We start from the raw sequence: 55,642 nt of genomic DNA, 5'->3' as shown, positions 1-55,642 counted from the left end.
CCAGTCCGGTGGACAGGTCGCGGCGCTCGAGTTCGTCGAGCAGGGTACCCAGGATCATGGCGCCGGTGGCGCCGAGCGGGTGCCCCATTGCGATGGCCCCGCCGTTGACGTTCATCTTGTCGTGCGGAACGTTCATCACTTGCATGAAACGCAGCACGACCGAGGCGAAGGCTTCGTTCAACTCGTAGAGGTCGATGTCGGCAGCCTTCATGCCGGCCAGTCGGAGCGCCTTTTCGGCGGCGAAAGAGGGACCGGTCAGCATGATGGTCGGTTCGCTGCCGATCGATGCAAACGAGCGGATACGGGCACGGGGTTTCAGGCCGAGTTGCCTGCCGGTTTCCGCATTGCCGATCAGCACGGCGGCGGCGCCGTCGACGATGCCTGACGAGTTGCCGGCATGGTGTACATGCTCGATACGCTCGACTTCCGGATAGCGCTGAATCGCCACCGCATCGAAGCCGTATTTCTCGCCCTGCATCTGGAACGCTGGATCGAGTTTGGCCAGCGATTCCAGCGTGGTGTCGGGGCGCATGTGTTCGTCGCGCTCGAGCACGGCGCAGCCGTTCACGTCCTTCACCGGCACGATCGACCTGGCGAAGCGGCCCTCGGCCCAGGCGGCTGCAGCGCGGCGCTGGCTCTCGACCGCATAGCGGTCCACATCGTTGCGGCTGTGACCATGCAAGCTGGCAATCAGGTCGGCGGAAATGCCCTGAGGGACGAAATAGGTCGGAATCGCCACCGCCGGGTCGGTCGCCCATGCACCGCCGCTGGTGCCCATCGGTACGCGGCTCATGCTTTCCACGCCGCCGCCGATGACCAATGGCGACTGGCCCGACATCACCTTGGCGGCGGCCATGTTGCACGCCTCCAGGCCCGAGGCGCAAAAGCGGTTGATCTGCACGCCTGCCACGCTTTCGTGGTACTCCGCAGCGATGGCTGCGACGCGGGCGATGTCGGCGCCTTGCTCGCCCGCAGGCTCGACGCAGCCGAGGATGACGTCGTCCACGAAGGCGGTGTCCAGGACGTTGCGGTCACGAAGCGCCTGCAGTACCGTGATAGCCAGGCTGATCGGGGTGGTGCCGTGCAGAGCGCCCGAACTGCGACCCCTGCCGCGTGGCGTGCGCACGGCGTCGTAAATGAATGCATCGGTCATAGTGGTTTCCTTGGTTGTAATCGGTTAGGTCAAGTGAGTGCCACGGGTGGGGGGACATGGCGACTACAACGTGCGGCTGATGATTTCCTTCATGATCTCGTTGGTGCCGCCGTAGATGCGCGCGACGCGGGCGTCGGCGTAGGCGTAGGCGCGGGCAATCGGGTATTCCCACATGTAGCCAAAGCCGCCGAACATCTGCAGGCATTGGTCGTTCACCTTGCAGGTCGGTGGTCCAGTATTTGGCCATGGCGGCGGTGGCGGCATCGAGCTTGTCCTCCATCAGCAGGCCGAGCAGGCGGTCGACAAAAACCTGGGCAATCTGCACCTCGGTTTTCATCTCGGCGAGCTTGAAGCGATTGTGCTGGAAGTCGATCACGCGCTGGCCGAAGGCCTTGCGGTCCTTGGTATAGACCAGCGTCCATTCGAGCGCCGCCTCGGCGCCTGCCACCGCACCGATCGCGATCTGCATGCGTTCCCACGCCAGCTCCTGCATCAGCAAGAAAAAGCCCTTGCCCTCGCCACCCAGAACGTTGCTGGCCGGCACCCGCACGCTGTCCAAAAACAGCTCCGAGGTATCCTGCGCCTTCATGCCGATTTTTCGAGGTTGCGCCCGCGCGCAAACCCGGGACGATCTGTCTCGACCAGCACCAGGGATATTCCTTTTGCGCCTTGGGCCGGGTCGGTCTTGGCGACCACGATCACCAAATCGGCGTTCTGGCCGTTGGTAATGAACGTTTTTTGGCCGTTGATTACCAGTTCGTCGCCGTCGCGGACCGCGCTGGTACGCACGTTTTGCAGATCGCTACCCGCGTCCGGCTCGGTCATGGCTATCGCGCCAATGACCTCTCCCGTGGCCATTTTCGGCAGCCAGGTTTTCTTCTGCTCCTCGGTGCCGTAGGCCAGGATGCAGGGTGCCACGATGTCGGAGTGCAGGCCGAAGCCGATTCCGCTGGTGCCAGCGCGCGCGACTTCCTCGATCAGCACCGCGCTGTGCAGGCGCGCGCGGCCGCCGCCGCCGTATTGCTCAGGTATGGCGGGGCACAGCAGCCCTGCGGCGCCGGCCTTGAGCCAGACCGCGCGCGGCACGATGCCGTCGGCTTCCCATGCGGCGTGATGAGGGATGACTTCCTGCTTCAGGAACCGGCGGGCTTGATCGCGAAAGAGTTCGTGTTCTTCACCGAAGATGGTGCGTGCAAGCATGAGGTTATCCGTTCTCGAAGGTTGATTGACGCTGCCTGGCCGACTGCCGGGAATGCGCGTCGTCGTCGCGGGAGCAAGCTAATGCGGCGCAGAGCGCGCAATGCTTTGCTGCATGCGATCAACTCACGCGATCAAGAGTTTAAATCGATCAAACGCTTGTTAGTTTATGGTACAGTCTACACCATGACAAAGGCTGCAGACAACCTGATTTCCCAACTCTCGCGTCGGGATGCGATTCTGGCGGCGGCGGCGAGTTTGTTCAGGCGCCAGGGTTTTGAACGCACATCCGTGCGCGAAATTGCCCAGGTGCTGGGCATGACTTCGGGTTCGCTCTTCTACCACTTCGCATCCAAGGAGGACCTGCTCGTGGCAATCATGGAGGAGGGCCTTCGCGACATCACCCGGTCAGTGCGCGAGGCGCTGGCTGCCGAGGATCGCCTTGCCGAGCGGTTGCTGTCGATGATTCGTCGCCACTTGGGGGCCTTGCTGGGTCCGAGGCTCGACGCCATGACGGTGTTGCTTTATGAATGGCGCAGTCTTGCGCCGACTGCCCAAGCTCGGGTGATGGCCTCGCGCGACGATTATGAGGCTTTGTGGATCCCGCCTATCAACGAGGCCGCGCTCGAAGGCTTGGTCGACGCCGATATCGTGCTGGTGCGGCAGACGGTTCTGGGAGCACTTAACTGGACGGCGCAGTGGTACCGGCCTACCGGTCGCCTCGGCATCGACGCGCTGGCCCAGCGCATGTACACGGTGCTGTTTCCTCGCGTGGCCGCACTGGAGGCGGGGCATGTGGCGCTTGAAGAGGCAAAGTTGGGTGGCGTTCAAAAGTGGAACACCGGAACTGAAAGTCGTTGAATCGGCATGTTCCGGGAACATTTTCTGGAGTTAAAAATGAGGAGTCAAATATGAACTCGACCATGATGCAAGTGCCGCTGTCGCTCAATCACTTCCTCGAGCGGGCTAAGCTTTATTACCCTAAAGTGGAAATAGTTTCGAGGATGCCAGACAAGTCCTTGCACCGCCATACTTATGCCGACTTCCACCGTCGGGCCAAGAGCTTGGCTGAAGTGTTGGTCAAGGCCGGCATCAAGCCCGGTGATCGGGTTGCCACGCTGATGTGGAATCACTACGCCCACCTGGAGTGTTACTTCGGCATCCCGGCGACCGGGGCGGTGATGCACAACCTGAATCTGCGCCTGTTCCCGCACGACATTGCGTTCATCGTCAACCATGCCAAGGACCGCTTTCTGCTGGTCGATGATGTTCTGCTGCCTCTGCTTGCGCAGTTTGCCAAGGATGTCAGCTTCGAGCGCATCATTGTGGTGTCGCTAACAGGCAAGCCGGTACCGCAGGGTTACGAAGACTATGAAAGCTTCATCGGTGAAGCGACAGGCGACTTCAAGTATGTCGAAGTCGACGAGAACGCACCCTGCGGCATGTGCTACACCTCGGGCACCACGGGCGACCCCAAGGGCGTCGTCTACTCACACCGCTCGACCGTGTTGCATACGCTGGTGGCAGCTCTGCCGAGCGGGATCAATGTTGCGGATACCGACACCGTGTTGCCGGTGGTGCCGATGTTCCACGCCAACGCCTGGGGTCTGCCGTTCATCTCCACCTTTGTCGGTGCCAAGCAGGTGTTTCCCGGCCCGCATCTCGATTCGGACTCGCTGCTCGATTTGTATCAGCGCGAGCGCGTCACCGTCACCGGCGGCGTGCCGACGATCTGGCTGTCGCTGCTGCAAACGCTGCGTGCCAGTCCGACCAAGTACGACCTGGTGCCCGGCATGCGCATGCTGGTCGGTGGTTCGGCGGCGCCAGAGTCATTGTTCCGCGGCTTCGATGAATTCAATCTTGAGGTCGCCACCGCCTGGGGCATGACCGAGACTTCGCCGCTGGGGACAGTGTCGGTGCTCAAGTCCGGGATGCGTACTCTGTCAAAGGAAGAGCAATACGGCTTTCGCGTCAAGCAAGGCGTGGCCGCGCCGTTGGTTGACATCCGGCTCATCGGCGACAACGGCGAAGTGCCGTGGGATGGCCAGTCGGTCGGCGAGATTCAGGTGCGAGGTCCGTGGGTCACCGGCGCCTACCACGAGATGCCGACAAGCGACAGCAGCTTCACCGCCGATGGCTGGCTGCGCACCGGTGACGTCGGCTGCATCGACTCCGATGGCTTCTTGCGATTGACCGATCGCACCAAGGACTTGATCAAGTCGGGCGGCGAATGGATCAGCTCGGTGGATCTGGAAAACGCCGTGATGGGACATCCGGCGGTGTTGGAGGCGGCGGTGATCGCGGTGCCGCACCCGCGCTGGGCCGAGCGGCCGCTGGCGGTGGTGGTGCTGCGCCCCGGCATGAGTGCCACCGGCGACGAGATTCGCGATCATCTGGCCAATACCTTCGCCAAGTGGCAACTGCCCGAGGGTTTCGCCTTTGTGAGCGAGATTCCGCGTACCTCGACCGGCAAGTTCCTCAAAACCAGTCTGCGCGAGACGTACAAAGAATGGAAGTGGGAGTGAGTGGGGTACGTCATGGCTTGCGTTTGCATGTCATTTGAAACTTTGGAGATGAAGTGAAGATAGTGGTCGCCGTCAAGCGGGTGCTGGACTACAACGTGAAGGCCCGCGGCATCTGTTCAGAGCGGTGCCCGAACTGGTGAACGCGCCGTAGGCTGGGGCGGCTGCCGAGGTGAATCACGGGCCGGGCGTGTTTCCGGCAGCGCGGCCGTCGCCATCGGCCAAATTTGAAAAATGCAGGAGACATCGACATGAGCCTATCGACTTCCGTCACCACCAGCGTGCCACCTCCCGGCGCGATCGCCCGCGTGGCGATCGGCGACTTCCTACGCCGGTCGGCGGCGCGAGACCGAGCCAAGACAGCATTCGTGTTCGGCGACCAACGCATGAGCTACGGTGAGCTTGATGAGCACGTGAGCCGCTGCTCCAACGCCTTGCTCTCAGCCGGTCTGGTGCGCGGCGACCGTGTGGCCACACTGTGCAACAACTCGCTCGAGTTCCTGGTCGCGATGTTCGGCATCCACCGCGCCGGGCTGGTCTGGGTGCCGATCAACACCGGGCTCGCCCTCGACGACGTTCGCTACATCATCGAGCACTCCGAGGCGCGCTTCGTGCTGGTCGACGCCGCGCTGATCGCGCGTGCCGAGACAGCCGCTGCATTGCACCAACAGCCCGGTCGGGGCTGGGTGCTCGAAGAAGGCGAGGGTGGCGGGGTTTTCGCCGGTTTTGCCGCCGCGCTGGCTGTCCAGCCCGCCACAGAACCGGAGGTCGAGATTCACGACCGCGACGTGGCGCAAATCATGTACACCAGCGGCACTACCGGCCGTCCCAAGGGGGTGATGCAAAGTCATTTGTCGGTTGTCATGGCCGCGATGAACAACGCGATCGAATTCGGACTGTGGCGCGACGATGTCGCGAACGCCACCTTGCCTCTGTTCCATTGCGCGCAGCACACCCTCATGTGCGGCGTACTGGCTGCCGGCGGCACGGTGGCCGTGATGCGCGGCTTCGATGCGGCACTGGTGCTCGACACCATCGAGCGCGAACGGCTGACCTTTCTGGTCGGTCTGCCGCTGATGCACCTGGCCCTGCTCGACCATCCATCGCGCCCGGGACGTGACCTGTCCAGCCTGCGGCTGTGCCTGTACGCGATGGCGCCGATGCCCGAAACCCTGCTGCGCCGCCTGATCGCCGAATTCTGCCCGAATTACGCGCTGGCCACCGGCCAGACCGAGATGTATCCGCTCACCGCAGCCTTTCGTCCCGAGGAGCAACTGCGGCGTTTCGGCTCGTACTGGGGCGTCAGCGCACTGATCAACGACACCGCGGTGATGGATGACGCCGGGCGGCTGCTTGGCACCGGCGAGGTGGGTGAGATCGTGCACCGCGGCCCGAACGTGATGGAGGGGTACTACAAGAACCCCGAGGCTACCGCCGAGTCGCGCGCCTTCGGCTGGCATCATACGGGCGACCTGGGCATGTGGGTTGACGGCCAGCTGATGTTCAAGGACCGAAAGAAGGACATGATCAAGACTGGAGGCGAAAATGTGGCGTCGATCAAGGTCGAGGCGATCTTGCTGCGCCACTCGGCAGTGGCGAATGCGGCGGTGGTCGGTCTGCCGCACCGCCGCTGGATTGAGGCTGTGACTGCGTTTGTCGTGCTTAAACCTGGCACCCAGGCCGACGAGGTGAGTTTGATTCAGCATTGCAAGGAGCATCTCGGCGGCTTTGAGGTGCCCAAGGCAATCCTCATCATTGACGCGCTGCCGATGACGTCCACCGGCAAGATCCAGAAGCATCCGCTGCGCGCCAGTTACCAGAATCTGTACGAGGCTGATCTAGCCACAGATGAGTAGAGGTAGAGCGTCGTCCGATCAACAACTGTTCTTCTAACATGATGGTGCTTTATAAAGTGAGTGCAGCCACGCAGCGGCGCGGCTGCAGCCGCACCGCCATTCGTCCCCGCGCCGCCCGACCGCAAGGAGAGTCTCCATGTCCGCCGAAGCCCCCGTCCTGTTCACCACCGATGCCGATGGCATTGGTACCCTCACGCTGAATCGTCCAGCCCAGCTCAACGCGTTCGACCTGGGAATGGTCGATGCCTGGCGCGTCGCACTAGAGGCAGCCGAAGACGATGAACGCGTCAAGGTGATCGTCGTCACCGGCGCTGGGCGTGCGTTCTGCGCAGGTGGCAATTTCGACGAAATGGCCAAGTTCAGCGAACTCGACAGCATGGGGCGCAAGGACTTCCTGTACCGGCACGTGCACCGCATCGCGCTGACGCTGGAGCGGATGGAAAAACCGGTCATTGCCGCCATCAACGGCGCGGCGCGCGGCGCAGGCTGCGACATGGCGCTGATGTGCGATATCCGCCTGATGGCCAGTTCGGCCACGTTGGCCGAGAGCTATATCAACATCGGACTGATGGCTGGCGACGCCGGCGCCTGGTTTCTGCCTCGGCTGATCGGCACGGCGCGCGCGCTCGAACTGTTCTGGACCGGTCGTGTGGTAGAGGCGGAAGAGGCCGAGCGCATCGGGATGGTCAACCGCGTGGTCCCGGATGCGGAACTGCTGAACGCCACTTATGAACTGGCGCGCACGATTGCGTCCAAGCCGCAACAGGCGGTGCGCTTCTTTCGTCGCGCCGTCTATCAAAGCCAGTCCATGGCGCTGGCGACACACCTGGATATGGTGTCTTCGCACATGGCCGTGCTCGAAGACACGCCCGAACATCGGGCCGGGATTGCAGCCTTCCGAAACCGGCCGCTCGCCAAAAAGTAAAATGGAAGCCCTGTGCAAGGTGTTTCGAACGGCGCCACCGTCCTCGGCGTGACCTATAAAACTGCTTGGTAATGCCGAACAAGGTTCACGGCAAGTTCCCCTCTCATTCATCGGCTACAGGAGTTCGTCGTCGTGTTCACCGATAAACGGCGCCGGGCCAGGGCGCTCCGGCACCGTTCGGCTAAACCGAGGTGCCGGCGAAGGTTGAAGAACACCGTCCCTTTCGAAGAAAGTGTCGCGTGCTTTGTTGTGAGGGTGGTGCGCCGCCTCTTCCAGCGTCAACACTGGCGCAAAGCAGGCGTCGGTACCCTCCAGCAATGTACACCAGTGCGCGCTCGGCTGACTGCGGAAGATGTCGATGATCTTGCGTTTGAGCGTCGGCCAAGCCACCGGATCGCGTTGCCGTTGAAATTCGGGATCGCTGATGCTGAGCTTCTCCAACAGTAGCGCATAGAACTGCGGCTCTAGTGCTGCTATCGATATCCACTTGCCATCCGAGCACTGGTATGTGTCATAGAAATGCGAGCCGCCGTCCAGCAGGTTGGCCTGCCGCTCGTTCTTCCATAGCCCCAGCGCTTTGAGATCGCAGACGATCGAAGTGAGCAGGGCCGTCCCGTCGGTGATGGCGGCATCGACCACCTGGCCGCGACCGGAGGCGTGCGCTTCGAGCAAAGCGCAAACGATGCCGAACGCGAGCATCATGCCGCCGCCGCCCAAGTCGCCGACCATGGCCGGAGGCGCCACCGGCCCACCTTCCGCCCGGCCAATCAGGCTGAGCGCGCCAGAAAGGGCAATGTAGTTGATGTCATGCCCGGCAGCCTGAGCTAGCGGACCATCCTGGCCCCAGCCGGTCATGCGGCCATATACCAAGCGCGGATTGCGCGCCAGCAGCGCGTCGGGACCAAGACCCAGCCGCTCCATCACGCCCGGGCGGAATCCTTCAATGATGGCGTCTGCGCCGTCGATCAGTGTCAGGACCCGCTGTACGTCCTCGGGTGATTTCAGATCAACCGCTATCGAACGCCGCCCGCGGTGGAGCACGCCGCGCCGTCCGCTGGCCAGGAAACTCCCCTGTCCGCGGTCCTTGCCCTTGTCGGTCTTGCGATCCAGACGGATCACATCTGCACCCATGTCAGCCAGCATCATTGCGCAGAACGGACCGGGACCAATGCCGCCGAACTCAATTATCTTCAACCCTTGCAAGGGACCGCTCATCTGTCGTTACTCCCTCAATCGAATTGAATCATAAAACCGGAAGCCGGCAGTGCCTTAGCCGATCCATCATGGCACCGACAAGATCAAGGAACGCTGCCATTAGGTCATTCCAACCAAACAACAGCTCTTCGGCAATGAGCACTTGCTTACCTCGGATGTGCCTGCGCCGATCTCCAGGATATTGATGCAGCGGAAAAGCCGTTTGATCTTCGACTCCAAATGCAGCCGCTGCCGCCGGGGATCTGGACTGCCTTGTTGAGAATGCGCTTGCAGGTATCTCCTGCGTACAGGATGGACGCAGCGGCGATCGTTGTGCGTCTCGCCGCGACCGCCGCTGAAGTTCCTTGCGGGCGAACTTGTCCGCTGCCTCAAGGTCAGTGTGGCCGTTATGGTCAATCCGAAAGACTGGCTACGGTCAAAAGTCATTGATGCAACTCCAAATGAGGCTGTGAGCGCTATCGAAATTCAATTTTGGACAGCCTGGATCTTGACTTGGACCTGCCAGTACAAACAGGATAGGACTTGTAATGTAGATTTGTCTAGCGCGACTGTCAAGCGTTAGATAGACTTCAAACTTCTGCGTTGAAAACGTTTCACTTCCTGAGGGCAGCATCAATGATCCATAAAGTCGTCGTCGCCGGCGTCGGCATGATCCCGTTCACCAAGCCCGGCGCCAGCGAGCCGTATCACGTGATGGGTGAGAAGGCGACACGCCAGGCGCTCGCAGACGCCCGCGTCGACTTCGGCGCCGTCCATCAAGCCTACATTGGCTATGTGTATGGCGACTCCACCTGCGGCCATCGCGCGCTGTACCCGGTGGGCATGAGCGGAATGCCGATCGTCAACGTCAACAACAACTGTTCCACCGGATCGAGCGCGTTGTTCCTGGCGCGCCAGGCGGTCGAAAGCGGTGCGGCCGATTGCGTTTTGGCGCTGGGATTCGAACAGATGGCTGCGGGCGCCATCAAGGCTCAGTTCGAGGATAGGCCGACGCCTTTCGAAGAGTTCGACCGCGCCACGGCCGAGCTGGTCGGTCATCCGGAACTCCCGCTGGCCATCCGCTACTTCGGCGGTGCCGGCAAGGCGCACATGGACAAGTATGGCACGCGGCTGGACACCTTCGCTCATATCCGAGCCAAGGCCAGTCGCCACGCCGCCAACAATCCGCTGGCGCTGTTCCGCAAGGAAGTCAGCGTTGAAGAGGTGATGAATGCCCCTGCCGTCTGGCCTGGCGTGATGACTCGCTTGATGGCTTGCCCGCCGACCTGCGGTGCCGCTGCGGCGGTGATCTGCTCGGAAGCCTTCGCCAAAAAGCATGGGATCGATACCCGGGTCTGGATCCGGGCCCAGGCGATGACGACCGATTTCCCCAGTACCTTCGAATCGCACGACATGATGCGCGTGGTCGGCTTCGACATGACGCGCGATGCGGCGGAAAAAGTGTACAAGCAGGCCGGCATCGGGCCGCAGGACGTGAACGTGGTCGAGCTGCACGACTGCTTCGCGCAAAACGAATTGATTACCTACGAGGCGCTGGGCCTGTGCCCGGAGGGTGGTGCCGAGAAGTTCGTACTCGATGGTGACAACACCTACGGCGGCAAGGTCGTGACCAACCCGTCCGGCGGCCTGTTGTCCAAGGGGCATCCGCTGGGTGCCACTGGCCTAGCGCAGTGCTACGAGCTGACGCATCAATTGCGCGGCACGGCTGAGCAGCGTCAGGTGCCAGGCGCGCGCCTGGCGCTGAAGCACAACCTGGGTCTGGGCGGCGCCTGCGTGGTCACACTGTATGAGGCCGCGTGAGCAGCAGTGTTGGTCAGGACAACAGAGGCAGGACGCCATGATTGACAAAAAACACATCGGCTACGCACTGCCTCCCTGTGGGAGGTGGAAAAGGGACGCATTGCCTTTTTTGCCAAGGTCATCGGCGCATGCGACCCGATCTACACCGACGAGGCGGCCGCCCGCGCGGCCGGCTACCGCAATGTCGTCGCACCTCCCACCTTCATCTTCGGCGCCGAGGGCGACTCCGGCGCGAGAATGAAACTCATCGACACCCTCAAGATCGACCTCGGCAAGGTTTTGCACGGCGAGCAGCGCTTCGACTACCACGCGCCGGTGTGTGCCGGCGACACGCTGCGCCTGGAGTCAAAGGTAAGCGACATCTATGACAAAAAAGGCGGGGCGCTCGAGTTCGTGGTCAGCGATACGAGGGTCACCAACCAGTTGGGCGAGCACGTGGCCGACCTGCACTCGGTGATCGTCGTGCGCCACGCCTGAAGGAGAATTCATGAACGTTCAAGCAAAAATGATTCGGGTCGGCGACGACATGCCGGTGCTGGAACTGCCGCCAATCATCCGCACTACCCTGGCCCTGTTCGCCGGCGCGTCGGGCGACCACAACCCGATCCACATCGACCTCGACTTCGCCCGCGGCGCCGGCATGAAGGATGTGTTCGCGCATGGCATGCTGTCGATGGCCTACCTCGGCCGGGCGCTCACCGAATGGGTGCCGCAACGCCAGATTCTCAGCTATGGCGTGCACTTTGCGGCCATCACCCACCTCGGTGACCAGGTGCGCTGCGACGGCAAGGTGGTCGAACAGATCGAACATGCAGGCCGGCCCTGTGTGCGCGTCGAAATCAGGGCGACGAAGGCCACGGGTGAAATCACGCTGGCCGGCGAGGCTTTGGTTGCCTTGGACTGAGGGCCGCCTGGTGACTCTACTTCCCTGCTATTTCCCTTTTACTCACAAGCAAGGACACGCGCCATGAAAAAACTCGATGGCAAAGTCGCCATCGTCTCAGGTTCCGGCCGCGGCATCGGTCGCGCCATTGCCCTGAAGCTCGCCAGCGAAGGCGCCAAAGTGGTCGTCAACGACCTGGACGCCGTACCGGCCGGACAGACCGTGGCCGACATCAAGGCCGGCGGCGGCAGCGCGCTGGCCTGCGCCGGCAGCGTCACGGCCGACGGCTTCGCCGAGAAGTTCGTCAAGACCGCAACCGACGGTTTCGGCGGGTTGGACATCATCATCAATAACGCCGGCTACACTTGGGACAACGTGATCCAGAAGATGACCGACGAGCAGTGGAACGCGATCCTCGACGTGCACTTGACGGCGCCGTTCAAGATCCTGCGCGCTGCCTCCGGGTTCATCCGCGCCACCTCGAAGAAGGAAGCCGAAGCGGGCCAGGAACTGTTCCGCAAGGTGGTCAACATTTCGTCCATCGCCGGCCTGGGAGGTAATGCCGGGCAGGCCAACTACTCGGCCGCCAAGGCTGGCATCGTGGGCTTGACGCTGGCGCTGGCCAAGGAATGGGGACGCTACAAGGTCAACGTCAACTGCGTTGCCTTCGGCATGATCAAGACCCGGCTGACCGAAGCACCCGCCGACGGGGACGCTTCGATTGACGTCGAAGGCCGCAAGATCAAGGTCGGCGTCAACCCCGATCTGCTGGCGATGATGGAGCGCAGCATTCCGCTCGGCCGTGGCGGTACGCCGGAAGAGGCGGCGGGCTCGGTGTACCTGCTGTGCACGCCGGAAGCCAACTATGTCAGCGGCCAGACCCTGGTATGCGGCGGCGGCATCACGATCTGAAGCAAACCAAGACGCCGGCCATGTACATCGATTTCAGCCCGAAGATCTGACGTTCCAGCGCGAGGTTCGCGCCTGGTTCAAAACCCATACGCCCGATGCGCCGCTGCTGTGCGTTGGCGAGGGCACCAACGAGTTGCAGCGTTTGATCATTGCCCGCCTCATTGCCCGCCAACCGGTGGAGCATTGCCAGTCTGACTCAGCGACAAAGAACGGTCATGCCTAGCGGTACTTTGTTGAAAGCGGCCAGTTGATGGTCTATGGTGAATGTAGGAGGTACTGCTGCCATGACTGCACGTCGTCCTTGTCCACCAGCACCTGGGCCGCTGGAAGACTACGCTAAACTTTTCGACCCGCTGTTTCATTCGCTGGCGCAACGCCGCAGCTTCCGGACCTATCTTGCCGGGCTACTGGCACCGCGTGACCGGCCAAAGACGCTTACGGCGCTGGCGGGCGCCGAGCCGTTGATCCAGGCGCAAACTGCGCCTGTGCAGCAACTGCAATTCTTCCTTTCCGAATCGTCCTGGGATGCCGACGCCATGACTGCCCGCACGCTGCAATTGCTGGGCGAGGATACCTTGACGGCCAGCGATGCCAACGGCGTACTCGTCGTCGACGATACTGGCGACCGCAAGGATGGCTCTGCAACCGATCATGTGGCACGCCAGTACTTGGGCTCGGTGGGCAAGATCGATAACGGGATCGTGGCGGTGACGACCTTATGGGCCAATGAGCAGCGCTACTATCCCTTGCATGTGGCGCCCTACACCCCGGAGAGCCGTCTGCCTGAAGGCAAGAAGGACCCCGCGTTCCATAGCAAGCCGCAACTTGCCTTGACACTGGTTAAGCGGGCGCTGGCAGCTGGTATTGCCTTCAAAGCCATTGTGGCAGATTGTTTTTATGGCGATCACCGGGAACTGGTGGCATCGTTACGGCAACGCCATCTGCCCTTTGTGCTGTCGCATCGCGGCTCGGTCGGACGCGGCTGGGCACCAGAAGACATGGCGCACTCCTTCAACGAAGCGCTGGATGAATTACGGCCACGCGACTGGCACAAGGTGACACGTCACTTCCGTGACGGACATACCGAACGCTGGTGGGCTGCCGAGTTGATCTTTCTGAATTATGGCCCCGGCAAACCAGTACGCGCCATATGCGCGACGACGGACCGACAGACGTTGCCGGAATTGTCGACCTGGTACCTGACGACCAATCTGTGCGTCGAACAGGCGCCGCTGGAGGAAGTGGTGCGCCTGTACGGGTTGCGGCACTGGGTCGAGCAAGGCTACAAGCAAATGAAGGATGAACTCGGCTGGGCCGACTTCATGGTACGTAGCGACCAGGCAATCCGGCGGCATTGGTTGCTGGTGTGCTGTGCCTTCGCCTTTTGCTGGTGGCAGGAGGCACGACAGGCTCGGCAACATGCACTGGTCGACTCACCGGTTCGGAAAAAAAAGCCAGCCGGTACGGTTGCCGATGCGATGTCGCTGGCCGCGTCTGCTACGGTCAGTGCGGGCCTGGCTGACGCCACTGAACTGGCTCATGCGCTGCTGGCGCCTCTTCACCGCCAAGCCCCCACCCACCGAATTTGCCACGCTGGCACGATACCTCATCGAAATGGCCGGGGGCGGAATCAACCTCTATCTCCGCTTATAACAAACTACCGCTAGACGAACCCTCTCGCTTAAAAACAAACGGCTCATGGTGACCGACGTTGAATTCGGTTTGCCCGTTACGGGCCGGCATTTGTCTGCCACGTCCATGCCTACACCATCGATGTCTAATCCACGGAGGAGAGTTTCTTGAGCAATTTGCTGTCCGCTTTTCGGCTTGCCACGCTTCCCACCGAGACGACCCTCTTTCGCGCCGAGGTGAAGACTTTTCTCAAATCTAGCTTTGTGCCGCCGCCCGCCGATACACGGGCGCGTTCCTGGATGGGTTTCAATACCGACTTCTGCAAAAAGTTGGCGGCGCGCGGCTGGGTCGGCGTGACCCTGCCTGCCCGCTATGGTGGCGCCAGCCTGGATGCCTTCTCGCGCTTCGTGCTAGTGGAAGAACTGTTGGCTGTGGGCGCGCCGGTTTCCGCGCACTGGATCGCTGATCGGCAGAGCGGGCCGCTGATACTGAAGTTCGGCACAGAGGCGCCACGCCAGTTCTATCTGCCGAGAATCTGTGCCGCCGAGGCGTTCTTTTGCATTGGCATGAGCGAGCCCAATGCCGGTTCCGACCTTGCCAGCGTGGGTACCCGGGCTACCCAGTGCGAAGGTGGTTGGCGCCTGAACGGGCGCAAGATATGAACCACCAATGCGCACCGCTGCCATTACATGATCGCCCTGGTGCGCTCGTCGGGCGAGCCGCAGGACCGGCAAAAGGGCCTGTCGCAATTCATTGTCGACCTGTCGCTGCCGGGCGTGACGGTGCGCCCGATCCGTGACTTGACAGGGGATGCGCATTTTTCCGAGGTGTACTTTGACAACGTGCTGCTGGCGGACCATGCCCTAGTGGGCAATGAAGGCAACGGGTGGGAGCAAGTCAATGCCGAACTGGCCTTTGAGCGCAGCGGTCCGGAGCGTGTGTATTCGAGCATCGTGCTGCTGGAGCATTGGATCACCTGCCTGCGTCGCAGTCCATCTGCTTCTGTCCACGGCCGCCGCCATCGGTCGGTTTGCCGCGCACCTGGCCACGTTGCGCAATATGTCGATCACCGTTACGGCCAAGCTCGTGCGCGCGGAAAGTCCGGTGGTGGAGGCGGCCTTGGTCAAGGACATCGGCACCGAATTCGAGCAGAGCATACCAGCCGTGATCGAAACCGCCGTCGGCATGGACCCGGATGCGACTATCGATGCCGAGTTGTACCGCGCCTTGGCTTATGTGAGCCAGGTGGCCCCCACCTATTCGCTGCGAGGCGGCACGCGCGAGATCCTGCGCGGCATGATCGCGCGGGGTCTGGGTCTGCGTTGAGAACGAAAGACTTCATGTTTTTACAAGCGATTGAAGACATTCTAAAAGACCGGTGCACGCCCGCCGCGGTGCGCGCGATTGAAGCGGGTGGCTCGACCGCTGCGCTTTGGCAGGCGCTGCAAGGCGCCGGCCTCCCGCTGACCGAATTGTTCCCGATTCTGAGCAGCTTCGGCCGCTACACGGTGCCGGTGCCGGTGGCCCAGACGATTGTGTCGCGCGCGCTGCTGGGGCCGAGGTTTGCGATGCCCAGCGGCATGATTACGGTGGCTGGCAGGTTGCGGCGCGAGACCGATGGCGCCATCGTTTGTTCATTGACGCCTTACGGGAGGATGGCCGATTTCGTGTTGGCCCGAGATGGCGATGCCTTGCTGCTGCTGTCCGCTGTGTCTTCCCGGCGCGAGGCGACCGGTGTGCATGGGAGTCTCGCTTCCACCCTGAGTTGGCACGATGAAAGCGCCGCAACGCGCGTATCCGGTGCCGCTGGCCAGATGCTGCCGGCGTTCGCGGCGGCTTTGCACGCCGCCTTGCTGAGCGTAGCCATGATTCGTGTGCTCGAAATGACACTGCAATACTGCAATGGCCGAGTCCAGTTCGGCAAAACCCTGGGCAAGTTCCAGACGGTGCAGCACCAGTTGAGCGTCATGGCCGAGCACGTCGCCGCTGCTTCGATCGCGGCCGAAGCAGCCTTCCTGTCGGACGCCGCGGCACCGTCACTGCTCGCCGCTGCAATGGCCAAGTCCCGCACCAGTGAGGCGGCGGTTCTGGTCGCATCCATCGCTCATGCGCTGCACGGCGCGATCGGCATTGCCGAAGAACACGACCTGCAATTGCTGACCCGGCGTTTGCATGAATGGCGCATCGCTCACGGTTCGGAAGCGTACTGGAACGTATTGATCGGCAATAGCGTGTTGGCAGCGGACGCGTCGATCGTCGATTTTGTGCGGTCGGTCAGACGGGCGAACGGCCCCGCCGGCCCGGCCATTACCCCGCCAACTTGCCTTGCAGTTCGGTCACTGCTTCCGGGTTGACCAGCGAGGACAGGTCGCCCGGACTGTCTCCCCGGTATACGGCGCGCACGACGCGGCGCATGATTTTCATGTTGCGGGTCTTGGGCAGGTTGCCGACCAGCAGCACCTGCTTCGGGCGGTAGGAACTGCCCATGCCGTGGACGAACGCCTGCGACAGCTTGGCCTGCAACGCTGCGTCCGCCGCTAAGCCGGGCATGGGCACGCAGACGCAGACGATGGCCGAGCCCTTGACCTCATCGGTCACGCCGATCACGGCCGCCTCCGACACCTTGCCGGTGCCGGTAAGCAGGGTTTCGATCTCGGCCGGACCGGTGCGCTTGCCGCAGACCTTGATCGTGTCGTCGCTGCGCCCCAGGATGTAGAAGAGTCCATCGTCGTCGCGCATCGCAAAGTCGCCATGCACCCAGACGCCCGGGATGGTGCGCCAGTAACTGTCGAGGTAGCGTTCGTCGTCCTGCCACAGGCTCTTGGTGAAGCCGATGTTGGGGTTGCGCAGCACCAGTTCGCCGACCTGCTCAGGCCCGACCGGCTGGCCGTCGTCGTTCACGATGTCGACCCCGGCGCCGAGCCCGCGCGCGCCGAACGAGCCTGGCCGCAAAGGATGGTGCAGGGTGCCGGTGAAATTGCCGCCGCCGACCTCGGTGCCGCCGACAATGTTCAGGATCGGCCCCCGCTCTTTGCATGCGTGTTTGAAGAACCAGAGCCAGGGCGCCTCGGTCCAGGCCTCGCCGCCTGAGCACGTGATGCGCAGCGAAGCCAGGTCGTAGCGTTCGACCTCTTCGTCGCCGTAGCGCATCAGGCTGCGGATCAGCGTGGGTGCGACACCGAGATAGCTGACTTTGTAATCCTGCATCAGGCGCCAGAAGCGTCCGGTGTCAGGATAGTCGGGCGTGCCTTCGGCCACCAGCAGGCTGCCGCCGAAATAGCTGGGAATGCAAGCGCACATGGCGCCCACCATCCAGCCCATGTCGCTCATGAAGAAGAAGCGGTCGCTCGGCTTGAAATCGGCCCAAATGTGCATGTCGCGGGCGGCGAGCCAGCGCATGCATCATGTACCAAGTGCCGTTCAGGTTGGTGTCTATCACCGCTTTCCAGCCCTTGACGCTGTAGTCCAGCGCCCGCTGCGGGAATTGCCCGCCGGCGTTATTGACGAGCACGTCTATGCGTCCGAAATGCAGCCACGCCACGTCGATCAACTTTTCCACCTGCTCGGGCTCACGGATCGTCATGGGTTGCACCAGCACGTCAGGGCTGCCGAGCCGGCGTAGCCATTCGGCGGAGGTCTCTAGCTTGGATGGGTCGCGCCCGCAGATGACCAGCTTGGCGCCCAGGCGTGCATACAAGAAGGCGATGGCCTTGCCGATGCCGCTGCCGGCCCCGCTGACCATCACCACCTGTCAATCGAAAAGTCCGGTCTGGTAGACGGTGGGGCGGGTTGCGAGGGCTTCCTCGTCGAAACCTAAGGTAGTGTTTTCTGACATGTTGCCCTTCAGAATCGGAAGGGGTGGTATCGCATTAACGGGTGCAAAGTTGCAGCGGGTTAACTCAGCGGCTTCTTACGCCAGACGGAGTTGTCCTGCCAAGGCGTAAAACTGGTCGACACATGACATACTTTCGCCCTTCAGCACGAACTGGCCTTTGTAAATCATATGAATCAGTTCGATGCCGGCCAGGATCGCGCGCCGCTCAAAACGATTTGAAACTGAGCATTGGCCGCGTGATGCGTTTGATCGCGCGGTGATCCTGCTCGACAATGTTGTTGAGGTATTTTACCTGCGGAATCGTGATCGGTACTTCGCGGTCCTGGTTCAGGCTGCTCCAGCGCGGCCTGGTTGGCGCCGCTCTTGTCCATCGTAACCTTGTCGGGCACAGTGTTGTGCCGTATGGCTTTCTCTAAGAAGCGCCTGGCGGCCACCGCATCACGCCTGGCAGTCAACAGAAAGTCGATCGTCTGGCCTTGCTTATCGACTGCCCTATACAGATACTTCCAGGCGCCGTTGGCCTTGATGTATGTCTCATCCATCTTCCACCTGGTACCGACGGCGTGCCTGTGCCTTCGGAAAGCCTTTTCCAGCAATGGCGAAACCGGTTCGCCCAGCGGGCGATCGAGGAATGGTCGACTAGCACGCCCCGCTCATGCATCATCTCTTCCAAGAGTTGGTAGCTTAACTGATAGGCTGCATACCAGCGAATGCAGACCAGAATCACGTCGACCGGAAATCGCATTCCTTTGTTATTCACCATAGCGGCCCCTTAGTTTTTCAAAGACAGCAGTCTAACGGACGGCAGGAGCCACCTCGCTTAGTGCGAAATAACCGAATTTAGTCGGGTATTGTAAAGCTGTCAAGCGTTAGGTAGGATGCAACATAGACACTCACTCGGAGTGCCAGAACTGGAGGTGGTGTCCATGGAAGACGGAATCGGTGCTTATTCATTAACGGTGGCCGACCTGTTGCGCAAGCAGGTGGCCGTCCGTGCCGAATCGACGGCTGTCGAGGATGCACGGGGCGGGCTGAGCTACCGAGCGCTCGATCAGCGCGTGAATCGATTGGCCCATGTACTGGTTCAGCATGGCGTTGCGATGGGTGACCGTGTGGCGCTACTGTCGGAGAATCGCCGCGAATACATCGAAACACAGCTTGCAGCTGCCAAGCTGGGCGCCATCGTAGCCTGTCTAAACTGGCGCTTGGCCGATGCTGAAATGACGCATTGCGTGCGATTGGTTTCGCCGCGCGTTGTGCTTGTGTCGGCGCGCCATGCGCCGATGCTCGCACGCATCGATCATGGCGTGCCCCAACTGATCGACATCGACGCGCGCTACGACGAATTGTTGGCTACGGCGCTTGAGAGCGATCCGCAGATCGATGTTGATCCCGCACAGGGTCTGGTTATTCTCTACACGAGCGGCACCACCGGCGTTCCCAAGGGGGCGGTGATTAGCCACCGCGCGATGGTTGCGCGCGCGATGTGTTTTTCCGCTGAATTCGGCATCGGTGCGGACCGCAACTTCCTGGCTTGGTCGCCGCTGTTCCACATGGCAGCCACCGACTTTAGCCTCGCTACCCTGATGTTGGGCGGCAAGGTGGTGATTCACGACGGGTTCGATGCTGACGGTCTGTGCGCGGTACTTGAGCGCGAACCGATCAGCTGGCTAGTGGCGATGCCAGGCATGATAGAGCCGCTAATCGATAATTTGAAGCGCAACCGGCCACGCATCCGCAGTGTTCGCATGGTCGGTGCGATGGCCGATCTGGTACCGCTGCAGCAGATCGCCGAACTCACGCGCCTAATTGGCGCCCCCTACCTTAACAGCTTCGGAGCGACAGAGACGGGCTTGGCGCCGGCTTCCGGAGTTCTGCTGGCGCAAGGCGTCGTGCCCGAAAGTTTGGCTAAGCGCGAGTCGGGTTTTTGCCGCATCCGCCTCGTCGATGCCGATGACTGCGACGTGCCTGTCGGCGTCCCTGGTGAGCTAGTGATCCGTGGACCGACGCTGTTCTCGGGCTACTGGGATGCTCCCGAGGTCAATGCGATCGATTTTCGCGGCGGTTGGTTCCACATGGGCGACTTGTTCGTTCGGCAGGCTGACGGCTCGCTAAATTTCGTCGACCGTGCGAAGTACCTGATTAAGTCGGGGGGAGAGAACATTTATCCTGCGGAGATCGAGCGCGTACTGCTCGCGCATGAGGCTGTGCTCGACGCCGCCGTGGTACGACGAAGTGACGCGCACTGGGGAGAGGTGCCCTTGGCCTTCGTCGCGCTCAAGCCCGGAGCCGCCGCAGACACGCAAACTCTGATGCAGTGGTGCTGCGCGCAGCTGGCGGGCTACAAGGTCCCCAAGGACATTCGGTTTGTCGATGCCGCCGCGTTCCCGCGGAGCAACACGGGCAAGATACAGCGGCATGAGATAGAGCGCCAATGGGTAACCACATGATCGGGACAGGACGGCCGTGCCGCATTCACCGGTGACACCTATCAGGTCATGCTGCTCGCAGCGCGACCATTCATCAGCGTCAGACCACGCTTCAACCTGAGGAGTTAGATTTATGAGTGGCGGTTTCAAGAGTGAAGTGCATCGGATGTTAATGAACTGAAGTATCGGATCGGTGGGAACTAGCCAAAGCGGCAGCAAAGACCTGTGATGGTGTGAGCCAGTTGTGGGTTACACGGGGCCTGGCGTTCAGACTATCGGCATTCGCATCCAGTTCTTCCTGTCTGTAGATGGACAAGTCTGTTCCCTTTGGCAGGTACTGCCGCAGCAAGCCGTTGATATTCTCGCAGGTGCCCCGTTGCGAAGGGCTATGCGGGTCGCAGAAATAGACACGTACGCCGGTGTTGGCAGCCAGCTCGGCATGGCGGGCCATTTCCTTGCCTTGGTCATAGGTGAGGCTCTGGCGCAGTGGCGTACTGATGGCATTGAGCTTGGCTGTGAAGCCTGGCAGCGCCGAGGCGGCAGGCGCATCTTCCATGCGCGCTAGCAGTGCCAGGTGGCTGGTGCGCTCGACCAGCACGCCGACCGAGGACTTGCTGCCAGGGCCCTTGATGAAGTCACCTTCCCAGTGGCCCGGCATGACACGGTCCTCGACGTCCGCCGGACGCACGTGGATGCTGACCATCTCTGGAGATGGAGCTGCGCATCAATGCCGACCACGGTGGGGTGGTGCGCTCGCGGTCGGTGCAGGCCGGACAGAAGGTCGAGCGCGGCCTGGTGGTGGCCGTGGTTGAGTCCGAGGGCCCCGCGGAATAAGCGACGGCAAATCCACCATGCGCGCCCATTTCTGCAACTAATGTTATGTTATGAACCGCTAAAAATGACCTATCCGAGACATCTAATGACCAATATCCAACTTCCGAGCGGTCTTCAAGTTTTTGAGCGCGGCTGGCTGTCCTCCAACAACATTCTGTTCCTTGGATCGACGTCCAGAGCACTCGTTGACAGTGGCTACAGCAAGCACGCGGAACAAACCACCGGGCTGGTCAGCGCCGCTTTGCAGCAGCGGCCACTGGACTTGCTGCTCAATACGCATCTGCACAGCGACCACTGTGGCGGCAATGCCGCCCTCCAGCGCATTTATCCAGAACTTCAAACCCTCATTCCGCCAGGTCATGCATCACTTGTCTCATCGTGGGACCCCGTCGCCCTGAACTATGTGCCATCCGGGCAACACTGTCCCCGGTTCAAGTTCGATGGCCTTCTTTTACCGGACACAGAAATCCAGCTGGCCGATACGCCGTGGCAAGTCCATGCGGCACCGGGCCATGATCCCCATTCCGTCATTCTGTTTGAGCCCCGGTCCCAAACCTTGATTTCGGCAGATGCCTTGTGGGAAAAAGGCTTCGGCGTGGTGTTTCCGGAGCTCGATGGAGAAACCGCATTCGACGAAGTGGCCGCCACATTCGACGTGATCGAGCGGCTTGACCCGCGCTGGGTTATTCCCGGCCACGGTGCGGTATTCGGCTACCGTGCCGAGGTGCTGGTCAACGCGCGTGAGCGCCTCAACGCCTTCGTCAAGAACCCTGAGCGGCATGCGCATCACGCGGTCAAGGTGTTGTTGAAATTCAAACTGCTAGATCAGCAGCAACTGCCTTTTGCTGATTTTGTCGAGTGGGCTTCCAACACAAGCTACTTCCAGCTCATTCACCAGAGGTTTGTTCCTTCGGTTACCATCGAGCACTGGATGGAACAGCTGACGCAAGAGCTTGTGCGTTCTAAAGTCGCACGGAGAGAAGGCGACATGGTCTACAACGCGTGAAATGGCTCACGCCGTGAACCACGCAACCAAGGCGCTGACGGATCGGCCGCCCTATGAGCGGAGCAAGCAATTTTTACCAGGAGATCAGGATATGAGTGAAGCAGAAACGGTTCTGAACGAAGTGCACGATGGCATTGCCACCGTGAAGATCAACCGGCCCGAAATGCGTAACGCGCTGTCATCGGTCGCGGCCAACCGGCTGCACGATCTGTGGGGTGAAGTCGATGCCGATAAAAACGTGCGCGTGGCCATCCTGACCTTAGCCGACTGCGGCACCTTCTGCGCCGGTCTCGACCTGCGTGAGGCTTTACGTGTCAAGAAGGAAGAGGGCGTGGACATCGTGACCAAGATGAAAGACCCGTTCCATGGTCGCCAGTGCCGCGTTGCCAAGCCCATCATCGCCGCCATGACCGGGCACCTGATTGCCGGCGGCATGATGCTGAGCCTGAACTCCGATTTGCCCGTGGGCCTGAAAGGCACACAGGCCGGCATCGCCGAAACCCGCATCGCCGGGCGCGGCAGCCCCTGAGCCATTCCGTTGCTGTGGATGCTGCCGCAACCGCCACGTCTGCGCCGCCGACCAGCGCCGACTGGGCAATGACGCAGATCGCCCCGCAACGCACTGCATACCAGAGGGTTGGGCAAATGCACGTCGATGTTGGAGCCGGCTTTGAAGACCGGGAAATGTGTACCTAGTTGTGCCGTTCTGAGTTCCAGGCTCACGACAACATCGGTTTCGTGCCGCATTAATTTCACTAGGGCAGTGAGCCGAGGAGTCGACATGCCACAATTTCCTTTCAATGATAGAAGCAGCCCAATTACATGGCCGATAAGCCGCCGTCAGCCATCAGGGTTGCACCAGTAATAAAAGACGCTTCCGCAGAAGCGAGCCATAGGATCGGATAGGCAATTTCTATGGGCGTTGCCCATCGGCCAAGAAGGGAAGTGTCCTGGCGCTCTGTCTTGAGCTGTTCCACGCTCTTGCCAACCGATTCAGCCTTGGCAACATGGAAATCTGTCAACGTTGAACCTGGACAGACAGCATTTACGCGCACGCCATGCGCAGCTTCTTCATGCGCCAGGGTGCGGGTAAGTGCAAGTTGGGCCGCCTTGGTTGCGTCATAGATACCCATGCCCTTACGTCCGGTGACGGCATAGCAGGAAGATACATTAACAATGCTGCCACTACCGGAGCGTCGCAGCAAAGGCAACGCTGCGGCGCAGTAATTGGCTGTGCCAATCAGGTTCACGGTGATAACTGATTGCCACTCCTCCTCTGTTGCGTTGGCCACCAATGCGTAATTGCGCATGGCCGCATTGTTCACCAAGATATCCAGTTTTCCGTCTGTCCCTAGGCAAGATTCAATGACCTTCTGGGCATCACTGGATACATTGGCGGTCACCGTGGTGACCTTCGCACCTGGCACTTGATCACAAATACGCGCCTCTGTTCGTTTAAGTGCATCAGCGTCGACATCAACCAGTATTACCGCCGCACCTTCGGTACAGAACAGTAGGCCGCACGCAGCGCCGATGCCCGCACCGCCCCCAGTGATCAAGGCCGTTTTATTAAGCAATCGAGTCATCGTTATTCTCCTTGTTGATTATTCGGCCTTGGTACCGGTGTCCTTGATCACCTTGCCCCAGCGTGGAATTTCTGTGCCGATCCACTTGCTAAATTGAACTGGCGTGCTGGCCACGACGTCGAATTCCATGTCGCGCAGCTTTTGCTTCACGTCAGGCATGTTGAGGATATGGACAATTTCCTTGTTGTAGCGGTCGACGATGTTTTTTGGCGTGCCGGCCGGCGCGAGGAATCCAATCCATGACGTGGCAATGAAATTTGGGTAGCCGGATTCGATCATTGTTGGAACGTCAGGCATGCTGGCGAAGCGCTTGTCGCCGCTCACAGCAAGTATACGCAACCGGCCCTGCTTGACGTATTGCTGCACATTGCCCGGCACCAGGAATGCGGTTTGCACATTTCCCGCCAGGAGGTCAGTCAAGGCTGGCGCGGCACCCCTGTACGGCACATGAGTAATGTTGATCTTGGCTGCCGACTTGAACATTTCCATCGTCAGGTGCGATGCGCTCCCGACGGAAACCGAGGCATAGGAGAGCTTGCTAGGATCGGCCTTGGCCATCGCGACGAGCTCGCCCACTGTTTTGACGGGCAGATCATTGTTCACGACGAGATACTGAGGCGAGGTGACAGCCAGCGTAATGGGCGTAAGATCCTTGACCGGATCGAATGGCATCTTGTCGAACAGGGTTTGATTGATGGCCAGCGGGCCGTTATAGCCAACGAGTAGGGTATGGCCGTCAGGCGGTGACTTTGCCACCATGTCCGCACCGATGTTGCCGCCGGCGCCAGGCTTGTTCTCAACATAAACCGATTGGCCGATCGCACCACTAAGTTTTTCAGCCACCAGTCGTGCAAGCGCGTCATTGGTACTGCCGACGATGGGCACGATTATGCGAACCGGCTTGCTGGGGGACCATTCCTGCGCTGCTGCGGTCGTGGCGATAGCGCCGAGGCCGGCAAGGCAAAGCGCTGCTGCGATAGTGCGGTAAATGGCTTTCATATTGTCTCCTATGTTCTTTTGCCGGAAAACCGCTGGATTACACGGAAAAAACCGGTTGCTTCGTGCTGTCGGTCAGATGCTGCTCCCCCCACTGCACAGGACTTATATTTCGATCCAGCAAGACGCCAGCGGCACGTACATGCTGCGCCGAAGAGTTCAGGGCCGGCGGCTCAATCCCCAGTTCTAGATTTACGGCTGCTTCATGCAGCATGCGGCGGGCCATCACGATGGCCTTGTCAGTCGGCAAAAGGCGCTCGGCTTCATGGTTCTGGATTGGTCCCATGCTTTCCTGCAGCGACGCATCCTGGATTGCAAATCCAAACACGCCGCTGTAGGCGCGTTTTTCCCTCTGAGCGACGCGGTCGATCAGGTAGTCGTTATCCTTGTTTGCCTTGGGCCTGAATGTGCCCGGCTCATATTCGCAGTGGATGCCTTTACCCGCTTCGAGGTCGCACCGTTCTTCGGCGGACAAGGGCTTGTCAGGATGGAAGTTAATACTCCAGGCCCAGCAATTGTGATCGTCGATCGGCACCCAGACGTGGCCTGCCAGGGAGTGCTCGCCAAAAGGCGGGATCAGAGTGAACCATGGGAAAAGGAACTGCGTGATGCGCCAATAATAGGAATCCGCCTCGCCGTTGCGGCGACCGAAAAGTGTCATGCCGATATCGGTGCGTTCAATATCGAAGATCACATTGCCGTCAGCCTTGATGTAATCGAGGGCCTTGGTTCCTTTATGCATCGGATCTTCATCTACTTCGTACTTGTGAACATAGGAGACATGGGCAGTATCAATGCCGCCCTCCATCGCCTGAAGGTAATTGCACTCTTGCAAGCGCTTGGAGACAAAAACATGGCTATCGGGCAAAGTGCACCATTCCAGTTCTGGCGGTGCCGGCATCTTGCCTTCCGGTCCCATATAAGCCCAAAGCATGCCGGCACGTTCGATGCATGGATAGGACTTAATGTTCATCCGTGCGCACGTCTGCGGCGCCGATGGCACTTCCACGCACTTGCCGTTGCGATCGAATTTCAGGCCGTGATAAGAACAACGGATGCCATTTTCTTCATTGCGGCCGAAGTAAAGGGACACGCCACGGTGCGAGCAAAATTCGTCAATCAAACCGGGACGACCCTCGGAATCACGGAAAGCGAGCAGCTTTTCTCCCAAGATTTGGACGCGCACCTGAGGACCGTCCGCTTCCGCGATTTCATTTGACAGCAGCACCGGCACCCAGTAACGGCGCATCAGATTGCCCATTTTGGTTCCTGAACCGGTGCGTACGAGGATTTCAGACATTTCTTTATTCATAACCGCAGTCTCCTGATAACGATTGTAGGGGAAGGCGGTTGTCCGCCTGATGATAATATAGTCCATTATACGAACGCCCGGTGACGTGTCAATTGAAAAGCTGGTTCGTCATGCAAGCGCATAGTAGGCTTGCCGCTTCGATGAAAAGGAATGGTTTTATGAAACTCCAGCGGGCGCAAACAAAAGAAGAACAGAAGGACGTTGGGCAATCCGAGAAGAGTGGAGACAGCGTGCGGGCCGTGGAGCGCGCACTGGACATCCTGATGGCCTTTACCGCGGACAGATCTGACTTGACGGTGGCAGAGTTGCTAAAGCGCGTGGATTTGAGCCGTCCAACTTTGTACCGCCTGCTTTACACCCTCGAACGCAGCGGCTTTCTGACTGCGCAAGGGGAGCCACAGCAGTTCCGGCTAGGCCCGTCGGTGGCTCACCTAGCGCATGTCTGGACATCCGGGCTGGACATAGCTGAACTGGCAAGGCCAATTCTGCGAAATCTGTGGGAGCAGACTGGGGAGACAGTGGCTGTATTCGAACTGCAAGGTATGTACCGACTTTGCGTAGCCGAACTTCCTAGTCCCCAGCCACTCAGTTTTAAACGCGGCGTCGGTTATCGCGAGCGCATTATGGTGGGGGCCAGCGGTCGCGCAATTTTGGCGCATGCTGATGTATCGGCAATGAAGATGCAGGAATACACACACGACACCAGTGTGAATTTGGCCAATTACACGGAAGAATTGGCGCGCATCCGGCAACGTGGTTATGCGACCAGTCATGATGAATTGCTGCAGGGCGCGACTGCAATTGCTGCGCCATTTTTCAATACAACTGGACGCGTCGCTGGGTCGCTAGCTGTCTTCGGGCCAAGCGCACGGCTAAACGCTGGACGTGTTTCCGAATATGGCGAGCTGCTCATAGTTAGTGCCAAGGAGATGTCCGAGGCGTTGGGGCTTCGAGCCACATAAGGCATCTCCTTACCCATCATTTTTACCTGCTTCCATTTCGAACGCAGCGCGCATTCCCTCGACAAAGAAGTGCAGGGCTTGCATTCGGCTCTAGATGGCTTTCGCGCCCGGTTGGCCGTCGACGTTGCGTCCCATAAATCCGCCGGTCGCGCCGACCATGCGCATGACTTCATTCAGCGTAAGGGATAACAGGCAGTTTCTTTTTCTCTAACAGATAAACAGCTTTCCATTCGTCGGTATCGAACACAATTTCACAATCCAGGCCAGGGTGATCCCGGCCCAGTCGCATTAAATAATGAATGCGCCATGCCACCATTAGGTACCGCGCCAACGCGCGTTCAACCGGCTCTATCGTCTCGAATTGCAGTTGCTCGACCAGGCAGCCCGTCTTAACAGTATGGAAGTACAGTTCTACTTCCCATCGGCAACGGTACCAATCGATTAACTCACTTGCCTGTGCCAGATCGTTGACCGACCGATTCGTCAGCAAGTGCCAGCACCGGCTTGTCGCCTTGTGGCGAATGGTGTTCCATCGCCTGGACGACCGTCAGGGTCGTTGTCTGATTGCTTGGCAACCGCATTACGCTGGGTACAACCGACACCGACTGCGTTACCGCCCGGGCTTTCTTGCCACGCCCTGGCGTGAGGGCAGAGACGACCTCGCCTAACGCGGGGGCCTGCGATAACGCTGCAAACAGCTGTGTGTCATCTGCTTGCAGCTTGCGGTCGTACCGCGCGCGTATTAACAGATCAGCAGGATAGTTCACCGTCTGCGCCCGTCCCAGCAACGCACCGAAATCGACTTCCCGGTCGGCCACTAATACCAAGCGAGTGGCCGGCAACTGTGCTGCCATCTTGGCAATGCGTTCGTAACCGTCGATCCAGCGGGTACTTTCAGGAATGGCCGCCTCACCTCTGGTTGACGGGTTCACATCGAGCAATCGAGCACGCCCAACGGCACCCGATGCGGCGTGACCGCATACGTCATATGCGCATACATGCCCCGCTGGGCGTCGTAACTCAGGCGTCCCAATCCTTGCATCTGGCGTCCATTGAACTTCAGCTCCGTCGTATCTTAAATGCACAAGACAACGGATGCGCCAGCCATGCGCTGCAGGGCTTTGTCCCAATGCGGCGCCATTAGAAAACGACAGTTCACGTCCTCGGGTTTGATCAGCCGATACGCCGCCTTGATTTCGGTTGCCCCGCCGCATGCCTGCGGAATGCTGGCATGCGGACGGTTCAACATGCTTGCCAACAATTTACTTTTACGTCGGTCCAGCCTTGCGTCGCCCAATGAAATGCCGGAAGGTTCTTCCTCTGACCAGTGCATCGAACCACAGAGGTGGCCCCACTTGCTTGGACAGAAATCGCTGGGTCTTACACAGAAGACAGTAAATAAGACGCCAGAACGCTATCGTGCAAGTGGTTTTAACGATTTGACATGAATGACTCTCTAGTCAATGATGCCATGATCGTCCCGGACTACAGGGTCAAATTGAAACTATCGGAGATACTATGAAGCTGATTTGTTTGATGCTTATCGCCATATTTGCGGTTGCAAGTGCTCCCGCCGCCGCGCAGTCTTATCCGTCACGGCCTGTCTCGTTAGTTGTTCCCTTTGCAGCAGGCAGCGGTACAGATGCCGTAGCCCGGGTGGTGGCGAAAAAATTAGGGGAGCGATTCAACCAAACTGTCATTGTTGACAACAAGCCGGGTGCCAGCGCGCAAATTGCGACCAATTTTGTGGCCAATGCGAAGCCGGATGGTTACACGCTCCTTATGACCACCAACACCGGCCATTCCGCGAATCCAAGCCTTTTCAAACAGCTGAGCTATGATCCCGTTAAAGGGTTCACGCCAATCACGCTGGTTGGTGAACTGCCTTTTGCTGTCGTCGTAAACAATAAGCTTCCTGTTAAGAACATGAAGGAATTCGTCGACTATGCCAAGGCGAATCCGGGGAGACTGACCTATGGTACGCCAAACAGCACATCGCTCGTTGCCTCTGAGACCATCAAACGCTTAGCTGGTATTGATTTGCTTGGCGTTCCGTATAAGTCCAGTCCGCAAGCAATGACCGATCTCATTGGTGGACAGATTGACTTCTATGTCGTTGATCTTGGCTCAGGCATGGCAATGATTAAGGCTAATAAGGTGAAAACGCTCGCCATCACGACGAAGGCCCCTTCAAATCTGTTGCCGGACGTTCCTCCGGTAGCCCAGACAATTACCGGATTCGATCTGACTTCCTGGAATGGAATTTTCGGGCCTGCAAACGTGCCTAAGCCGATCGTCGACCAGCTCAACACGGAGATTCTTGCGGTGTTGGCAGATAAGGAGGTTCAGGAACAGCTTTTGCAGCAAGGCTTTCAGGTAGGACCGTCTGCAAGCACCAAGGAATTTGCGAACTATGTGGAACATCAGCTAGTTCACTGGCGCACTCTTATTAAGCAAGCCGGCATTCAACCGGAATAAAGACATGAAACAACGCTCAGGCCCGCTCGCGGGCATTAAAATCCTCGATATGACTTCCGTGATCATGGGTCCGTATGCGACCCAGATCCTGGCTTCCATGGGCGCCGAGGTGACAAAGATTGAAACCCCCGAGGGCGACAACATGCGTCATGTTGGGCCGATGCGAAACCCGGGTATGGGACATATCTTCCTTCACGCGAATCAGGGAAAGCGAAGTATTGTTCTGGATCTCAAACGTCCGGAAGCGCAGGAAGTCGTTCTGCGCTTGGTGGAGCACGCTGACGTACTGATCACGAATGTTCGTCCTCAAGCCTTGGCACGTCTTAACCTTGACTACGATTCCGTCAAGGCACGCAATGCGAAGATTATCCATATCAGCTGCTGTGGCTTTGGACAGGACGGCCCTTATGCCGCCAGAGCAGCCTATGATGACCTGATTCAGGGAGCAACCGGGGTGCCGTGGCTCATGCAGCGCTATGGGGCGAAAGACCCTTGCTATGCCCCGGTCACGCTGGCTGACCGCGTCACCGGACTGCATGCTGTGTATGCAGTCACTGGCGCGCTCTTTGCCCGCGAGAGGAGTGGCGAAGGCCAGGCAGTGGTTGTTCCAATGTTTGAGGCCATGGCGCAGTTTATCCTTGGTGACCATATGGCGGGGCTCTCGTTTGATCCACCTGCTGGTGATGCGGGTTATGCACGTCTGCTGACCTCGCACCGGCGACCCTACAAGACCAAGGACGGCTACCTGTGTGTTTTGATCTATAACGACAAACACTGGCGTAATTTCTTTGATGCAATTGGCGAGGCCGACCGCTTTACGGTTGACCCACGCTTCTCGTCTCACGGTAATCGGGCTGCAAATATTGATGAGGTCTATGCCGAAGTAGGGCGGATCATGCTTGAGCGTACCGTGTCAGAGTGGGAAGCGTTGCTGGACGCGGCCGACATTCCGAACATGCCAATGAATTCGCCGCAGGACTTGCTCGATGATGTGCATCTGCGGGCTGTGGGATTGATCCGAGAAAGCGAGCATCCAACAGAAGGCAAGTTGCACACGATGGGCAATCCAACTTCATGGTCAAACACGCCGCTTGACCCTAAGGCAGCACCCGCACCGCACCTCGGGCAGCATTCTGTAGAGGTGTTACTTGAGGCCGGGTACTCGGCAGCGGAAATTGCACGTCTGATGGCTGAGGATGTAACAGCAAGTAGTAGTCCCGTTCAGATCTAAGCAAGGTGGTTGCCCACCTATCCACAACTTGAGCGTTGAGCATGGATCAGGCGTTTAAGCGAGCCGCACACTAGAGTAGAGGTAAGTCATGGATTTCATATTCACTGAAGAACAAGAGCACATCAAGAACGCCATGGAGAGGCTCTGCCAGCCGTTTGACGATGACTACTGGTATCGCAAAGACACTGATGGCACGTTTCCGCACGATTTTCACAAAGCGCTTGGTGACGCTGGTTGGCTGGGAATCGCCATGCCAGAGGAATACGGCGGGTCGGGGCTAGGTATTACCGAAGCCGCACTCATGATGCAGACCATATCAGCCACCGGTGCCGGCTTGTCTGGCGCATCCGCTGTTCATATGAATATCTTTGGCCTCCATCCGGTCGTCGTATTTGGAACTGACGAACAAAAAAAGCGCTGGTTGCCGCCGCTGATCCAGGGAGTTGACAAGGCTTGCTTTGCTGTCACCGAGCCGAATAGCGGATTAAACACCCTTAGGCTGAAAACCCGGGCGGTGCGAGATGGTGAGCATTATGTAGTGACGGGGCAAAAGGTCTGGATCTCGACTGCACAGGTAGCAAACAAGATGCTTCTTCTTGCGCGCACTACCTTGGTAGAGGAGGCCAAAGGCACAGAAGGCTTGTCGCTGTTTTACACTGATCTTGACCGTCGCTTCGTTGAAGTTCGGAACATCGAAAAAATGGGTCGCAAGGCGGTTGATTCCAATCAGGTCTTCATTGACGGTCTGCGCATTCCAGTCGAAGATCGTATAGGCGAAGAAGGCAAGGGGTTCAGTTACATTCTGCATGGACTAAACCCCGAGCGCATTCTGATCGCATCTGAAGCCATTGGCCTCGGACGGGTAGCGCTTGAGCGAGCAGTACGGTACGCCAAGGAACGTATTGTGTTTGACCGGCCAATCGGACAGAACCAGGGCATCCAGCACCCTCTGGCGAAATCTTACATGGAACTGGAAGCAGCGAATCTGATGGTATTCAAGGCCGCCTCTTTTTACGATGCTGGCAAGCCCTGTGCAGCGGAAGCGAACACAGCCAAGTATCTTGCAGCAGAAGCCTGTTTTCACGCGTGCGAGAATGCCATTTTTACGCATGGTGGGATGGGTTATGCGAAGGAATATCATGTCGAACGATATTTGCGCGAATCTTGGATTCCCCGCCTGGCACCTGTGAGTCCCCAGCTCATCCTTTGTTTCATCGCTGAAAAAGTGCTTGGTTTGCCTAAGTCATACTAATTGTTACTGAAAAGGGTGAAATACCAAACGATTGAACTGGAGGTCTGGGGAGCGGATTACGACTAACGTCATAAATGAAACCGCGTTGCGTATCGCCAATGTACGGGTTTCTCCAGAGGGGAAAGAAGACGTAGGTCTTTGGCCCTACTTGATTACATAGACGACGTAGACGTTCTAGGTAACCAAGAGCGCCAGATTACTCGCTTCATACCGCGCGCAGGCAGGGCTGTGCGATAGCAGTTCGATATTGCATCGAGCCGATTAAGTATTGGACGCTGGCGAGCCGCGCTGCCTATCATCTCGTCCTAAATAGGTTCGGAGGCCACATGAACACAGCGCTTGGACATATCAAGGTTTTGGACTTGTCACGCGTCCTTGCCGGCCCATGGGCAACGCAAAATCTCGCCGATATGGGCGCCGAGGTCATCAAGATAGAGCGGCCGCAGGTTGGCGACGACACCCGCACCTGGGGCCCGCCATTCCTGAAGGATGCCGATGGCGTCGAGTCGAGTGACTCATCGTATTTTCTGAGCGCAAACCGCGGCAAGAAGTCGGTCACGGTCGATCTGGCCACGGCGGAAGGCCAGGGCATCATCCGCATGCTGGTCAGGGACGCCGACGTGCTCGTCGAAAACTACAAGGTCGGCACGCTGGCCCGTTACGGTCTGGCCTATGACGACATCAAAGGCATCAATCCGCGTCTGGTCTACTGCTCGGTGACGGGCTTCGGTCAGGATGGCCCGTATGCGGCCTTGCCTGGTTACGACTATGTGTTCCAGGGCATGGGCGGGCTGATGAGCCTGACCGGCGTGCCCGACGGCGAACCGGGCGGCGCGCCGATGAAAACCGGCCTGGCCATCACTGACCTCCTCACAGGCATGTACGCGACCTCCGCCATCCTGGCGGCGCTGGAGCACAGGCATATCAGCGGCGCCGGGCAGTACATCGACATGTCGCTGCTGGACTGCGTCGTGGCGATCAACTCCTATCAGGCGCTCAACTACTTCTTGTCGGGGAAGATACCGCAGCGCGTCGGCAATGCGCATCCGAACATGGTGCCGTACCAGGTATTCCATTGCAAGGAAGGCGACCTGATCATCGCGGTGGGCAATGACGCTCAATATGCGGCCTATTGCAAGGCCATCGGCCGCGAGCATCTGGCGACGGATCCGATGTACAGCACTGGCTCGCAGCGCAACCGCAACCGCGCGACGCTGATTCCGCTGCTGGCCGAGGCCATGCTGGCGAAAACCATGCGCGAATGGATCATGCTGCTGGAGCCGAAAAACGTGCCCTGCGGTCCGATTTACGATATGGAGGAAGTGTTCGAGGATCCGCAGGTCCGCCACCGCAATATGCATCTGTCGCTACCGCACAGCGCTGGCGTGGACGCGCCCAGCATCGCCAATCCGATTCGCCTGTCGGCGACGCCGATTCAATACCAGGGTTCAGCGCCCCAATTGGGTGAGCATAACGATGCGATCCTACGGCAGCGTCTCGGCCTGTCGGATGGACAGATGAAAGAGCTGCGGGCCAAGGGCATTATTTGACGATTAACGCGGCAGCGGATACTCGCGGCAGGCTAACGCGCGGAAGCGCTTGGCTGCCGGGCTTTCCATTTCAGGCTGATAAATCAGGGCCAAGCCGATGTCGGCCGGCGGCGCGAAATCGGTGAAGGCGCGGTAGACGATCATGTCGTTGACGGAGCGCTGCATGACCGACGGCACCAGCGCCACGCCGAGGCAGCTTTCGACCAGCGACAGCACGGTCTGCACCTGCACCGCTTCCTGTGCGATGCGTGGCAGGAAGCCGGCCTGCTGGCAGGCTAGTATCGCGGCGGTATGCAGCCCGGCCGCTTCGGTGCGGTTGTACATGATGAAGGGTTCGGTGGCGAGGTCGGACAGCGTCAACTGCCCGACGTTGACCAGGCGACTGTTTCGCGGCAGCGCCGCGATGAACCTGTCCTGCTCCAGCGGCACCAGGGTGACCGTGGAGCCGTGCAGCAGTGGCGTGCGCACCAAGCCGACATCGAGTCCGTCATCCTCCACCATCTGCACGATACGGGCCGAGGTTGCCTCGCGTAGAACCAGTTCGACACCGGGATACTCGGCGCGAAACTGCGGCACCAGCTTTTGCAGCATGCCGAAGGTGGTCGAACCGACAAAGCCGACATGCAAGGTGCCGCCGGTGCCGTCGGACGCGCTTTTGGCGACCTGCGCAAACTGGCTGCCGTGGAAAAGTAGCCGGCGCGCTTCCGCCAGCGCCGACTTGCCGCTAGGCGTGAGACTCACGCCGCTCGGCGAGCGTATGAAGAGCTTCGTGCCGACTTCCGCTTCCAGCTTTTGGATAGACACCGACAACGGCGGCTGCGCCATGTGCAGCCGCTCCGCCGCGCGACGGAAGTTGAGCGTTTCGGCAAGGACAACGAAATGACGGATGCGGCGCAGGTCCATGGGGAGGTGCCAGTCTGGTAGGCCGGCAGTATAACCGCTAGTCCCTGCTGCATCGCCGTCCCGGGCCTGCCGTATCAGCCCTTGAAAACCGGCGGCCGTTTGTCGATGAATGCGGCAACCGCTTCCGCATGGTCAGGCGTCTGATGGGACAGCGCCTGATAGGCCGCCGACATTTCCAGCAGCGTGTCCAGGCGTGTATGCATACCTTCCCGCATCAGACGCTTGGCCAGGCGCACCGCATGCGGCGGGTTGGCGGCGATCTGTTCCGCCAGCGCCATGGCAGTCGGCAGCAGCGCTTCGGGCGCCACCACGCGCGACACCAGGTTCCAGGCCAGGGCCTGCTCGGCGTCGATGACCTGGCCTGTGAACGTCATTTCAGCAGCGCGCGCGAGGCCGATCACGCGCGGCAGCAGCCAGGCGCCGCCGTCGCCCGGCACGATGCCCAGCTTGACGAAGCTCTCGGCAAACTTGGCATGCGTCGATGCGATGCGGATGTCGCACATGCACGTGAGGTCGAGCCCGGCGCCGATCGCGGCGCCATTGACCGCCGCGATGACCGGCACTTCCAGGTTGAACAAGGCCAGCGGCAATTTCTGTATGCCCTGTCGGTACTCCTGGCGGATCTGCATGCCGTTCAGTTCGCCCGCTGCATGTCGCTCCATGTCCTTCACATTGCCGCCGGAAGAAAACGCGTTGCCTGCGCCGGTAAGGATGACCGCACGCACGCTGGCATCGTTTTCAATGCGGGCGATCGCGGCCTGGAAGTCCTGGACCGCGTTGTTGCCGGTCAACGGGTTGCGCCGGTCCGGCTCGTTCATCGTCAGCGTGACGACATGTCCTGCCTGTTCGTACAGCAAAAAGCCAGCCATTAAAGTCTCCTATTTTTTGGTTCGATCGTCCTGTCAGGGCTCAAGAATAGGCAGCTTGCAGCCGGCTGTCCAATATTGAAATGCAGGCGGCCGATATCGACTATGTATGGCGCGCTGCGCCGCACAATGCCAGATCCAGCGCCTGACCATGCGCTGGCTTCAATACCTGGTTGGTATCGCTATTTGCAAAATTAATATTGGACTGTCGCACCGCCGTTCGACTATTCTTCAGCGTGATGGCAGCGCCGCTGAAGAAGGTTGCCTGCTCGGCCACAATTAGCGATGAACGGAGCGACTTCATGAGCGCATTGCTCGACCATTTCCGGCTGGAGCGCCTGCCCGCGACGGCCGAGGCTTTCCGGGCGGAGGTTAAGGAATTCCTTGCCATCCAGATGCCGCCGGCGCCGCCGGATGTGCGCGCCCGTTCATGGATGGGCTACTCCGCCGACTTCAGCCGCAAGATGGCCGCGCGCGGCTGGGTGGGCCTGACCTTGCCGCGCGACTATGGCGGCGCCAGTATGGATGCGTACTCGCGATTCGTCTTGGTCGAGGAACTGCTTGCGGCCGGCGCGCCGGTGTCGGCGCATTGGATTGCAGATCGCCAGAGCGGCCCGCTGATCCTGAAGTTCGGCACCGACGCGCAGCGTAATTTCTACTTGCCGAAGATTTGTGCGGCCGAAGCATTTTTCTGCATCGGCATGAGCGAACCCAATGCCGGCTCGGACCTGGCCAGCGTCGGCACGCGCGCGGTGGATACCGGGAATGGCTGGCAACTTAACGGCCGCAAGATATGGACAACCAATGCGCCGCACTGTCATTACATGATTGCGCTGGTGCGCACCTCCGGCACGCCAGAGGATCGCCATGGCGGCCTGTCGCAGTTCATTGTCGATCTTTCCCTGCCCGGGGTGACCGTGCGCCCAATTTACGATCTGGCTGGCGACGCACATTTTTCCGAAGTGTTTTTTGACGATGTGATGCTGGCGGACGACGCGCTGATCGGGCAGGAAGGAAGCGGCTGGGCGCAGGTCACAGCCGAACTGGCCTTCGAGCGCAGCGGCCCGGAGCGCTTGTACTCCAGCATCGTCCTGCTCGATCACTGGATCGATTCCCTTCGTAGCAGCCCGGACGTTGGACAACACGTGCAGACGGTGGGCAAGCTGGTCACGCATCTTGCAACGCTGCGTCACATGTCCATCAGCGTGACCGCAATGCTGGTGCATGGCGAAAGCCCGGTGGTGGAAGCCGCGCTGGTGAAGGACCTCGGCACTGGTTTCGAGCAGTTGATCCCAGCAGTGATCGAGGCCGCCATCGCCGCCGACCCTACAGCGGATATCGACGCCGACCTGTACCGCACCGTGACTTATGTCAGCCAGGTTGCGCCGACTTATTCATTGCGCGGCGGTACTCGCGAAATCCTGCGCGGCATGATCGCCCGCGGCCTCGGTTTGCGTTAGGAACAGCGCCATGTTTGCAGAAGCGATTGAACAGATATTGAAGCTCAAATGCACACCGGCAGCGGTGCGTGCCATCGAAGCCGGTGGCGCGCCCACCGCATTGTGGACAGCCATTGCCGACGCGGGCTTCCTCGAAATGCTGACGCCGGAGGCGGCCGGTGGCGCCGGCTTGCCGCTGGCCGAACTTTACCAGGTTCTGGTAACGCTAGCACGGTACGGCATGCCCGTGCCGCTCGCCCAAAGCATCGCCGCGCGCGCGCTGATGCAGGGTGCCGAGGCGCCCGCCGGCATGATCACACTGGCGCCCGCGCTGCGCATCACCAGTGCCGGCATGACATGTCCGCTTGTGCCCTTCGGCGCGCTGGCGGAGCACGTGCTTGCAGCCGATGGCGAGGACTTGCTCTTGCTGCCGGGCGACTGCGCCGTGCGCACGGCAACGGGCGTGCGCGGCAGCCTGGTTGCGACGCTTGCCTGGAAGACCGGGCAAGAAACGCTGCGCCTGCCCGGCCAGGGTGGTGCAGTCGCAGTGTTTGGCGCGGCGCTGCATGCGGCGCTGCTTGCCGGCGCGATGCATAAGGTATTCGACATGACGCTGGCGTATGCGAACGATAGGCGCCAGTTCGGCAAGTCGATCGGTAAATTCCAGGCGATCCAGCATCAGATCAGCGAAATGGCCGAACAGGTGGTTGCCGCATCGATCGCTGCAGAAGCCGCATTCCAGTCGGACGGCAATCTGCCCGCGTTATTGTCCAGCGCTATCGCCAAATCACGCGCCAGCGAGGCGGCGGTTCCGGTGGCGTCGATTGCGCACGCGGTGCATGGGGCCATTGGCGTGACCGAGGAATACGACCTGCAGTTGTACACGCGCCGTTTGCATGAATGGCGTATCGCCCATGGTTCGGAAGCGTGCTGGAACCATGTGATCGGGCAGGCGGTACTGGCAAGCACGGCGCCGGGCATCAGTGACTTTGTGCGCAGCACGGTGGCTTGAAAAAGATTGTATAAAAGGACCGATACGCCTAGAGGAGACAGGTAATGAAAAATCGACATTCGGCGAGCCCTTCGTTGTGGCTTGCAGCCGGCGCCGTGCTGCTGTTAGCCATGCTGCCGGCCGGACCGGCGTATGCGGACGCGTTCCCTTCCAAGCCAATCAAGTTCATCGTGCCTTTCCCGCCGGGCAGCGGCACCGACACGTCGGCGCGCTATTTCGGCAGGAAGCTGTCGGAGTTGACGAAACAGCCGGTCATCGTGGAAAACAAGCCTGGCGCGAATGGCTTCATCGGCGTGCAATCCGTGCTTAACGCGCCTGCCGACGGCTATACGGTATTCGTCGGCAGCAACTCGACGTTGGCGGTCAACGTTGCGCTCTTCAAAAAGCTGCCGTACGACCCGCAAACCGATCTCGTCCCCTTGTCCATGATGATGCGCGCTCCTGTCGTCCTGGCGGTGCCGCCGGAGTCGCCCTACAAGTCGGTGGCCGAGTTGATCAGCGCGGCCAGGGCGCAACCCGGCAAGCTCAACTATGCAGGCGGCTCCGCAGGCTATCAGCTGATGGCGGAATTATTCAACGACACCGCCGGCACCAGCACCATGCATGTGCCGTACAAGGGTGCTTCCGAAGCCTTGGCAGCGGTCGCATCGCAGCAGGTCGACATGACCTTTTCCGACATTACGGCGGCCCAAGGCCTGGTCAAGGGCGGCAAGCTGCGGGCGCTCGCGGTCGCATCCGACAAGCGTGCCCCGGCCCTGCCGGACGTGCCGACCACCGCGGAGGCCGGCCTGCCTGGTTACAAGGCCTATGTCTGGGTCGGCGCCATGGTTGCGGCAAGGACGCCCAAGGCCGAAGTCGAGAAGCTCGCCTCGCTGTTGACGCAGATCGAGGCGATGCCGGAAACCCGCGAGTTCTACGAGCGCCAGGGCGCCGAGACCATGGCCGGCGGCGCCGACGAAATGCGGCGCTTCCAGGCAGCCGAGATAGCGCTGTGGAAGCAGATCGTCGTAAAAGCCAAGGTCGAGCAGCAGTGATGCCAGCTTGCCGATGACATTGACTCAGGAGAATCGATGCTGCCACTAGACGGAGTGCGTGTGCTGGACCTGAGCACGGTGGTGCTTGGTCCGTATGCCAGCCAGGTGTTGGCGGACTATGGCGCCGACGTGATCAAGATAGAGACGCCGGATGGCGACTCGACCAGGAAGACCGGGCCGACCACCGAGGCCGGCATGGGCGCGATATTCATGGGTGTCAATCGCGGCAAGCGCAGCATCGTGCTGGACCTGAAGACCGCACCCGGTCGGGAAGCGCTGCTCAAACTGGTGGATACGGCCGACGTGCTGATGCATAGCATACGCCCGCAAAAGCTGGCGCAGATCGGCCTGGACCCGCAGGCGCTTCTGGCCCGCAACCCGCGCCTGATCTATACCGGGCTGCATGGGTTTGGCGAAGACGGCCCATACGGCGGCATGCCCGCCTATGACGACATTATCCAGGGGCTGTCGGGCAGCGCCGCGCTGATGGAGCGCCAGACCGGCACACCACAATACTTCCCGACCATTGCGGCCGACAAAACGTGCGCACTGGTCGCCGCCCACGCGATACTCGCCGCGCTGTTCCGGCGCGAGCGCACCGGCCAGGGCGGTTATGTGGAAGTGCCGATGCTGGAGTCCATGGTTGCGTTCAATCTGGTCGAACACTTTTACGGCCAGCATTTCGATCCGCCGCTTGCCGGACCGGGCTACCCACGCGTGCTGAACCGCTGGCGCCGGCCTTACCAGACCACGGACGGCTTCGTTTGCGCGATGCCTTATACCGACGCCCACTGGCAACGCTTCTTTATCGAAGCAGGCCACGCGGCGCTGGCGACCGACGAACGCTATACCGACATCGCGGCCAGAACCGCGCATATCGAAAGCTTGTACGAGCTTGCAGCAGGTATCATCAGGACCCGCACGACCGCCGACTGGCTTGCGACGTTCAATCGGCTCGAAATACCGGCATCCGTCATGCACAGGCTGGAAGACCTGCAGCAGGATGCGCACCTGCGAACGACCGGCTTTTTCGAAACGCTGGTCGACCCGGCGATGGGCCGCCTGGTCTTCCCCGGGGTTCCGGTGAAATTCGACCGCGCCAAGCCGCCGGTGCGTATGCCGCCGAGGCTGGGAGAACACACGGCCGAAGTGCTGGCCGAACTGGGACTGAACGTAACCATGATGTCCGCACCGGAGACCAAACGATGAGCAACAGCACGGCGCCACGCCAACTGGGCCAGGGATTTTACTGGCAGGAATTGGAAGCAGGACAGCAGTTCCGCACCTTCCGGCGAACGGTAACCGAAGCCGACCTGATCGGCTTCATCGGGGTAACCGGCATGCTGGAAGTCATGTTCATCGACGCCGAGCCGCTGGAAGGCGGCATCACCGGACGTCCCGTGCCGGCGGCGTTGACTTACACGCTGATCGAGGGGCTGCTGTTGCAGACCATGATCCAGGGAACCGGCCTGGCCATGCTCGAGCTAACCCAGAAGATCCATGCGCCGGTGCGGGTTGGCGACAGCATCGACGCGTTGGTCAGTATCGATGGCATCCGGCCGACATCGAAAGGTGGCAGGGCCATCGTTGACTCGACTATCGAGGTCTACAACGAGCGGCGCGAATGCGTGATGACCTATACCGCAAGGCGCATGCTGGCCGGTCGCGGCGAAGAGGGCTGACTGGCAGGAAAACCCCCTGGTCCGTGAACAGACTTACCTACCTATAAAGGAGACACCAGATGATCCCGATAACGCGTTACAGCGGTTCAGTGCGCCGGCTGGCGGGCATTGCCGCAGCCCTGTCATTCGCGCTGGCGCTTGCACCGGCGGCCCAGGCACAGGCTGCCTATCCGTCCAGGCCCATTACGATGATCGTGCCTTTCCCTCCGGGTGGGCCAACCGACCTTGTCGCCCGGGTGTTGGCGCAGACCATGAGCAGCCAGATGGGGCAGCAGATCATCGTGGACAATCGCGGTGGCGCCAATGGCAACATAGGCGCTGCGGCAGTGGCCAAAGCCGCTCCTGATGGTTACACGGTGCTGTACAACACGTCGTCGATCACGCTGAGTCCGGCGCTCTATAAAAGCCTGCCATACGACGTGCAGCGCGACTTGGCGCCAGTGGGCCTGGCAGCCACGGTTCCACTGGCGCTGGTCGTGAATCCGTCCATACCGGTGACCAACGTCAAGGAGTTCATTGCCTATGCAAAAGCAAATCCGGGCAAGCTTTCCTACGGCTCTGCGGGGAACGGCAACATTACGCATTTGGGCGCGTTCCAGTTCCTGCAGGCCAATGGCATCGAAGCAGTGCATATCCCTTACAAGGGCAGCGCACCGGCAGATGCCGACCTGGTTGGGGGCCAGATCCAGTTCATGACCGACACGGTCAATTCGGTCGCCGGCTTTGTCCGTGAAAAGCGGTTGCGACTGCTAGCAGTCACGACGCTGAAGCGCACTAGTTTGTTCCCCGATGCGCCCACCATTGCGGAAATGGGCATGCCCGGCTTTGACGTCAGTGCGTGGCAGGGACTGATGGTGCCAGCGAACACGTCGGAACCGATCGTAAAGCGGCTGAACGTTGAAATGAGGAAGGCTCTGCAGAATCCGGAGGTATTGACGAAACTGGCTGGGCAGGGCGCAATTCCGCTGGGCTCAACGCCGCAGGAATATGGCGACTACATCAGGTCGGAAATCAACCGCTGGTCCGTCATCGTGAAGCAGACCGGCGTGACGCTGGAGTAAACATTGGCATGCTCTATCGCAAGCCCTGAACCAGTGCTGTGGCTCTAGCGCACACGGTGGATCGGTCTTTGTTTACCTTGTCATCACCAGGTTTGCCCTCAGTCTTGCGGCCACATTGGACAGGAAGACTTTTGTTTATCCAACCTACAGGGACGTGCGCTTGTTCCGGCTGTATGAAGGCACGACCCAGATTCAGCAGATCGTCAGTGCACGCAACATGGTGCGTGCAGCCCGGCGTTAAGGCGGGCATTATTCGAACCATCGCATGAGTCACACGTGGTAACGAAAATTTATAACGATAACGGAGAACGGATCATGAACAACTACGGCGCACTCGGGACTTTTCGCCTTGCCGCCATCACGGCTGGTCTCGGCATGGTTTTTTTGGCGCATCAAGCCGTGTATGCGCAGTCGCAACAGCCCGTCAAGCTGGTCGTCGGGTATACGGCGGGCGGCCCGGTCGATAGTTCGGCGCGCGTCTTTGCGACTGCGTTTGCCAAAGAGCTGGGAATGCAGGTGATCGTGGAAAACCGGCCGGGCGCAGCGGGCAGCATCGGCGGCGCTGCGGTGGCGCAGTCGCCGCCCAATGGCCTGACACTGTTTTTTGCGGCAAGCCCGACGTTGACGATCACCCCGTACGTCATCAAGAAAATGGCGTTTGACCCGGTGAAGGACATTGCGCCGATTGCCCCTATCCTGAGCTATGCAAATGTCCTGGTGATCAACAATGACCAGCCGTTCAAGACCGTGGCTGAACTGATCAGCTATGCAAAGGCGCATCCGGGAAAGGTGACCTATGGATCGGCAGGCATGGGCGCATCCAATCACCTGAGCGGCGAATTGTTCGCGCAACGGGCCGGGATAGAGTTAAGCCACGTTCCCTATAAAGGCAATGCGCCGGCGATGACCGACGTCATCGGCGGTCAGATCACCATGATGTTTGACATTATCGGCAGTGCGCGCAATTACATCGGCACCGGCCGCGTCAACGCAGTCGCCGTTACGTCGAGCAATCGCAACAGCTCACTGCCGGACGTCCCTTCCATGCGTGAAATGGGCATCGCGGACTACGACGTGCAGGGCTGGTATGCGCTGTTTGGCCCGGCCAGTATGCCGGCGGAACTGGTCGCGCGCTATGGCGAGGCGACACGCAGGGCACTGGCAAAGGAAGAGGTAAAAAGCAAGTTCCTTGAGCAGGGTTACGAGCCATGGACCGGATTACCGGAGACCGTTTCGGATCGTCTGAAGAAGGAACTGGCGCTGTGGGGAACCGTCACAAAAGGAATGAAATTCGAATGAGCGCCGAACACAGCGCCCGCCTGCATGAATTGTTCGACTGGCGATTGGCAACCGACGCGGACCGGCCATTCCTTCATACGGTAGACGGGATCGTGACATTGGGTGGCCTGGGCGCGCTAGTCGCCACAATCGAGGCCGAGCTGCGGTCGGAATCGGTCTCGCCGGGCGACCGGGTCATGGCCATTGCAGAAAACTGCGTGCAGCATATTGCGTTGATCCTGGCCTGCAGCCGCGTGGGTGCGTGGTCGTGCGGCGTCAATGCACGCATGTCGCCGGGTGAAATTGCCGGCTTCGTCGAAAAAGCCGATCCCACCCTCATCTATTTCACGACCTGCGTTTCAGACGCCGCGTCCGGGCATGCCCAGACACTCAATGCCACGCCTTCAGCGCTCGATGGTCTGCATCGGACGGCTCGCCGCGATATGGCGGTGGCGGAGACTGGGCCCCTGCGGGACGAGGTCGCCGCAGTGATCTTCACATCGGGCACCACGGGCGCGTCCAAGGGCGTGCTGGTGTCGCATGCCGGCCTGGTCCACTTTGGCCGCATCTCTGCAGAATCGCGCCATCTCGGCCCGGATGACCTGTCGTATGCCTACCTGCCGATGACGCATATTTTCGGCCTCGGCACCGTGCTTGCCGCATCCCTTTATGCTGGCGCCGGACTGGTCATGCGCGCCCGCTTCGATCCGGCGGATGTCTTTTCCGCGCTGGCGCATGGCGGGGTGACGAATCTCCAGGGGCCGCCTGCAATGTTTGCCCGCCTCCTGTCCTGGCTGGATGAACAGCGCATAACCAGTCCCGCCTGTCCCGCGCTACGCTATCTCTATACCGGCGCCGCGCCGCTGGACATGACATTGAAGCAGGCGGTCGAAGGCCGCTTGGGCAAGCCGCTGCACCATGGCTACGGCCTGTCCGAGTATGCAGGCGCGCTATGCCTGGTCCGGATGGGAGAACAGCGGCAGGATACTGGTGCCGGATACCTGGTGGAGGGCGGTGAACTCCAGATCACCGACAGCCAGGGCAAGCCCGTGCCAGACGGTGAGCGTGGCGAAATATGGATGCGCGGTGTCGGGCTGATGCCCGGTTACTTCAGGGATGCCGAAGCAACGTCGAATGTCATGAAGCCGGGAGGCTGGTATGCAAGCGGCGACATTGGTTACATCGGCGCCGACGGTGCGCTGTTCGTCGTCGGCCGGACCAAGGAAATGATCATCCGGTCCGGCTTCAACGTGTACCCCGGCGAGATCGAGGCCGTGCTGATGCGTTTCGAGGGTATCCGCAGCGCCGCAGTCGTCGGCCGGCGGGAGCCCGACGGAAATGAGCAGATCCTTGCGTTCGTCGAAGCCGACTCCAGCGAAAAGCCCATCGACATGAATGCCTTGAACCGCCATTTGCACGAGCACCTCGCTGCGTACAAACGGCCATCGCTTGTCACGCAGGTGGTATCCATGCCGATGACATTAAGCGGCAAAGTGCTGAAACGCACGCTGCTCGAAACGTACGCGCATTTACTTGACGCAGACTGACCATTGAAAGGAAAAACACGATGAGCGACGCCCTTTCGCAATTTGCGCAAACTGGCCCGGAAAAGGCTTACCACGAAGCGCTGGCTGCCGGACAGTTTCGCATCCAGCGCTGCAATGCATGCAAGCGGCATGTCTTTTATCCCCGCGTAGTGTGCAGCCACTGCGGCGCGCCCGGCCTTTCCTGGGTAACGCCCAGCGGCAATGGCATTGTCTACTCGACGACGATCGTCCGGCGTAAGCCGGACCTTGGCGGCGACCTGAACATCGCGCTGATCGACCTGGAGGAAGGCGTACGCATGATGAGCCGGGTTGATACCGTCAGGCCGGACCAAGTGACCATAGGCATGGCGGTCAGGGCGTCGGTGATTGTGGAAAACGACCAGCCCCTGGTCGTGTTTGCGCCTGTCGGGGAGGTCGTATGAGCCCGCACGATTTGAGGGGGTCGGTGGCTATCGTCGGTGTCGGCCAGGCCGGCCTGGGCGAGGCGCACGGCCGGACCGAAATGGAAATCCTCGCCGAGGCCGCCCACAACGCGGTCCGCGATGCGGGCCTGAATCTGCGCGACATCGACGGCATCTGCACCGCCAGCGTCAACGCCACCATGTGGGGCTTGCCGGTGGCCGAATATCTTGGTATCCAACCCAAATTTGTCGACAGCACCATGCTGGGTGGTTCCAGCTTTGTGTCGCACATGCTGCCAGCGGCGATGGCATTGAATGCCGGTATTTGCGACGTGGTGCTTGTCTGTTACGGTAGCACGCAGCGTACCGGTGCGGTCGGTCGCGCGGATGTGGCCAAGTCGCGGCGCCTGCTCGATCCGCAACGGTATGAACAGGTCTACGAGCCGCCGATGCCAGTCTCCGCCTATGCGCTGGCGGCAGCGCGGCACATGCATCAATATGGCACCACCCGCGAGCAGCTGGCCGAAGTCGCGGTGGCGGCGCGCAAGTGGGCGCAACGCAATCCGGAAGCGTTCATGCGCGATCCGCTGAGCATCGACGATGTGCTTAAATCACGCATGATTGCCGATCCATTGTCGGTGCGTGACTGCTGCCTTGTCACTGACGGCGCTGGAGCGTACGTAATGGTGCGTGCCGAACGCGCCAAGGACCTGGCGAAAAAGCCTGTCTACCTGCTGGGCAGTGCCAGCGCAACCTGGCATCGGCAGATTTCGTGCATGCCCGACCTGACCGTCACGGCCGCGAAAGAGTCGGGAGAGCGAGCGTTCGAGATGGCCGGCATGACGCCGTCGGACATCGATGTCGTGGAGCTGTACGACGCGTTCACCATCAACACCATCCTGTTCCTCGAAGACCTCGGTTTCTGTGCCAAGGGAGAGGGCGGTGCATTCGTGTCGGGCGGCGCGATCGCGCCCGGGGGCCGGCTGCCGGTCAATACTAACGGCGGCGGCCTGTCGTGCGTCCATCCGGGCATGTATGGCATGTTCATCACCATCGAAGCCGTGCGCCAGTTGCGCGGCGAGTGCGGCGAACGCCAGGTGCCCGGCGCGGAAACCGCGATCGTGCATGGGAATGGCGGCACGCTGTCCGCACAGGCGACCGCCATCCTCGGCACCGCCTCAACAATTTGATCAGGATCTGGAGAACCGCCGAGATGAATTCGAAAATGGTAGCAAACAAGGTAGTGGTAGTAACAGGCGCCGGCGGCGGCATCGGCCGCGAAATTGCGCTGGCGATGGCCCGGTCAGGCGCGCGGGTCGTGGTCAACGACATTGGCGCTTCGCTGGTCGGCGACGCGCTCGCAGTCAACCCGGGACAGCAAGTAGTGGATGAAATCCGCGCCTTTGGCGGTGAAGCAATATCCAACAGTGACAGCGTGTCCGATGCCAGTGGCGCCACGCGCATCGTGGAGGCAGCCGTTGACCAGTTCGGTCGCATCGACTGCATCGTCAACAACGCAGGCATCCTGCGCGACCGCATTTTCCACAAGCTGAGCGTCGAGGACTGGGATGCCGTGCTCAAGGTTCACCTGTACGGCGCCTTCTATACCAGCAAGGCGGCAGCATTGCATTTCAAGGAACAGGGATCGGGCAGCCTGATCCACATGACATCGGCGTCCGGCCTTGTCGGCAACCTTGGACAGGCCAATTATTCAGCGGCCAAACTGGGGATAACCGCTTTGTCGAAGTCGATTGCGCTGGATATGGAGCGCTTTAACGTGCGCTCCAACTGCATCTGCCCGTTTGCCTGGAGCCGGATGACAAGTTCAATACCGACCGACACGCCGGAAGAGCAGGCCAGGGTTGACAAGCTCAAGCAAATGACGCCGGACAAGATCGCACCGCTCGCGGTCTATCTAGCCAGCGACGCCGCGGCTGAGGTCAATGCCCAGATATTCGCAGTGCGGAATAACGAAATCTTGCTGATGAGCCAGCCACGCCCGATACGCTCGGTGCACCGCTCGGAAGGCTGGACACCGGAAAGCATTGCCGAGCATGGGATACCCGCCTTGAAAGCCTCGTTCTTTGCGCTGGACCGGTCTTCCGATGTGTTCACATGGGATCCCATTTGAATAAGCATGAAAAGGAACGGGTCGGCTTCGGGTGCCACTTGACAAAATTATAACTATGGTTAAAGAGTCTGGGCCGCCGAAAACGAGCATAAGAACTTGAAAAGAGGTCGGGAAACGACGACGCTCGAGCGGTTCTGGGCACTTTCAGCCGCTTGGCTTGCTGATGACGGCGAAATCACGTGTTATTCGAGGTGCCCTCCTGTTGCGCGCGGAGGGTGGCCAACGCTGTCGAGGCGGCACGTCGCGCCACCCGCAGGGAAACGGGGATCATCCGTTCGCCGAATTGGCTTGGAGACCATTCTGACGCCCAGAGTCAAGCCCGTTGGGAAAATCCCTTTGGTCGGAAATTACCTTAACGCAGGCGGTACGCACTTCGATCCGAAGCCGGACGTTATGCGCGATAATCTGATAAAAAGGCGCTTATTTGTTTGGTAGCGCCGGCACACTGCGCAGTCAGTGGACTTGAGGTCAGAACAAACTGTCTATCAGAAAACTATGGCGTGTTGACATTTGAAGGGCCGGTATGGAAGAAGCCGATCGGACTGGTTGATTTTGGCTGATTCACATCTACATCCTTGTCTTTGGACGGGGCAAGGATGTTGCGAACGCTGTTGCGGGACGATCAGCGGGTACAAATCGAAACGCTTTTGCAGGGAAAGGCTGACGACCGAGGCCGCAGCGGCGCGAACAATCGTCTCTTTATTGAAGCGGTGTTGTGGATCGCACGCACTGGTAGCCCTTGGCGCGATCTCCCAACGGCATTCGGCCCATGGAACAGCATCTATGTTCGCTTTGCCCGCTGGGCTGACAAGAACGTTTGGCAAAACATCTTTGCCTTCTTAAGTGAGGATGCCGACTGCGAAGAAGTCTTTATCGACAGCACCGTCATGCGGGCTCACCAGCACGCTGCCGGGGCTGCCAAAAAGAAGGGCGAACAGGCTCTGGGACGTTCTCGGGGAGGTTTGACGACCAAGATCCATGCCTGTGTCGAAGGGCTCGGCCAAATGGCGCGCTTCACGCTCACCGGCGGACAAGTCGCCGACATAACACATGCACAGACACTGATAGAGCAAATGCAGCCAGGCGCGGTCCTATCCGACAAAGCTTACGATGCTGATGCGCTGCTCGCGTATATCGACAGCAAAGACGCCAAGGCCGTCATCCCGCCGAAAACAAATCGTAAAAATCAGCGGGCATTCGACAAGCACCAGTACCGCAATCGCAATTTAATCGAGCGCTTCTTTGCCAAACTCAAGCAGTTCAGACGCGTCGCGACACGCTATGACAAGCTTGACTCACGATTCACATCGTTTATTGCTCTGGCCGCATCAGTAATTTGGCTCCAGTAAATGTCACCACGCCCTAGCCCTGCAATGTCATCTGCTCAATCGTCACTGTGACCAGACCTCGACATACAGATTGCCGGTATGCGAAGGCGTCTCAGCAAGTCGTTGCTTATGAAAATTAGAAAGATAGCTACAGAATTACTGTATATAAATACAGTATTATCTCACGCTGGCCAGAGTTTTTGCAGCGCTCGACATCGACTGATTCGACACTTTGGTATAGGAAAGTAGGAGAGGATTATCTAGTTGCGCTGAAATATGACGGGAGCTCAGCATCTGCGCGCCTTGGGTACGTTAAACAACCGACAAATTTGCAGAAATCACTGGTAGTAAACGCTTTCAACCCAATAATAGGACGAAAGCGCTTGCAATCACGGGATGAGCTGATAGGTCAGCGAACGCCGCGCATAGTACGGAGGAAAAAGGTCTCATCAGTCGCCTAGCGAAAGCCAGCCATTGTCGCCAACGGCAGTGCTCAGCGTTTTTTTTAAATGAATGCAGACCGCCCCGCTCTGGGTCCCAGATGGCCATAAGCAGTTTTCTAGCCTCATTAGAAACTCCGAGAACTGCGGTTGATGTGTGCGGCGAATTGCCGTACAATTCCGTCAGGAGGACAATCCTATGCCCGCAACCAACTCTAATGCCCGTCTCGAAGCTCGCATCAGCACTGATCTGCATTCGATGCTTAAGCGCGCTGCTGAACTTCAGGGGCGAACCATGACCGATTTCGTGGTTGCTGCCGTTCAGGACGCTGCGCAACGTGCGATTGAGCAAGCCGAAATCATCCGGTTGTCGATGGGTGATCAAGAGTGCTTTGCACAGGCGCTGCTGTCGCCGCCGCAACCTGCCCCAGCCTTGGAACGCGCCTTCGCTCGTCACCGCAAGCTCTTACGCGTTGAATGAGCAGCGCGCCGTTCCGTATCGCGGCACTCGATATTGCGCATGGCTGTGCCGCGTTCAACAGCGATTCGGGGCCACTGAACCGCTACTTGCGGGAACAAGTCACCCAAGACGTTCGGCGCCGTGTGGCCGCCTGTTTCGTGGCGTTGGCCGAAGGTCAGCGCATCGTAGGCTATTACACGCTCGCGTCGGCAAGCCTGCTGCTATCCGATCTTCCGGCCAGCACAGGCAAGAAGCTGCCACGTTATCCGACCGTGCCAGCGGTTCGCATGGGCCGTTTAGCGGTTGATCAGGCTTTTAAGGGGCAGGGTCTAGGCGGCGCGCTGCTGGCCGATGCGCTCGACCGCGCAGCCCGCTCCGAGATTGCTGCTTTTGCTTTAATGGTGGATGCCAAGGACGAGGCCGCAGCGGCTTTCTACGGCAATCATGGCTTCATTGCTCTGCCAGATTCACCGATTACCCTGTTTTTGCCGCTGGCAACTGTTCAATCCTCTCGAATGCTGCTCGGCGCGACTCACCTCGGCCTCTCGTGACAATCCGCCAGATTTGTACCTTGGCGAGTTGCTTTTCTTGCCCTGAGAGGCTGGGTTCGGCCCAGACTGTGTCAAAACACATGTTTCTAACTTTGTTTACGTGACTTGGTCTTTCTACTTACCGGCCAACCCATTGCGGCATTTAATAAAATTACTCAAGGCACCATGGGAGCATGGGATGAAACGGTTCATCGAGCAGCAAGAACGTAGTCAGGTAACCCTGTTTCCGGAGCGGCTCGACGATTACGTCAACGAGGACAATCCCGTGCGCGTCGTCGATGTGTTCGTCGAAAGTCTTCACCTTGCTACCCTTGGCTTCGAGGGTGCTATGCCGGCCAAGACTGGGCGTCGTAACATGGTTCAAGTTGTGCCGTGCCAATCATCTCGTCAGTTCTTGACCAACAGACTTTGGTCTTTGCTAGCAGCGAAAACCGTATTTATAGGTTGACTGATCAACCAATCGCGCTTAGTCTGTGCTTTATTAGGTTGCAAGTTCAACCTAATATTTAATATTGCATTAATGGAATATGAGCCTAGGATCGGCTGCTAATCAAAATATTGGGAACGAGGACGACTATGGCAACCAGTAAATCAAAACAGAAATTTGATGCCGTGATAGTCGGCGCCGGATTTGCAGGTCTTTACCAGTTATATTGCTTTCGCAAAATCGGGCTCACGGCCTGCGTCCTAGAGGCCGGCGACGGAGTCGGAGGAACATGGTTCTGGAACCGTTATCCTGGCGCTCGATGCGACGTGGAAAGTTTCGACTACTCTTATTCCTTCAGCAAGGAGCTTGAACAAGAATGGGAATGGTCTGAGCGCTATGCTCCACAGGAAGAGATCCTTCGTTACATTAACCATGTGGCGGATCGCTTCGACCTGCGCCGCGACGTTCAGTTAAATACCAGAGTACAGCAAGCGATCTTCAACGAATCAGGTAACTGTTGGACCGTTACTACTGCAAACGGGGAAGCCTTCGAAGCGAAGTTTTGCATCATGGCGACAGGCTGCCTGTCAATCCCGCAGAAGCCAAGTATTAAAGGACTCGACCGTTTTAAAGGCGAGCTTTATTACAGTTCTTCCTGGCCCAAACATACGGTTCAGTTCGCTGGCAAGAAAGTTGGACTAATCGGCACCGGCTCAAGCGGCGTGCAAATGGCCCCAATCATTGCCGAGCAAGCAGCGCATCTGACCGTATTTCAGCGTACCGCCAACTTCAGTGTTCCCGCGCAAAACGAACCGGTATCGAGGGAGCTTTCAAGGGAAGTCAAAGCGCACTATGCGGAGCGGAGGGCGAGGGGGCGCGAAGCGATTACCGGCCAGTACCTGAGCGCGAATGATGTCTCGGCACTGGAGGTCTCTAGTGAAGAGCGCCAGGCTGAATTTGAGTTTCGCTGGCGTGGTGCTGGTGGCGGCTTTCGGATGCTGCGCGCCTTTTCCGATTTGTTGAGGGATAAAAAGGCAAATAAATATGCTTCGGAATTCATCGCCTCGAAGATCAAAAACATCGTCCAGGACCCCGCAGTAGCAGAGCTTCTGACACCAAAACCCGATCTCCCTTTCGGTACCAAGCGCTTGTGCGTCGATACGAATTATTACGAGACCTTCAATCGACCCAACGTGGAGTTGGTAGATGTTAAGGCATCCCCAATTGAGGAAATTACCGCGCACGGACTCCGCACGCAGAATCGTGAATTCGAACTCGACATGGTCGTCCTCGCCACCGGTTTTGATGCAATGACCGGAGCGCTGCTGCAAATCGATATTCGCGGCATCGGAGACCAGCCTTTAAAAGATAAATGGGCGCATGGTCCGCGCACATATCTGGGACTGGCGATTTCCGGATTCCCCAATCTGTTCATCATCACCGGTCCGGGAAGCCCATCGGTACTGAGCAACATGGTGCACTCGATTGAAACGCATGCAAACTGGATCACTGATTGCATCAGCCGTATCAGGGAACGTGGCTGCGCAAGAGTCGAGGCCAATGGAAGTGCTGAAGACAAATGGGTAGACCATGTCAACGAGGTCGCAAACCGTACGCTCTATCCCATCGGAAACTCCTGGTATGTCGGCGCAAATATTCCAGGCAAACCACGAATCTTCATGCCATATGTAGCCGGCGTGCCGGCCTATCGCAAAATCATTGAGGAAGTCGCCCAGAAAGACTATGACGGTTTTGTCTTTTCCTGAATCTTGATGCGCGGAAAAAAGCGACGTCACCAAACACTTATAAATTACAAGATCCATACGAGGAGACCTACATGAATTACTTATCAAAAATGCTGAAAACTGCCGTGGCAACCATCGTTGCAGTAGCCTTCTGCATTCCGGCGGCCGCTCAGGAGACGATCAAAATTGGCTTGGTTGCGCCAATGTCGGGCGCATTCGCCCTATATGGTCAGGGGTTTCATCATTCGATGCAGGCGTATATGGCAAATTACGGGGACACCGTGGCAGGGAAAAAGGTGGAAATCATCGTTCGCGATAACACGACAAGCACTCCGGAGAATGCAAAGCGGCTTGCGCAGGAACTCGTCAACAGGGATCGAGTGGATTTCCTTGCCGGTTTCGCGCTGTCCCCGGATGCATTGGCTGTCGCTTCCCTTGCGACGCAGGCCAAGAAGCCAACCATTGTCATGCTTGCCGCGGCATCCGGCCTGACTGGAAAGTCACCTTACCTTACGCGGGTTTCGTACAGCAATGCACAAACTTCGGTCACCATGGCGAAATGGGCATATAAGAATGGCGTGCGCAAGGTCTACACTATGGTATCCGACTATGCGCCGGGAATTGACTGCGAAGTCGCGTTTCAGAAAGCGTTTGAATCGCTGGGTGGGAAAGTTATCGGCAATTCTCGGATGCCGCTGGCAAATCTTGATTATTCACCCTATGTTCAACGCCTGAAAGAGTCGGGCGCGGACGCCGCCTATCTGTTTGTACCGTCAGGCGACCCTATGGTTTCATTCATGAAAAATTATGTCGAGCGGGGCCTACCCCAAGCGGGCATGAAGCTGCTGACGACAACCGATCTTGCAGAAGAATATATTAAGCCAATGGGCGAGACTGCTGTGCATATTACCAATACCATTCAGTATTACGACACGCTCGATAACGAGGAAAACACGAAATACAAAGCGGCCTACCTGAAGATAGCGGGGAAAAATCCTGGCGCGATTGCTCTTGGCGGCTATGACGGCATGGCGGCCATTTACGAAGTCACCCGCAAGCTTGATGGTAAGCTCGATCCGGAAAAAGTCATGGCGGCTATGAAAGGCATGAAAATAAAGAGTCCTCGCGGCGACCTGACAATCGACCCGGACACGAGGGATGCGGTGGCCAATATGTACGTCGCAAAAATCGAGAAAAAGGGCAACCAGTATGTCCCCGTCGTCATCGATACGTTTGTGGGCGTCAAGGAAGGGCAATAGGCCCTGATCTTGCGCCAATGTCAGCGGACCTGAACCCATGCTCGATCTAAATCGTTATGTGCCCGCGTTGCTGGTTTGGGTGTCCAACAAGCTATCGAGCAGCGCTTCTCAACGTTATCGCCAGAAATTCGATCTTGGCGTAACGGACTGGCGAGTGCTTGCCTACATCGAACTTTACCCATGGTCGACCGGTTCCGAGGTCTGCCAGCTGATCGGTCTGGATAAGGGGGCGGTCAGCAGGAGTCTCACCTGCCTCGACGGCATGGGATTGGTGGAGGCTCGGCCTTTCGGGCTGCGCAAAATACAGTACGCGACGACGGAAGCTGGCAAAGCAATGTATTCCACCGTACTGGAAACCGCGCTTGCGCGCGAAGAAGCGCTCCTTAGCGGGTTCTCAGACGCAGAACGGGATCTAATGATCAAGTTCCTGCATCGGCTTTTGAGCAATCTGCCGGCCGTTGAAGCCGTCGCCAGATCGCAAGACGAAGCTGACTGAAACCGTGAAACGAGAACGACATGCTGCTGGAAAATAAAGTTGCTCTAGTTACAGGTGCCGCATCGGGCATAGGGCGATCCATTGCATTGACCCTTGCCCGAGATGGCGCAAAAGTGCTTGTTACTGACCGTTCTGTTGACGCCGGTGAGGAGACCGTCGCACTGGTCCTCAAGGCAGGCGGCGTCGCAAAGTTTTGCCAGCTTGATGCGGCAAATCCTGACGATCATTGGCGCGCCGTGGCACAGGCGCAAGAACATTTCGGCGGCCTTCATATTGCTTGCAATAATGCCGGTATCAGCGTTGGGCCGAGCAAAGTCTACCGCCGGGCTGCAGAGATCGCATTGGAAGACTGGGATCAAATGCTCGCCATTAACCTCTCCGGCGTGTTTTATGGGTTGAGAGCACAGATACCCGCCATGATCGCAACCGGGGGCGGCGCCATCGTCAACACGGCTTCAGTCATGGGGCAGGTGGCAGGACAAAATCTAAGCGCATACGTCGCCTCCAAGCATGGTGTAATCGGCCTGACGAAAAGCGCGGCCCTTGATTACGCTTCACAAGGCATTCGAATCAACGCGGTTGGCCCCGGCTATATTGCAACGCCAATGCTGGAGTTCAAGGATTCAGCGACATTGCACAGCCTTGCAGCCAAACATCCGATGGGCCGACTTGGTTTCCCCCAAGAAATTGCAGAACTCGCGGCATGGCTAAGCAGTGACCGTGCCAGCTTTGTGACTGGGGCCTATTACCCGGTAGACGGCGGTTATTTAGCCCAGTAGGCGGCTTTACGTTCCAGGCGATCCCCGTTGCATTGCCACCTTCAACAGATCCCACTTACTGCAATTTCCTCCCGGAGAAGTCATGCCTGAGCAAACCAAGGTTTTTATTATTACCGGCGGTGCCAGAGGCATTGGCTATGCATTTGCAGAAAAACTCGCGCATGCCGGACATCGGTTGGTGATTGCCGACATTGGCGGCGCCTATGAGGCGGCCGAGAGAATTCGCAGTGCGGGCTATGCCGCGATTGGTCTGACAATCGACGTGACCAAGGGGCACCTCGAAAAACCGCTGCGGGTCTGGCAAAATGTGGGCGCCTCGAACTTGACGTAACTTTTCATGATCAAGACCAGTCTGTTTGCCGACCAGGAGCGCGAAGCCAAGCTGAACCGGCTTGGTGATGCGCTGCAGGTGATGGAGCAGCATGTCGACTTGCCGCCCTTGCTGCGGCGTTCGACCTTGCGGCACCGCGCCCCAGCCGCGAGCGCGGCGGCCGTCCGCCTTTCCCCACTGAGCTGATGGTGCGTGTGCTGTTGATTCAGCAGCTATTCAACTTGAGCGATGAGCAGATGGAATTCCAACTGCTCGGCCGCTTGAGTTTCCAGCGCTTCGTCGGGTTACGCACCAGCAGCCAGATCCCGGACCGGACGACGATCTGGACCTTCAAGGAGCGCTTGATCCAAGCCGGCGCCAGCGAGAGCGTGTTCGATGCCGTTAATCGCCAGCTGGCCAGGCACGGCTACATTGCGCGCGGCGGCCAGATGATCGACGCGAGCATCGTGCAGGCGCCCAAGCAGTCACTGAGCAAGGAAGAGAGAGCCATCGTCAGCGAAGGCGCGATGCCGGCTGACTGGAAGCCAACGAAACGGCGCCAGAAGGATATGGATGCGCGCTGGACCAAGAAACACGGCAAGTCCTACTTCGGCTATAAGGTGTCGGCCAATGCCGACAAGCGATACAAGCTGGTGCGCAAGATCAAGGTGAGCACGGCAAGCGAACACGACACCACGCACTTCGAGGACGTGCTCGATCCCGCCAACACGAACCGGGACATCCTGGCCGACAAGGGCTATGTCGATAGCGAGCGCGAAGCGCAACTGAGCAATCAGGGCTGGCGCATGCACATCCAGCGCAAAGGTAGTAATGACCTTGCCCCGGTTCCACGTACAGCAGAAATCGATTAATTTCTATGTACATGGAGGTCGAGATGAGCGAAGAAACCGTTCCAAAGAGGCAATA

Annotated in this window: 54 protein-coding genes and 6 pseudogenes (1 of these 60 cut by a window edge); 42 read left to right on the top strand and 18 right to left on the bottom strand. The window is 59.2% G+C overall.

All coding sequences use genetic code 11. The features are described from left to right. Positions 1-1,153, bottom strand: the 5' portion of a protein-coding gene (locus QOL82_RS25975) for an acetyl-CoA C-acetyltransferase (RefSeq protein ID WP_283445216.1). 56 nt of this gene lie to the left of the window's left edge; only the first 1,153 of its 1,209 coding nucleotides appear in the window; its start codon is at positions 1,151-1,153; the stop codon falls past the left edge of the window. Positions 1,154-1,216: 63 nt separating this feature from the next. Beyond that, a pseudogene (locus tag QOL82_RS25970) lies at positions 1,217-2,353 on the bottom strand (acyl-CoA dehydrogenase family protein). Positions 2,354-2,434: 81 nt separating this feature from the next. Here QOL82_RS25970 and QOL82_RS25965 point away from each other — a divergent pair. The 4 genes from QOL82_RS25965 to QOL82_RS25950 all read left to right on the top strand — a co-directional run bounded on the left by QOL82_RS25965 (position 2,435) and on the right by QOL82_RS25950 (position 7,653). Next, complete coding sequence (locus QOL82_RS25965) at positions 2,435-3,211, top strand: TetR/AcrR family transcriptional regulator (protein WP_283445236.1); 777 nt, start codon at positions 2,435-2,437, stop codon at positions 3,209-3,211. A 50-nt stretch (positions 3,212-3,261) separates the two neighbouring features. After that, complete coding sequence (locus QOL82_RS25960; RefSeq protein WP_283445215.1) at positions 3,262-4,875, top strand: long-chain fatty acid--CoA ligase; 1,614 nt, start codon at positions 3,262-3,264, stop codon at positions 4,873-4,875. Between the two features lie 248 nt (positions 4,876-5,123). Continuing rightward, on the top strand, positions 5,124-6,728 hold the full coding sequence (locus tag QOL82_RS25955; protein WP_283445214.1) for an AMP-binding protein: 1,605 nt from the start codon (positions 5,124-5,126) through the stop codon (positions 6,726-6,728). 136 nt (positions 6,729-6,864) lie between these two features. Further along, positions 6,865-7,653, top strand: coding sequence for an enoyl-CoA hydratase/isomerase family protein (locus QOL82_RS25950; protein ID WP_283445213.1), 789 nt, complete (start codon positions 6,865-6,867; stop codon positions 7,651-7,653). 114 nt (positions 7,654-7,767) lie between these two features. Here QOL82_RS25950 and QOL82_RS25945 read toward each other — a convergent pair whose 3' ends face one another. Continuing rightward, positions 7,768-8,868, bottom strand: coding sequence for a CaiB/BaiF CoA transferase family protein (locus QOL82_RS25945; RefSeq protein WP_283445212.1), 1,101 nt, complete (start codon positions 8,866-8,868; stop codon positions 7,768-7,770). A gap of 615 nt (positions 8,869-9,483) precedes the next feature. Here QOL82_RS25945 and QOL82_RS25940 point away from each other — a divergent pair. The 4 genes from QOL82_RS25940 (at position 9,484) to QOL82_RS25925 (ending at position 12,463) form a co-directional block, all read left to right on the top strand. Then, entirely contained in the window at positions 9,484-10,668 is a 1,185-nt protein-coding gene (locus tag QOL82_RS25940) for a lipid-transfer protein (RefSeq protein WP_283445211.1), read from the top strand. Between the two features lie 84 nt (positions 10,669-10,752). Beyond that, a complete protein-coding gene (locus QOL82_RS25935; protein WP_430438551.1) occupies positions 10,753-11,145 on the top strand; it encodes a MaoC family dehydratase N-terminal domain-containing protein in 393 nt (130 codons plus the stop codon). Positions 11,146-11,155: 10 nt separating this feature from the next. Then, complete coding sequence (locus tag QOL82_RS25930; RefSeq protein ID WP_283445210.1) at positions 11,156-11,572, top strand: MaoC family dehydratase; 417 nt, start codon at positions 11,156-11,158, stop codon at positions 11,570-11,572. A 63-nt stretch (positions 11,573-11,635) separates the two neighbouring features. Beyond that, positions 11,636-12,463, top strand: a complete 828-nt coding sequence (locus QOL82_RS25925; protein WP_283445209.1) for an SDR family NAD(P)-dependent oxidoreductase — start codon at positions 11,636-11,638, stop codon at positions 12,461-12,463. Here QOL82_RS25925 and QOL82_RS25920 read toward each other — a convergent pair. Beyond that, positions 12,453-12,647: a hypothetical protein gene (locus tag QOL82_RS25920; protein ID WP_283445237.1), complete on the bottom strand. Its 195-nt coding sequence runs from the start codon at positions 12,645-12,647 to the stop codon at positions 12,453-12,455. The two genes, QOL82_RS25925 and QOL82_RS25920, sit on opposite strands and share 11 nt — an antisense overlap. Before the next feature lie 100 nt (positions 12,648-12,747). Here QOL82_RS25920 and QOL82_RS25915 point away from each other — a divergent pair, with 100 nt between their 5' ends. The 3 genes and pseudogenes from QOL82_RS25915 (at position 12,748) to QOL82_RS25905 (ending at position 16,449) form a co-directional block, all read left to right on the top strand. Next, the gene (locus tag QOL82_RS25915; RefSeq protein ID WP_283445208.1) at positions 12,748-14,130 is read left to right on the top strand and encodes an IS701 family transposase; all 1,383 of its coding nucleotides are present in this window, start codon (positions 12,748-12,750) and stop codon (positions 14,128-14,130) included. Between the two features lie 132 nt (positions 14,131-14,262). Further along, a pseudogene (locus QOL82_RS25910) lies at positions 14,263-15,421 on the top strand (acyl-CoA dehydrogenase family protein). 14 nt (positions 15,422-15,435) lie between these two features. Next, the gene (locus QOL82_RS25905; RefSeq protein WP_283445207.1) at positions 15,436-16,449 is read left to right on the top strand and encodes an acyl-CoA dehydrogenase family protein; all 1,014 of its coding nucleotides are present in this window, start codon (positions 15,436-15,438) and stop codon (positions 16,447-16,449) included. Here QOL82_RS25905 and QOL82_RS25900 read toward each other — a convergent pair. The 3 genes and pseudogenes from QOL82_RS25900 to QOL82_RS25890 form a co-directional block, all read right to left on the bottom strand. Next, positions 16,403-17,407 (bottom strand): AMP-binding protein, encoded by a 1,005-nt coding sequence (locus tag QOL82_RS25900; protein ID WP_283445235.1) that lies wholly within the window; start codon positions 17,405-17,407, stop codon positions 16,403-16,405. The genes QOL82_RS25905 and QOL82_RS25900 overlap by 47 nt on opposite strands. Further along, positions 17,325-17,837, bottom strand: a complete 513-nt coding sequence (locus tag QOL82_RS25895) for an SDR family NAD(P)-dependent oxidoreductase (protein WP_283445234.1) — start codon at positions 17,835-17,837, stop codon at positions 17,325-17,327. The genes QOL82_RS25900 and QOL82_RS25895 overlap by 83 nt, the downstream gene beginning before the upstream one ends. A 168-nt stretch (positions 17,838-18,005) precedes the next feature. After that, positions 18,006-18,693, bottom strand: a pseudogene (locus tag QOL82_RS25890) (IS6 family transposase). 163 nt (positions 18,694-18,856) lie between these two features. Here QOL82_RS25890 and QOL82_RS25885 point away from each other — a divergent pair. Continuing rightward, on the top strand, positions 18,857-20,380 hold the full coding sequence (locus tag QOL82_RS25885; RefSeq protein ID WP_283445206.1) for a class I adenylate-forming enzyme family protein: 1,524 nt from the start codon (positions 18,857-18,859) through the stop codon (positions 20,378-20,380). Between the two features lie 148 nt (positions 20,381-20,528). Here the strand turns inward: QOL82_RS25885 and QOL82_RS25880 are convergent. After that, positions 20,529-21,068: pseudogene (locus tag QOL82_RS25880) on the bottom strand (IS30 family transposase); the annotation flags it as partial. A 2-nt stretch (positions 21,069-21,070) separates the two neighbouring features. Between QOL82_RS25880 and QOL82_RS25875 the strand changes: the two are divergent. The 3 genes from QOL82_RS25875 to QOL82_RS25865 all read left to right on the top strand — a co-directional run bounded on the left by QOL82_RS25875 (position 21,071) and on the right by QOL82_RS25865 (position 22,728). After that, positions 21,071-21,193 (top strand): hypothetical protein, encoded by a 123-nt coding sequence (locus QOL82_RS25875; RefSeq protein ID WP_283445205.1) that lies wholly within the window; start codon positions 21,071-21,073, stop codon positions 21,191-21,193. Positions 21,194-21,278: 85 nt separating this feature from the next. Continuing rightward, positions 21,279-22,199: an MBL fold metallo-hydrolase gene (locus tag QOL82_RS25870; RefSeq protein ID WP_283445204.1), complete on the top strand. Its 921-nt coding sequence runs from the start codon at positions 21,279-21,281 to the stop codon at positions 22,197-22,199. A 91-nt stretch (positions 22,200-22,290) separates the two neighbouring features. After that, positions 22,291-22,728: an enoyl-CoA hydratase/isomerase family protein gene (locus QOL82_RS25865; protein ID WP_283445203.1), complete on the top strand. Its 438-nt coding sequence runs from the start codon at positions 22,291-22,293 to the stop codon at positions 22,726-22,728. Between the two features lie 289 nt (positions 22,729-23,017). On the opposite strand, the gene QOL82_RS25860 is transcribed toward QOL82_RS25865, so the two are convergent. Genes QOL82_RS25860 through QOL82_RS25850 form a run of 3 tightly spaced genes read right to left on the bottom strand, consistent with a single transcriptional unit; the run spans position 23,018 to position 26,093 of the window. Then, positions 23,018-23,785, bottom strand: coding sequence for an SDR family NAD(P)-dependent oxidoreductase (locus QOL82_RS25860; protein ID WP_283445202.1), 768 nt, complete (start codon positions 23,783-23,785; stop codon positions 23,018-23,020). Between the two features lie 18 nt (positions 23,786-23,803). Beyond that, complete coding sequence (locus tag QOL82_RS25855) at positions 23,804-24,784, bottom strand: Bug family tripartite tricarboxylate transporter substrate binding protein (protein WP_283445201.1); 981 nt, start codon at positions 24,782-24,784, stop codon at positions 23,804-23,806. 37 nt (positions 24,785-24,821) lie between these two features. After that, entirely contained in the window at positions 24,822-26,093 is a 1,272-nt protein-coding gene (locus QOL82_RS25850) for a Rieske 2Fe-2S domain-containing protein (protein WP_283445233.1), read from the bottom strand. Positions 26,094-26,251: 158 nt separating this feature from the next. Between QOL82_RS25850 and QOL82_RS25845 the strand changes: the two genes are divergently transcribed. Beyond that, positions 26,252-27,055: an IclR family transcriptional regulator gene (locus QOL82_RS25845; RefSeq protein ID WP_283445200.1), complete on the top strand. Its 804-nt coding sequence runs from the start codon at positions 26,252-26,254 to the stop codon at positions 27,053-27,055. Positions 27,056-27,145: 90 nt separating this feature from the next. On the opposite strand, the gene QOL82_RS25840 is transcribed toward QOL82_RS25845, so the two are convergent. The 4 genes from QOL82_RS25840 to QOL82_RS25825 all read right to left on the bottom strand — a co-directional run bounded on the left by QOL82_RS25840 (position 27,146) and on the right by QOL82_RS25825 (position 28,388). After that, complete coding sequence (locus tag QOL82_RS25840) at positions 27,146-27,232, bottom strand: hypothetical protein (protein WP_430438553.1); 87 nt, start codon at positions 27,230-27,232, stop codon at positions 27,146-27,148. Then, a complete protein-coding gene (locus QOL82_RS25835) occupies positions 27,225-27,545 on the bottom strand; it encodes an IS4 family transposase (RefSeq protein ID WP_283445199.1) in 321 nt (106 codons plus the stop codon). The genes QOL82_RS25840 and QOL82_RS25835 overlap by 8 nt, the downstream gene beginning before the upstream one ends. Continuing rightward, entirely contained in the window at positions 27,502-27,996 is a 495-nt protein-coding gene (locus QOL82_RS25830) for a hypothetical protein (protein WP_283445198.1), read from the bottom strand. The genes QOL82_RS25835 and QOL82_RS25830 overlap by 44 nt, the downstream gene beginning before the upstream one ends. A gap of 134 nt (positions 27,997-28,130) precedes the next feature. Further along, positions 28,131-28,388, bottom strand: a complete 258-nt coding sequence (locus tag QOL82_RS25825; protein ID WP_283445197.1) for an IS4/Tn5 family transposase DNA-binding protein — start codon at positions 28,386-28,388, stop codon at positions 28,131-28,133. 185 nt (positions 28,389-28,573) lie between these two features. Between QOL82_RS25825 and QOL82_RS25820 the strand changes: the two genes are divergently transcribed. The 4 genes from QOL82_RS25820 (at position 28,574) to QOL82_RS25805 (ending at position 33,566) form a co-directional block, all read left to right on the top strand. Further along, positions 28,574-29,533, top strand: a complete 960-nt coding sequence (locus QOL82_RS25820) for a Bug family tripartite tricarboxylate transporter substrate binding protein (protein WP_283445196.1) — start codon at positions 28,574-28,576, stop codon at positions 29,531-29,533. A 4-nt stretch (positions 29,534-29,537) separates the two neighbouring features. Beyond that, entirely contained in the window at positions 29,538-30,764 is a 1,227-nt protein-coding gene (locus QOL82_RS25815) for a CaiB/BaiF CoA transferase family protein (protein ID WP_283445195.1), read from the top strand. A gap of 88 nt (positions 30,765-30,852) precedes the next feature. Continuing rightward, positions 30,853-32,016 carry an acyl-CoA dehydrogenase family protein gene (locus tag QOL82_RS25810; RefSeq protein ID WP_283445194.1) on the top strand — a complete coding sequence of 388 codons (1,164 nt, stop codon included), beginning with the start codon at positions 30,853-30,855 and terminating at the stop codon, positions 32,014-32,016. A 326-nt stretch (positions 32,017-32,342) separates the two neighbouring features. Further along, positions 32,343-33,566 carry a CaiB/BaiF CoA transferase family protein gene (locus QOL82_RS25805; RefSeq protein WP_283445193.1) on the top strand — a complete coding sequence of 408 codons (1,224 nt, stop codon included), beginning with the start codon at positions 32,343-32,345 and terminating at the stop codon, positions 33,564-33,566. Positions 33,567-33,569: 3 nt separating this feature from the next. Here the strand turns inward: QOL82_RS25805 and QOL82_RS25800 are convergent, their stop codons facing one another. The 3 genes from QOL82_RS25800 to QOL82_RS25790 all read right to left on the bottom strand — a co-directional run bounded on the left by QOL82_RS25800 (position 33,570) and on the right by QOL82_RS25790 (position 35,639). Continuing rightward, on the bottom strand, positions 33,570-34,469 hold the full coding sequence (locus QOL82_RS25800) for a LysR family transcriptional regulator (protein WP_283445192.1): 900 nt from the start codon (positions 34,467-34,469) through the stop codon (positions 33,570-33,572). 74 nt (positions 34,470-34,543) lie between these two features. Then, positions 34,544-35,338: a crotonase/enoyl-CoA hydratase family protein gene (locus QOL82_RS25795; RefSeq protein ID WP_283445191.1), complete on the bottom strand. Its 795-nt coding sequence runs from the start codon at positions 35,336-35,338 to the stop codon at positions 34,544-34,546. Between the two features lie 100 nt (positions 35,339-35,438). Beyond that, positions 35,439-35,639 (bottom strand): hypothetical protein, encoded by a 201-nt coding sequence (locus tag QOL82_RS25790; RefSeq protein WP_283445190.1) that lies wholly within the window; start codon positions 35,637-35,639, stop codon positions 35,439-35,441. Here QOL82_RS25790 and QOL82_RS25785 point away from each other — a divergent pair. The 22 genes and pseudogenes from QOL82_RS25785 to QOL82_RS25680 all read left to right on the top strand — a co-directional run. After that, a complete protein-coding gene (locus tag QOL82_RS25785) occupies positions 35,638-36,795 on the top strand; it encodes an acyl-CoA dehydrogenase family protein (protein WP_283445189.1) in 1,158 nt (385 codons plus the stop codon). The genes QOL82_RS25790 and QOL82_RS25785 overlap by 2 nt on opposite strands. Positions 36,796-36,805: 10 nt before the next feature. Next, positions 36,806-37,786 carry an acyl-CoA dehydrogenase family protein gene (locus tag QOL82_RS25780; RefSeq protein ID WP_283445188.1) on the top strand — a complete coding sequence of 327 codons (981 nt, stop codon included), beginning with the start codon at positions 36,806-36,808 and terminating at the stop codon, positions 37,784-37,786. Between the two features lie 44 nt (positions 37,787-37,830). After that, a complete protein-coding gene (locus QOL82_RS25775; protein WP_430438550.1) occupies positions 37,831-38,820 on the top strand; it encodes a Bug family tripartite tricarboxylate transporter substrate binding protein in 990 nt (329 codons plus the stop codon). A gap of 36 nt (positions 38,821-38,856) precedes the next feature. Beyond that, the gene (locus tag QOL82_RS25770) at positions 38,857-40,029 is read left to right on the top strand and encodes a CaiB/BaiF CoA transferase family protein (protein ID WP_283445187.1); all 1,173 of its coding nucleotides are present in this window, start codon (positions 38,857-38,859) and stop codon (positions 40,027-40,029) included. Then, positions 40,026-40,502: a MaoC family dehydratase gene (locus QOL82_RS25765; protein ID WP_283445186.1), complete on the top strand. Its 477-nt coding sequence runs from the start codon at positions 40,026-40,028 to the stop codon at positions 40,500-40,502. Before QOL82_RS25770 ends, QOL82_RS25765 begins: the two co-directional genes overlap by 4 nt. 59 nt (positions 40,503-40,561) lie before the next feature. Further along, positions 40,562-41,563 (top strand): Bug family tripartite tricarboxylate transporter substrate binding protein, encoded by a 1,002-nt coding sequence (locus tag QOL82_RS25760; protein WP_283445185.1) that lies wholly within the window; start codon positions 40,562-40,564, stop codon positions 41,561-41,563. 315 nt (positions 41,564-41,878) lie between these two features. Continuing rightward, positions 41,879-42,862, top strand: coding sequence for a Bug family tripartite tricarboxylate transporter substrate binding protein (locus tag QOL82_RS25755; RefSeq protein ID WP_283445184.1), 984 nt, complete (start codon positions 41,879-41,881; stop codon positions 42,860-42,862). Further along, entirely contained in the window at positions 42,859-44,388 is a 1,530-nt protein-coding gene (locus QOL82_RS25750; protein WP_283445183.1) for a class I adenylate-forming enzyme family protein, read from the top strand. The genes QOL82_RS25755 and QOL82_RS25750 overlap by 4 nt, the downstream gene beginning before the upstream one ends. 20 nt (positions 44,389-44,408) lie before the next feature. After that, entirely contained in the window at positions 44,409-44,810 is a 402-nt protein-coding gene (locus QOL82_RS25745) for a Zn-ribbon domain-containing OB-fold protein (protein WP_283445182.1), read from the top strand. Then, entirely contained in the window at positions 44,807-45,979 is a 1,173-nt protein-coding gene (locus QOL82_RS25740) for a thiolase (protein WP_283445181.1), read from the top strand. Before QOL82_RS25745 ends, QOL82_RS25740 begins: the two co-directional genes overlap by 4 nt. Before the next feature lie 23 nt (positions 45,980-46,002). Next, positions 46,003-46,920 carry an SDR family NAD(P)-dependent oxidoreductase gene (locus tag QOL82_RS25735; protein ID WP_283445230.1) on the top strand — a complete coding sequence of 306 codons (918 nt, stop codon included), beginning with the start codon at positions 46,003-46,005 and terminating at the stop codon, positions 46,918-46,920. Positions 46,921-47,516: 596 nt separating this feature from the next. Beyond that, entirely contained in the window at positions 47,517-48,269 is a 753-nt protein-coding gene (locus tag QOL82_RS25730; protein WP_283445180.1) for an IS5 family transposase, read from the top strand. A gap of 585 nt (positions 48,270-48,854) precedes the next feature. Beyond that, positions 48,855-49,169: a type II toxin-antitoxin system TacA family antitoxin gene (locus QOL82_RS25725; RefSeq protein WP_430438552.1), complete on the top strand. Its 315-nt coding sequence runs from the start codon at positions 48,855-48,857 to the stop codon at positions 49,167-49,169. Continuing rightward, entirely contained in the window at positions 49,166-49,699 is a 534-nt protein-coding gene (locus QOL82_RS25720) for a GNAT family N-acetyltransferase (RefSeq protein WP_283445178.1), read from the top strand. The genes QOL82_RS25725 and QOL82_RS25720 overlap by 4 nt, the downstream gene beginning before the upstream one ends. A 178-nt stretch (positions 49,700-49,877) precedes the next feature. Further along, positions 49,878-50,048 (top strand): annotated as a pseudogene (locus QOL82_RS25715) (IS5/IS1182 family transposase); the annotation flags it as partial. Positions 50,049-50,275: 227 nt separating this feature from the next. Next, positions 50,276-51,892 carry a flavin-containing monooxygenase gene (locus QOL82_RS25710; protein ID WP_283445177.1) on the top strand — a complete coding sequence of 539 codons (1,617 nt, stop codon included), beginning with the start codon at positions 50,276-50,278 and terminating at the stop codon, positions 51,890-51,892. Between the two features lie 71 nt (positions 51,893-51,963). After that, entirely contained in the window at positions 51,964-53,130 is a 1,167-nt protein-coding gene (locus QOL82_RS25705; protein ID WP_283445176.1) for an ABC transporter substrate-binding protein, read from the top strand. 37 nt (positions 53,131-53,167) lie between these two features. Beyond that, a complete protein-coding gene (locus QOL82_RS25700; RefSeq protein ID WP_283445175.1) occupies positions 53,168-53,626 on the top strand; it encodes a MarR family winged helix-turn-helix transcriptional regulator in 459 nt (152 codons plus the stop codon). 20 nt (positions 53,627-53,646) lie between these two features. After that, complete coding sequence (locus tag QOL82_RS25695; RefSeq protein WP_283445174.1) at positions 53,647-54,405, top strand: SDR family NAD(P)-dependent oxidoreductase; 759 nt, start codon at positions 53,647-53,649, stop codon at positions 54,403-54,405. 82 nt (positions 54,406-54,487) lie between these two features. Next, positions 54,488-54,736, top strand: a complete 249-nt coding sequence (locus QOL82_RS25690) for an SDR family NAD(P)-dependent oxidoreductase (protein WP_283445173.1) — start codon at positions 54,488-54,490, stop codon at positions 54,734-54,736. Between the two features lie 6 nt (positions 54,737-54,742). Continuing rightward, entirely contained in the window at positions 54,743-54,922 is a 180-nt protein-coding gene (locus QOL82_RS25685) for a hypothetical protein (RefSeq protein ID WP_283445172.1), read from the top strand. Then, positions 54,901-55,587: pseudogene (locus QOL82_RS25680) on the top strand (IS5 family transposase); the annotation flags it as partial. The gene QOL82_RS25685 and the pseudogene QOL82_RS25680, both read left to right, overlap by 22 nt. Positions 55,588-55,642: the final 55 nt, after the last annotated feature.

It is taken from the genome of Noviherbaspirillum suwonense (assembly GCF_900182955.1).
Lineage (GTDB): Bacteria > Pseudomonadota > Gammaproteobacteria > Burkholderiales > Burkholderiaceae_D > Noviherbaspirillum_A > Noviherbaspirillum_A suwonense.
The sequence above is the reverse complement of the archived record's forward strand: the minus strand, read 5'-3'. Positions and strand labels throughout refer to the sequence as shown.

What these genes read in the sequence shown, in the direction of transcription:
- QOL82_RS25965 (WP_283445236.1), top strand. Translation starts at nt 2,435, where the DNA reads ATGCGGCGCAGAGCGCGCAATGCTTTGCTGCATGCGATCAACTCACGC.
- QOL82_RS25960 (WP_283445215.1), top strand. Translation starts at nt 3,262, where the DNA reads ATGAACTCGACCATGATGCAAGTGCCGCTGTCGCTCAATCACTTCCTC.
- QOL82_RS25955 (WP_283445214.1), top strand. Translation starts at nt 5,124, where the DNA reads ATGAGCCTATCGACTTCCGTCACCACCAGCGTGCCACCTCCCGGCGCG.
- QOL82_RS25950 (WP_283445213.1), top strand. Translation starts at nt 6,865, where the DNA reads ATGTCCGCCGAAGCCCCCGTCCTGTTCACCACCGATGCCGATGGCATT.
- QOL82_RS25945 (WP_283445212.1), bottom strand. Translation starts at nt 8,868, where the DNA reads ATGAGCGGTCCCTTGCAAGGGTTGAAGATAATTGAGTTCGGCGGCATT.
- QOL82_RS25940 (WP_283445211.1), top strand. Translation starts at nt 9,484, where the DNA reads ATGATCCATAAAGTCGTCGTCGCCGGCGTCGGCATGATCCCGTTCACC.
- QOL82_RS25930 (WP_283445210.1), top strand. Translation starts at nt 11,156, where the DNA reads ATGAACGTTCAAGCAAAAATGATTCGGGTCGGCGACGACATGCCGGTG.
- QOL82_RS25925 (WP_283445209.1), top strand. Translation starts at nt 11,636, where the DNA reads ATGAAAAAACTCGATGGCAAAGTCGCCATCGTCTCAGGTTCCGGCCGC.
- QOL82_RS25920 (WP_283445237.1), bottom strand. Translation starts at nt 12,647, where the DNA reads ATGCTCCACCGGTTGGCGGGCAATGAGGCGGGCAATGATCAAACGCTG.
- QOL82_RS25915 (WP_283445208.1), top strand. Translation starts at nt 12,748, where the DNA reads ATGACTGCACGTCGTCCTTGTCCACCAGCACCTGGGCCGCTGGAAGAC.
- QOL82_RS25905 (WP_283445207.1), top strand. Translation starts at nt 15,436, where the DNA reads ATGTTTTTACAAGCGATTGAAGACATTCTAAAAGACCGGTGCACGCCC.
- QOL82_RS25900 (WP_283445235.1), bottom strand. Translation starts at nt 17,407, where the DNA reads ATGGTGGGCGCCATGTGCGCTTGCATTCCCAGCTATTTCGGCGGCAGC.
- QOL82_RS25895 (WP_283445234.1), bottom strand. Translation starts at nt 17,837, where the DNA reads ATGGTCAGCGGGGCCGGCAGCGGCATCGGCAAGGCCATCGCCTTCTTG.
- QOL82_RS25885 (WP_283445206.1), top strand. Translation starts at nt 18,857, where the DNA reads ATGGAAGACGGAATCGGTGCTTATTCATTAACGGTGGCCGACCTGTTG.
- QOL82_RS25875 (WP_283445205.1), top strand. Translation starts at nt 21,071, where the DNA reads ATGGAGCTGCGCATCAATGCCGACCACGGTGGGGTGGTGCGCTCGCGG.
- QOL82_RS25870 (WP_283445204.1), top strand. Translation starts at nt 21,279, where the DNA reads ATGACCAATATCCAACTTCCGAGCGGTCTTCAAGTTTTTGAGCGCGGC.
- QOL82_RS25865 (WP_283445203.1), top strand. Translation starts at nt 22,291, where the DNA reads ATGAGTGAAGCAGAAACGGTTCTGAACGAAGTGCACGATGGCATTGCC.
- QOL82_RS25860 (WP_283445202.1), bottom strand. Translation starts at nt 23,785, where the DNA reads ATGACTCGATTGCTTAATAAAACGGCCTTGATCACTGGGGGCGGTGCG.
- QOL82_RS25855 (WP_283445201.1), bottom strand. Translation starts at nt 24,784, where the DNA reads ATGAAAGCCATTTACCGCACTATCGCAGCAGCGCTTTGCCTTGCCGGC.
- QOL82_RS25850 (WP_283445233.1), bottom strand. Translation starts at nt 26,093, where the DNA reads ATGAATAAAGAAATGTCTGAAATCCTCGTACGCACCGGTTCAGGAACC.
- QOL82_RS25845 (WP_283445200.1), top strand. Translation starts at nt 26,252, where the DNA reads ATGAAACTCCAGCGGGCGCAAACAAAAGAAGAACAGAAGGACGTTGGG.
- QOL82_RS25825 (WP_283445197.1), bottom strand. Translation starts at nt 28,388, where the DNA reads ATGCACTGGTCAGAGGAAGAACCTTCCGGCATTTCATTGGGCGACGCA.
- QOL82_RS25820 (WP_283445196.1), top strand. Translation starts at nt 28,574, where the DNA reads ATGAAGCTGATTTGTTTGATGCTTATCGCCATATTTGCGGTTGCAAGT.
- QOL82_RS25815 (WP_283445195.1), top strand. Translation starts at nt 29,538, where the DNA reads ATGAAACAACGCTCAGGCCCGCTCGCGGGCATTAAAATCCTCGATATG.
- QOL82_RS25810 (WP_283445194.1), top strand. Translation starts at nt 30,853, where the DNA reads ATGGATTTCATATTCACTGAAGAACAAGAGCACATCAAGAACGCCATG.
- QOL82_RS25805 (WP_283445193.1), top strand. Translation starts at nt 32,343, where the DNA reads ATGAACACAGCGCTTGGACATATCAAGGTTTTGGACTTGTCACGCGTC.
- QOL82_RS25800 (WP_283445192.1), bottom strand. Translation starts at nt 34,469, where the DNA reads ATGGACCTGCGCCGCATCCGTCATTTCGTTGTCCTTGCCGAAACGCTC.
- QOL82_RS25795 (WP_283445191.1), bottom strand. Translation starts at nt 35,338, where the DNA reads ATGGCTGGCTTTTTGCTGTACGAACAGGCAGGACATGTCGTCACGCTG.
- QOL82_RS25785 (WP_283445189.1), top strand. Translation starts at nt 35,638, where the DNA reads ATGAGCGCATTGCTCGACCATTTCCGGCTGGAGCGCCTGCCCGCGACG.
- QOL82_RS25790 (WP_283445190.1), bottom strand. Translation starts at nt 35,639, where the DNA reads ATGAAGTCGCTCCGTTCATCGCTAATTGTGGCCGAGCAGGCAACCTTC.
- QOL82_RS25780 (WP_283445188.1), top strand. Translation starts at nt 36,806, where the DNA reads ATGTTTGCAGAAGCGATTGAACAGATATTGAAGCTCAAATGCACACCG.
- QOL82_RS25775 (WP_430438550.1), top strand. Translation starts at nt 37,831, where the DNA reads ATGAAAAATCGACATTCGGCGAGCCCTTCGTTGTGGCTTGCAGCCGGC.
- QOL82_RS25770 (WP_283445187.1), top strand. Translation starts at nt 38,857, where the DNA reads ATGCTGCCACTAGACGGAGTGCGTGTGCTGGACCTGAGCACGGTGGTG.
- QOL82_RS25765 (WP_283445186.1), top strand. Translation starts at nt 40,026, where the DNA reads ATGAGCAACAGCACGGCGCCACGCCAACTGGGCCAGGGATTTTACTGG.
- QOL82_RS25760 (WP_283445185.1), top strand. Translation starts at nt 40,562, where the DNA reads ATGATCCCGATAACGCGTTACAGCGGTTCAGTGCGCCGGCTGGCGGGC.
- QOL82_RS25755 (WP_283445184.1), top strand. Translation starts at nt 41,879, where the DNA reads ATGAACAACTACGGCGCACTCGGGACTTTTCGCCTTGCCGCCATCACG.
- QOL82_RS25750 (WP_283445183.1), top strand. Translation starts at nt 42,859, where the DNA reads ATGAGCGCCGAACACAGCGCCCGCCTGCATGAATTGTTCGACTGGCGA.
- QOL82_RS25745 (WP_283445182.1), top strand. Translation starts at nt 44,409, where the DNA reads ATGAGCGACGCCCTTTCGCAATTTGCGCAAACTGGCCCGGAAAAGGCT.
- QOL82_RS25740 (WP_283445181.1), top strand. Translation starts at nt 44,807, where the DNA reads ATGAGCCCGCACGATTTGAGGGGGTCGGTGGCTATCGTCGGTGTCGGC.
- QOL82_RS25735 (WP_283445230.1), top strand. Translation starts at nt 46,003, where the DNA reads ATGAATTCGAAAATGGTAGCAAACAAGGTAGTGGTAGTAACAGGCGCC.
- QOL82_RS25730 (WP_283445180.1), top strand. Translation starts at nt 47,517, where the DNA reads ATGTTGCGAACGCTGTTGCGGGACGATCAGCGGGTACAAATCGAAACG.
- QOL82_RS25720 (WP_283445178.1), top strand. Translation starts at nt 49,166, where the DNA reads ATGAGCAGCGCGCCGTTCCGTATCGCGGCACTCGATATTGCGCATGGC.
- QOL82_RS25710 (WP_283445177.1), top strand. Translation starts at nt 50,276, where the DNA reads ATGGCAACCAGTAAATCAAAACAGAAATTTGATGCCGTGATAGTCGGC.
- QOL82_RS25705 (WP_283445176.1), top strand. Translation starts at nt 51,964, where the DNA reads ATGAATTACTTATCAAAAATGCTGAAAACTGCCGTGGCAACCATCGTT.
- QOL82_RS25700 (WP_283445175.1), top strand. Translation starts at nt 53,168, where the DNA reads ATGCTCGATCTAAATCGTTATGTGCCCGCGTTGCTGGTTTGGGTGTCC.
- QOL82_RS25695 (WP_283445174.1), top strand. Translation starts at nt 53,647, where the DNA reads ATGCTGCTGGAAAATAAAGTTGCTCTAGTTACAGGTGCCGCATCGGGC.
- QOL82_RS25690 (WP_283445173.1), top strand. Translation starts at nt 54,488, where the DNA reads ATGCCTGAGCAAACCAAGGTTTTTATTATTACCGGCGGTGCCAGAGGC.
- QOL82_RS25685 (WP_283445172.1), top strand. Translation starts at nt 54,743, where the DNA reads ATGATCAAGACCAGTCTGTTTGCCGACCAGGAGCGCGAAGCCAAGCTG.